Below are 43,390 nucleotides of genomic sequence, written 5' to 3'. Positions count from 1 at the left end.
TTGCCTGGCGGCGATAGCGCGGTGGTCCCACCTGACCCCATGCCGAACTCAGAAGTGAAACGCCGTAGCGCCGATGGTAGTGTGGGGTCTCCCCATGTGAGAGTAGGGAACTGCCAGGCATCAAATTAAGTAGTAAGCCGGTGCATAAATCCGGTGGTTACAGAAGTATTCGGTGGAGCGGTAGTTCAGTCGGTTAGAATACCTGCCTGTCACGCAGGGGGTCGCGGGTTCGAGTCCCGTCCGTTCCGCCACTTATTAAAAAAATTAAGCCTGCTGATTAAGCAGGCTTAATGATAAGAAACTTTAGGGGCGTAGCTCAGTTGGTAGAGCACCGGTCTCCAAAACCGGGTGTCGCGAGTTCGAGTCTCTCCGCCCCTGCCATATAATAATCCTTTGCTCAGGCAAAGGATTTTTTTTGCTTTAAATTTCCCTTCGTTCATCCTCCGTCCCTGGAGGAGTCATCCTATCCTAATATGCTGTGCTTCAGGATCTCACGGATTTGCGCTTGCTTATCGCTGTTCTGTAGCCAAATCGCATAAAGAGGCCTTGAAAGCGTCACGCTGTCAGTGACAGTATGCAGGTTATTTTTTTCCTGCGCCCAGAGTACAGGCAACCACGTGCAGCCGTTAAGCGCGCTGAGCTGCTGATACGCTAATTCGGCAGAACTGGTGGTCAGGAGAGGAATATCATCATTTCCGATCAATCCCGCTTCATTTTGTTGAAAGTCAGGGCCCCATTCCAGGCGCAAATAATTCAATTCATTTGTATTTTTAGCCGGCGAGGCGCAATAAAGCGCTAAGGTAAAATTACCCAGCAACTGGCTGCTTAGTTCATCCATCTTCGGCGATTCGGTCGTGATCAGTAAATCAAGCTGACGTTCGTGCAGCTGTTTGACCAACGATTGCCTCTGCGCGATTCGCGCCTCAAATTGTAGGTTATAGGGCTCTGTATAGAGCTTTCCTAACCACTCGTTAAGCAGGCATTCCCATAGCGAAGCGCTGGCTCCGATTGAAAATTCGTTATGCCGGGAGGCATTTGCGACCTCCTTACGCGCAGCTTGCCAGGTGTTCATCAGGGTTTCGGCATAGGGCAGCAGTTTCTCTCCGGCTGAAGTCAGGCGGATATTATTGCGATGGCGGGTAAAAAGATTCACCCCCAGCTGGTTCTCCAGCTGACGAATACGAAAGCTAACTGCTGACTGCGTCAGATAAAGCGCCTCTGCGGCTCGGCCAAAGTGGCGAGTTCTGCTCACCTCGAGGAAAGTCTTGAGCAATTCCGTATCCACACTCTTCTCCGCAAAATTATTTGTCGTGATGATTTAAATGTTTTGTTTGACGCTCTGTCAAGCGTAACTAATACTCCGCGCCATAAATAGCTCGGCCAAAGAATCAGGAGCGTGTAGGATGGCGGAAAGCTTTACGACAACTAATCGTTTTTTCGACAATAAAAATTATCCGCGCGGGTTTTCCCGTCATGGAGATTTCACCATCAAAGAGGCGCAACTGCTGGAACGTCATGGTTATGCCTTTAATGAACTCGAACTAGGTAAACGCGAGCCTGTCACCGACGATGAAAAACAGTTTGTTTCGGTCTGCCGTGGTGAACGTGAGCCCGCAACGGAAGCAGAACGCGTCTGGATCAAGTACATGGCGCGCATTAAGCGTCCGAAGCGTTTCCATACTCTTTCCGGCGGCAAGCCGCAGGTGGAAGGCACGGAAGATTACACGGAAAGCGATGATTAAGAAAAAGGGCGTAAGCCCTTTTTTTACGTCATCATTTTTTGCAGATGGCTCAACATTCTGTCTATTGCCCGATAGCCAAGAGCCTCCTGCAAATGACGGCGTTCAATACGATCGACCTTCTCAATATCGGCAATCGTGCGTGAAACTTTAAGCAGGCGCTGCCAGGCCCGGATTGAGAGCCCCAGTTGCGTAAGCGTCTGCTCCAGCCAGATTGCGTCATCTTGATGAAGCTGGCACCAGATTTTCATCTCATTATTCCCCAGATTTGCATTGAGTTTTTTCTGTCGTGACAGTTGCCTTTCGTGCGCAGCCAAAACGCGTTGGCGTACGCAGGCGCTGCTCTCTTCTTCGTTTGTTCCCCGGCTAAGCACCCCCGGCGGCGGCAGAGGAATTTCCAGTGAGAGATCGAAACGGTCAAGAAATGGGCCAGATAAACGGGCCAGGTAGCGTAGCGTCTGTTCTGGAGATGCGCGATTATGCTGACCCTGATAGTGGCCCGTGGGGCTGGGATTCATTGCTGCAATAAGCTGAAAACGGGCGGGATAATCGATTTTCGCGCGCGTGCGGGAGATATGGATTACCCCGGATTCAATCGGTTCTCTTAATGCATCCAGAACCCTGCGTTCAAATTCGGGCAGCTCATCCAGGAACAGCACGCCATTATGAGCGAGAGAGATCTCTCCCGGTGTTGGAATAGAGCCGCCACCCACCATCGCAGCCAGGGACGCGCTATGATGCGGAGCTCGAAATGGCCTGCGGCGCCAGTTTTTCATCGCATAACTGGAATTGACCAGGCTAAGTATTGCCGCGCTTTCCAGCGCTTCCTGGTTACTCAGCGGCGGTAGTAGCCCAGGCAGCCGACTCGCAAGCATCGTTTTCCCTGTGCCGGGTGGGCCTATCATCAGCAGGTTATGTCCGCCTGCAGCGATAATTTCCAGCGCTCGCTTTCCTTGCTGCTGACCAATAACCTCGCGCAAGTCTAATGAAGACTCATCTGAGGTCTCCGCTTCCGGAATAGGATGATTTAGCGGGTTTTTTCCCTCCAGAAAGGCGCAGACCTCCTGAAGATGGGCGGCGATAAGACAGTCACTGCCGCCAATTAAACCCACCTCAGGAGAATTCTCATGAGAGACAATAATCTTTCTGCCCGCTCTTATCGCCTCCATCGCGCTGGATATAGCCCCAGGAACGCCACGTAGAGCGCCTGTAAGCGCCAGCTCGCCGACAAACTCGTATTGATTTAGCCTAGGAGCATTTAGCTGCTCAGAGGCCACCAGAAGCGCGAGAGCGATAGGTAAATCATATCTTCCCCCTTCTTTTGGTAAATCGGCTGGCGCCAGATTGATGGTGATTTTTTTCGCCGGCCAGGCGTAGCCGCTGTTGATAATCGCACTACGTACCCGGTCACGCGCTTCTCTGACCGTTGTTTCAGGCAACCCTACCATCGTCAGGCCAGGGAGTCCGTTGCTGATATGAACTTCAACTGTGATAAGGGGGGCGCCGATCCCAAGAGCGGCGCGGGTGTAAACAATGGCGAGTGACATAAAACCTCCTGAGAGCCGGCATTATGTCGGGGATTTTTTGTCGGGTAATTCAGCAATTTTAAATTTCAGGCGTTCGCTTCCAGCCAATTTTCCGTGAATTGCCGCTTTGCACTCGTTGCGGATACAGACTCGCAAAACATTGTTATCAGCCAGCGATGCGAGAAAAAGCTGTGGCGCTCGCCACAAATTGAAATATTTTCATTTCCTGTTTTTCCTATTAAAAACAATTGTTTTTTCGTAAATGGTTAGCAAGGTAAGAAATAGGGTCATAAAAAAATCTTGTATTTAATGCGATGTCTGTGGTACCTCTTTAGGTATTCCTTCGAACATGAAGCCAGAAAGAACATAAAATGACAGCCCTTCTACGAGTGATTAGCCTGGTCGTGATTAGCGTGGTGGTGATTATTATCCCACCGTGCGGGGCTGCACTTGGACGAGGAAAGGCTTAAAAAACAAGCCTTAACGAACTAAGACCCCCGCACCGAAAGGTCCGGGGGTTTTTTTATAACTTAAAAACAGAAAAGAGGAGCAGATGATGGTTGGCAGCATAAAATTCTGTTTCTCTCGATCTACGACGGGGAAGTAACTATGAATGGGGCGCGGTGGGTGGTACATGCTTTGCGAGCACAGGGTGTCGATACTGTTTTTGGCTATCCGGGTGGCGCAATTATGCCGGTTTACGATGCATTGTATGACGGCGGCGTGGAACACTTACTGTGCCGGCATGAACAAGGCGCAGCCATGGCGGCTATCGGCTATGCCCGGGCTACTGGCAAAACCGGCGTATGTATTGCGACGTCAGGACCGGGCGCAACCAACCTGATCACCGGCCTCGCCGACGCGCTGTTGGACTCCGTTCCCGTCGTTGCCATCACCGGCCAGGTTGCCGCTCCGTTCATTGGTACTGATGCATTCCAGGAAGTGGATGTTCTCGGTTTATCGCTGGCATGCACTAAGCATAGTTTTCTGGTGCAGTCGCTGGAAGAGCTGCCGCGCGTCATTGCCGAAGCATTCCATGTGGCAAACTCAGGGCGCCCCGGCCCGGTACTGGTCGATATCCCCAAAGACATCCAGCTGGCTCAGGGCGATCTCGATCCGCATTTCTCCATGGTAGCCGATGACGTTGACTTCCCATATGCGGATATCGAATACGCTTTGCAGATGTTGACTCAGGCGCAGAAGCCGATGCTCTACGTTGGCGGCGGCGTGGGTATGGCGCAGGCGGTACCGGCGCTGCGTGAATTTCTTGCCGTCACGCAGATGCCGGCAACGTCTACCCTGAAAGGGCTGGGCGTGGTGGCAGCTGATTATCCATACTATCTGGGCATGCTGGGGATGCATGGAACTAAAGCGGCCAATCTGGCGGTGCAGGAGTGCGATCTGTTGATTGCCGTAGGCGCTCGCTTTGACGATCGCGTGACCGGCAAGCTGAATACATTCGCCCCGCACGCCAAAGTTATCCATATGGATATCGATCCGGCAGAACTGAACAAGCTCCGTCAGGCGCATATTGGCCTGACTGGCGACTTGAACGTGATGCTGCCGGCGTTGCAGCAGCCGCTGTCCATCGATGCCTGGCGTCAGCGTAATGCACAGCTGCGCGCCGAGCACGCATGGCGCTACGATCATCCGGGCGAGGCCATCTATGCTCCATTGCTGCTGAAGCAGCTTTCCGAGCGCAAACCAGCAGATTGCGTCGTGACCACCGATGTGGGCCAGCATCAGATGTGGTCAGCGCAGCATATGACCTATACGCGTCCGGAGAATTTCATCACTTCCAGTGGATTAGGGACCATGGGCTTTGGCCTGCCGGCAGCAGTGGGCGCACAGGTGGCCCGTCCTGATGATACGGTAATCTGTATCTCCGGTGACGGCTCCTTCATGATGAACGTGCAGGAGCTGGGCACCGTAAAACGCAAGCAGTTGCCGCTGAAGATAGTGTTACTGGATAACCAGCGTTTAGGAATGGTTCGACAATGGCAGCAGCTGTTTTTCCAGGAACGTTATAGCGAAACCACCCTTACCGATAATCCCGATTTTCTTACTCTGGCCAGCGCCTTCGGCATTCCTGGTCAACACATCACCCGTAAAGACCAGGTTGAAGCGGCACTCGACACCATGCTTTCGAGCCAGGGGCCTTACCTGCTTCATGTCTCAATCGACGAACTTGAGAACGTCTGGCCGTTGGTGCCGCCCGGTGCCAGTAATGCAGAAATGCTGGAGAAATTATCATGATGCAACATCAGGTCGCCTTGCAGGCTCGCTTTAATCCAGAAACCTTAGAACGCGTGCTGCGCGTCGTGCGTCATCGCGGGTTCCAGATTTGCGCGATGAATATGGAAACCGCCGCCGATGCCCGGAATATTAATATCGAACTGACCGTTGCCAGCCAGCGGCCCGTCGAATTACTGTTTAGTCAATTAAGCAAACTGGTGGACGTCGCCTGCGTCGAGATCCAGCAACCTACATCACAACAAATTCGCGCCTGAGCGCAAAGGAAGAATAATGACGACGAAAAAAGCTGATTACATTTGGTTCAATGGCGAGATGGTTCCGTGGGGAGAGGCGAAAGTTCACGTGATGTCCCATGCGCTGCACTACGGGACTTCCGTATTTGAAGGCATCCGTTGCTACGACTCTCACAAGGGGCCGGTTGTGTTCCGTCACCGTGAACATATGCAGCGTCTGCATGACTCAGCCAAAATTTATCGTTTCCCGGTTTCGCAAAGCGTTGATGAGCTGATGGAAGCCTGCCGTGAAGTCATTCGTAAAAACAATCTGACCAGCGCCTATATTCGCCCGTTAGTTTTTGTCGGCGACGTGGGCATGGGCGTCAACCCGCCTCCGGGCTATAACACTGACGTGATCATCGCGGCGTTCCCGTGGGGCGCCTACCTGGGTGCCGAAGCTCTGGATCAGGGGATCGATGCGATGGTTTCTTCCTGGAATCGCGCAGCGCCGAACACCATTCCGACCGCGGCCAAAGCCGGCGGTAACTATCTCTCTTCGCTGCTGGTCGGCAGCGAAGCGCGTCGTCATGGCTATCAGGAAGGTATCGCGCTGGACGTGAACGGCTATATCTCTGAAGGCGCCGGTGAAAACCTGTTTGAAGTGAAGGATGGCGTACTGTTTACCCCGCCGTTCACCTCCTCCGCGCTGCCGGGCATCACCCGCGACGCGATCATCAAACTGGCGAAAGAGCTGGGTCTGGAAGTGCGCGAACAGGTATTGTCTCGCGAGTCGCTGTATCTGGCCGATGAAGTATTTATGTCCGGCACGGCTGCAGAGATTACGCCGGTGCGCAGCGTTGATGGTATTCAGGTGGGCGAAGGTCGCTGCGGTCCGGTCACCAAACGCATTCAGCAAGCATTCTTTGGCCTCTTCACCGGTGAAACCGAGGATAAATGGGGCTGGTTGGATCAGGTTAATAACTAAGTATAAAAAGATGGGGCGGCACGCAACGCCCCATTTAACAGACACTGGGAGTAACTAAAGCATGCCTAAGTACCGTTCCGCCACAACCACTCACGGCCGTAATATGGCGGGTGCCCGCGCGCTGTGGCGCGCCACTGGAATGACCGACGATGATTTCGGTAAGCCGATTATCGCCGTGGTGAACTCTTTCACCCAGTTCGTGCCGGGGCACGTTCACCTGCGCGATCTCGGCAAGCTGGTTGCTGAGCAAATTGAAGCCGCTGGCGGCGTCGCTAAAGAATTCAACACCATTGCGGTGGATGACGGGATCGCGATGGGGCACGGGGGTATGCTTTATTCACTGCCATCCCGCGAACTGATCGCTGACTCGGTGGAGTACATGGTTAACGCCCACTGTGCTGATGCGATGGTCTGTATCTCCAACTGCGATAAAATCACTCCCGGGATGTTAATGGCGTCTCTGCGCCTGAATATTCCGGTAATTTTTGTTTCCGGCGGCCCTATGGAAGCCGGGAAAACCAAACTGTCCGATCAAATCATTAAACTCGACCTGGTCGATGCGATGATTCAGGGCGCTGACCCGAAAGTCTCTGACGATCAGAGTAATCAGGTTGAACGTTCCGCTTGCCCGACCTGCGGTTCCTGTTCCGGGATGTTCACCGCCAACTCCATGAACTGCCTGACCGAAGCGCTGGGCCTGTCGCAGCCGGGTAACGGCTCGCTGCTGGCGACTCACGCCGATCGTAAACAGCTGTTCCTCAATGCGGGTTCGCGTATCGTCGAGCTGACTAAGCGTTACTACGAGCAGGACGACGCTTCTGCGCTGCCGCGTAATATCGCCAGCAAAGCGGCGTTTGAAAACGCCATGACGCTGGATATCGCCATGGGCGGTTCCACCAATACCGTCCTGCATCTGCTGGCGGCAGCGCAGGAGGCGGAAATCGACTTCACCATGAGCGATATCGATAAGCTTTCACGCAAAGTACCGCAGCTGTGTAAGGTGGCGCCAAGTACGCAGAAATATCATATGGAAGACGTGCACCGCGCGGGCGGCGTATTGGGTATTTTAGGCGAGCTGGATCGTGCCGGACTGCTGAACCGCGATGTGAAGAACGTGCTCGGTTTGACCCTGCCGCAGACGCTGGAGCAGTACGATATCACCGTCACGCAGGATGAAGCGGTTAAAAAGATGTTCCGCGCCGGGCCTGCGGGTATCCGCACGACGCAGGCTTTCTCTCAGGATTGCCGCTGGGACAGCCTGGATGACGATCGCGCAGAAGGCTGTATCCGCTCGCTGGAACACGCTTATAGCAAGGACGGCGGTCTGGCCGTTCTGTACGGCAACTTTGCCGAAAATGGCTGCATCGTGAAAACTGCCGGCGTAGACGATAGCATCCTGAAATTCACCGGCCCGGCTAAGGTATACGAAAGCCAGGACGCGGCCGTGGATGCCATCCTCGGTGGTAAAGTGGTTGCGGGTGATGTGGTAGTTATTCGCTATGAAGGTCCGAAAGGCGGACCGGGAATGCAGGAAATGCTCTATCCGACCACCTTCCTGAAATCCATGGGGCTGGGTAAAGCCTGCGCGCTGATAACCGACGGTCGCTTCTCCGGCGGTACTTCAGGCCTCTCCATCGGTCACGTTTCTCCGGAAGCCGCCAGCGGCGGCAATATCGCGATCATTGAAGATGGCGATATGATCGCCATTGATATCCCAAATCGCAGTATTCAGCTGCAGCTGAGCGATGCTGAGATCGCGGCGCGCCGTGAAGCTCAGGAAGCACGCGGTGATAAAGCCTGGACGCCGAAAGATCGCGAGCGTCAGGTTTCCTTTGCCCTTCGCGCCTACGCCAGCCTGGCAACCAGCGCCGACAAAGGCGCGGTGCGCGATAAATCGAAACTTGGGGGTTAATGATGGCCGAGTCGCAACCCCTGTCCGCCGCCCCTGAGGGGGCGGAATACCTCAGAGCCGTACTGCGCGCGCCGGTATACGAAGCCGCGCAGATTACGCCGCTGCAAAAAATGGAAAAGCTCTCGTCGCGCCTCGATAACGTTGTGCTGGTGAAGCGTGAAGATCGTCAGCCGGTGCACAGCTTTAAGCTGCGTGGGGCGTACGCGATGATGGCCGGGCTGACGGAAGAGCAAAAATCGCACGGCGTGATCACCGCTTCGGCGGGTAATCATGCGCAGGGCGTGGCTTTCTCCGCCTCTCGCCTGGGCGTGAAGGCGCTAATCGTCATGCCAACCGCCACCGCGGATATCAAGGTCGATGCGGTGCGCGGCTTCGGTGGTGAAGTGCTGCTGCACGGCGCGAACTTCGATGAAGCCAAAGCCAAAGCTATTGAGCTGGCGCAGCAGCAGGGATTCACCTGGGTACCGCCTTTCGACCATCCGATGGTGATTGCCGGGCAGGGGACGCTGGCGCTGGAGCTGCTGCAGCAGGATGCCCATATCGACCGCGTATTCGTACCGGTTGGCGGCGGAGGTCTCGCGGCGGGCGTGGCGGTGCTGATCAAACAGCTCATGCCGCAGATTAAGGTCATTGCGGTTGAAGCTGAGGATTCTGCCTGTCTGAAAGCCGCCCTCGATGCGGGCCATCCGGTTGATTTACCCCGCGTGGGGCTATTTGCCGAAGGCGTGGCGGTTAAACGTATCGGTGATGAGACTTTCCGTCTCTGTCAGGAGTATCTCGACGACATCGTCACCGTTGATAGCGATGCCATCTGCGCGGCGATGAAAGACCTGTTTGAAGACGTGCGTGCGGTAGCAGAACCTTCCGGCGCGCTGGCACTGGCGGGAATGAAAAAATATATCGCTCAGCATAATATTCGCGGCGAACGCCTGGCGCACGTGCTTTCCGGTGCGAACGTCAACTTCCACGGTCTGCGCTACGTTTCCGAACGCTGCGAACTGGGAGAACAACGTGAAGCGCTGCTGGCGGTCACCATTCCTGAAGAGAAGGGCAGCTTCCTCAAGTTCTGCCAGCTGCTGGGTGGCCGGTCGGTGACCGAGTTTAACTACCGCTTCGCCGATGCAAAGAATGCCTGCATTTTTGTCGGTGTGCGCCTGAGTCGCGGTCTGGAAGAGCGGAAAGAGATCCTCAATCTGCTGCATGAAGGGGGCTACAGCGTGGTGGATCTCTCCGACGACGAAATGGCCAAGCTACACGTACGCTACATGGTCGGCGGGCGACCTTCGCAGCCGTTGCAGGAACGTTTGTTCAGCTTCGAGTTCCCGGAATCGCCCGGCGCCCTGCTGAAGTTCCTGCATACGCTGGGTACCCACTGGAATATTTCACTGTTCCACTACCGCAGTCACGGTACCGATTATGGCCGCGTGCTGGCGGCATTCGAACTGGGCGATCACGAGCCTGATTTTGAAACCCGCCTGCATGAGCTGGGCTACGACTGCCACGATGAAACCCATAACCCGGCGTTCCGGTTCTTCCTGGCGGGGTAGTTATTATGATGACCGGAAGAAACCGCCTCTTCCGGTCATCTGTCAGAATGACATAAATGGCAGCATGGGTTACTTCATCACCGTCCCACGTACATACTTATCCAGCTTGTCCGATTCATAAAAGTTCATGCATTGCGCCAGCACGTTATTGGCAGTCTGAGCATGGTCAGGGTGTAATGACATCGTTAGCCGATCAAAATCTTTCGTCTCTTTGGCGACGAACGTCTGAAATGCCTTCCACACGCCGGCATTATCCAGGGCGTATCTCTCAATCATAAATGACGCATCCTGCGACGGGGCCGATCGCGCGCCTTCAGGCGTTCGGGCTTTGTAATTCGCCACCAGGCATTGCTGAAGCGCCAGATGTTTGATATCCAGCACGGTAATGCCCTTCGGTTTTGCCTGGACGGTACAACATAACACCATGGCTATGGTTAATAGCAACGTCCCTGAACGCATGTTATCTCCTTATTTTGTTTGAACGATTTCCCAGAACGCATTAATCAGCGGTTCATGCAGTCGCTTTTTGGGCGCGCAGACGCCCAGTTCAAAAGGGGTTTTTTCGTCGCTACGCTCCAGAATCATTACGCGATTGCGCACCGGCTCCGGGCTATTTTCCAGCACCACTTCCGGCAGCAGCGCGACGCCGCAGCCGAGCGCCACCATGGATACCATGGCTTCATGTCCGCCCACCGTCGCGTAAATTGATGGATTACTGATTTTATGGCGACGAAACCACAGCTCAATGCGGCGGCGCACGGGGCCCTGGTCGGCCATGATAAAGGGTACCGTTGCCCAGTCAGGCTTCTCCACCGAGACCTGGTTGCGAACCGGACAAGGCAGCGCCGGGGCGATTAGCACCACCGCCAGATTTTCCAGCATTGCGAAGGCCACCGCGCCGGGAAGCGTTTCTGGCTTACCGGCTATTGCCAGATCGGCTTCACCCGTCACCACTTTCTCCATCGCATCGGCGGCATCGCCGGTGGTGAGCTTAATTTCCACCGAAGGGTGCTCGGCGCGAAAGCGATCGAGTATGGGAGGCAGGTGGCTGTAGGCGGCGGTTACCGAGCAGAAGATATGTAGCTCGCCCGACAGCGACGGCCCTTGCTGATCGATAGTGTGGCGCAGCTGCTGATACTGCAGCAGCGTCTGCTGGGCAAACGTTCGTAGCTCTTCTCCCGCTTCGGTAAGCGTCACCGTGCGGTTATCGCGGACAAACAGCGGCTGCCCGAGGTCTTCTTCCAGGCGCTGAATTTGCCGGGACAGTGTGGAAGGGCTGACGTGCATTGCCCGCGCGCTGCGGCCAAAATGGCGGCTTTCCGCCAGATGCAGGAAGGTTTTTAGATCGCGTAAATCCACCGGCGGCACTCCACGATTTTACATTGCAGAAATTGCAACGTGACGTTGTGAATATATCAATTTCCGCAATAAATTTCCTGTTGTAATGTGGGTACATTCTCGCTGAACCGCGAACCGAACAAAATAAGACACACAACATCACGAGGTATCATCATGGCTAACTACTTTAATACACTGAACCTGCGCCAGCAGCTGGCGCAGTTGGGCAAATGTCGCTTTATGGGTCGCGACGAATTCGCCGATGGCGCAAGCTACCTTCAGGGTAAAAAAGTGGTCATCGTCGGCTGTGGCGCTCAGGGTCTGAACCAGGGCCTGAACATGCGTGACTCCGGTCTCGATATCTCCTATGCGCTGCGTAAAGAAGCGATCGCCGAGAAGCGCGCATCGTGGCGTAAAGCGACCGAAAACGGCTTCAAAGTGGGTACCTACGAAGAGCTGATCCCGCAGGCTGACCTGGTGGTTAACCTGACGCCGGACAAGCAGCACTCTGACGTTGTGCGTTCCGTTCAGCCGCTGATGAAAGACGGCGCGGCGCTGGGCTACTCTCACGGTTTCAACATCGTGGAAGTGGGTGAGCAGATCCGTAAGGATATCACCGTTGTGATGGTAGCGCCGAAGTGTCCGGGTACCGAAGTGCGCGAAGAGTACAAACGTGGTTTTGGCGTACCGACTCTGATCGCGGTTCACCCGGAAAACGATCCGAAAGGCGAAGGCATGGCCATCGCTAAAGCCTGGGCTGCGGCCACCGGCGGTCACCGTGCGGGCGTTCTGGAGTCTTCCTTCGTGGCGGAAGTGAAATCCGACCTGATGGGCGAGCAGACCATTCTGTGCGGTATGCTGCAGGCTGGCTCTCTGCTGTGCTTCGACAAGCTGGTGGAAGAAGGTACCGACCCGGCATACGCTGAGAAACTGATTCAGTTCGGCTGGGAAACCATCACCGAAGCGCTGAAGCAGGGCGGTATCACCCTGATGATGGATCGCCTGTCTAACCCGGCTAAGCTGCGTGCTTACGCGCTGTCCGAACAGCTGAAAGAGATTATGGCGCCGCTGTTCCAGAAACATATGGATGACATCATCTCCGGTGAATTCTCCTCCGGTATGATGGCTGACTGGGCCAACGACGATAAAAAACTGCTGACCTGGCGTGAAGAGACCGGTAAAACCGCGTTCGAAACCGCGCCGCAGTTTGAAGGTAAAATCGGCGAGCAGGAGTACTTCGATAAAGGCGTTCTGATGATCGCGATGGTGAAAGCAGGCGTTGAGCTGGCGTTCGAAACCATGGTCGATTCCGGCATCATCGAAGAGTCCGCTTACTATGAATCGCTGCACGAGCTGCCGCTGATCGCCAACACCATCGCCCGTAAGCGCCTGTACGAAATGAACGTGGTTATCTCCGATACCGCAGAATACGGTAACTACCTGTTCTCTTACGCTTGCGTACCGCTGCTGAAAGAGTTCATGACTACCCTGCAGACCGGCGACCTGGGCAAAGCGATTGCCGAAGGCGCGGTAGATAACGCTCAGCTGCGCGACGTGAACGAAGCTATTCGCAGCCACGCTATCGAGCAGGTTGGTAAGAAACTGCGCGGCTATATGACCGATATGAAACGTATTGCGGTAGCGGGCTAATTCCCCGTCGCCTTTCAACTTGCAGATGCGTTGGCTGCGTTCGTACACCCCATCACATAGTTATCTATGCTCCTGGGGCTGTACTCACTTGCCGCCTTCCTGCAAGCTGAAATCCTTAGGGGAAAGCTGTGAGATAAAAAACCGGTGCAAATAAGACACCGGTTTTTTTATTTGCGGTACAGCACCTTGATGATGTGATAACCAAACTGAGTGTGCAGCGGGCCGGTTGGCTCCAGCTCCGGGCAGGAGAAGACGACTTTATCAAACGCCGGCACCATCTGACCCTGGCGGAATTCACCTAAATCGCCGCCGCGTTTGCCTGACGGGCAGATCGAGTGCTTCTTCGCCAGTTTGCCGAAATCGGCGCCGTTTTTAATTTGCTCCAGAAGATCCAGTGCCAGCTTCTCTTCTTTAACCAGGATATGCAGTGCTGCTGCCGTTTTTGCCATGATCGTACCTTGAGTGAATGGGGGATAAATCAGGGCGCAATAGTAGCATGGGCTAGCGGCGATAGAGCACCTTAATGATGTGGTAGCCGAACTTGGTTTTGACCGGTCCATATGGCTTGAGCAGCGGGCAGCTGAAGACCGCTTTATCAAACGGCCCGACCATAACGCCTTGATTAAACTCCCCAAGATCGCCGCCGTTGCGTCCTGATGGACATTTCGAATAGCGCTTTGCCAGGTGATCGAAGCTGACGCCACGTTCTAGTTTGGCGAGGATCTCGTGCGCCAGTTTCTCTTCTTTAACCAGGATGTGCAGGGCTGCTGCGCTTTTTGCCATTATGGTGTTCTCAGTCGCAAAGATATCCCGTTACTTTACCACCCGCTTTGGCCGTGGACCTATACTCTTCGCCATCGCGGGACAGATGTCTCGCCTGATAAACGGAAGCGGGAGATGAGCAACACTTTTATCCGGCGTATTCCCTCTGGTCGGGGACAGCCGTCCTGTCCTTATAATCCTGGAGCGAGATAACATGGATACAATGAAAAAACCTGAATTTTCAGTTGGCTGGCTTTCGGGGCTGAGTGAGATCGTGAGCGATCCACAGCTCTATGAATTACTAAAATATTGTCCCCTCGAGATCATGCAGCGCTGGCGCTTCGAAGAGATCCCGCGCGGCGATTTTATCTGTCGACAGGGGGAGGTGTGTCAGCGCTTTTCGCTGATTATCGCCGGTGAGGTGGATGTTTTCTACGAGGCTGAAGATGGGCGCCGCTATCGCCAGGCCCGCTACCGAAAAGGCGATATGGTGGGCGAGCTCGAGATATTTGAGTCGCGTCAGTACATCTGCTCGGTGGCGGCGGTGGGACATGTGCAGCTTCTCAGCCTGTCACAGGAATATTTCTGCCGCTGGCTGGCGTTAGATAACCATTTTAACCAGCGGATGCTGCGCTTCTTTAGCCAGCAATATTACCAGCTGTCGAAAAAGGCCAGCAGCGACAATCTTTATTCGTTGCATCAGCGGGTGTGCCAGGCCCTATGGCTGCGTTATCAGCAGGATGGCGCCAATGAAATCTTGCTGGATAAGCAGAATCTCAGCCAGGAATTTGCGGCGACGACCCGCAGTATTAACCGTATTTTGCATGATCTGAAAGCGCTACAAATTATTGATACCGATGGTGAACGCATTGTGTTGTTAGCTCCTGAAAAACTTAAACAGGAGGCTGATATCGGATAACCGCAAGAGTGAAGGAGGCGCGAGTATGTCGCTGCAACCCCATATCCAGTTAAACAAAGAGATGACCGGCGCGCGGTACGCGCTGCTGCCGGGCGACCCCCAGAGGGTCGACCGTATCGTCAGTTTTCTTGATAATCCCGAGCCGCTCGGTCAGAACCGGGAGTTTCGCGCCGCACGCGGCTGGTATCAGGGCGTGGAAATTTTGGTGCTCTCCACCGGAATCGGCGGCCCCTCCACTGCGATCGCCATTGAAGAGCTGCGCCAGATCGGCGTTACGACCCTGATTCGTATCGGCAGCTGCGGCGCCCTGCAGGATAATCTTGCGCTCGGCGACGTAATTATCGCCCACGGCGCGGTTATGGATGACGGCACCAGCCGAACCTATGCGCCGGCAGGCTATCCGGCCTGCGCCGACCCGCAGCTGACCTGGGAGCTGATGGCGCAGGCGCGGCAAATGAATATCCCCGCCGCGTGCGGACTGGTGCGCAGCCATGACAGTTTTTATACCGATCGCGAGGCGGAGCTGGATGCACAGTGGTCGGCGCTTGGCATTCTGGGGGCGGATATGGAAAGCGCCGCCCTGATGACCATCGGCGCGCTGCGCGGGTTACGTACAGCCTCATTGCTCAACGTAGTGGTTGCCCACAACGGTTGCCTGGATAGCAGTATCAATGATTATGTTCAGCAGGAGGCTCTGTGCCAGCAGGGCGAAGAACGGCAAATTACTCTGGCGCTGCGCGCCATTTATTCCGCTAGCCAGCAAGGAGGTTTATGATGGACTTTTTTAGCATTAACAATGTGATGGTCAATATTCCTCTCGGCGAAGGCGGCTATGCGCTATCGTGGATTGAAGCCATCGGTACCGTATTCGGCCTGCTGTGCATCTGGTGCGCAAGCCGGGAAAAAATCATCAATTATCTGTTTGGCCTGATTAACGTCACGCTGTTTGCGGCCATTTTCTTCCAGATTCAGCTCTATGCCAGCCTGCTGCTGCAGGTATTTTTCTTCGCCGCCAACATTTACGGCTGGTACGCATGGAGCCGGCAAAACGAGGCGCAGGAAGCTACGCTCAAGGTTCGCTGGCTTTCCCGTCAGCAAACGCTGGCGCTGGGCGCCGTTTGCGCGGTGGCGATCGTGCTGATGACGCTGTTTATCGATCCGGTGTTTGCGATGCTGACCCGCATCATGATTGCCCTGCTGCAAACGTTCGGCATGCAGGTGGCGATGCCCGACCTCCAGCCCGACGCCTTCCCGTTCTGGGATTCCACCATGCTGGTGTTGTCAATTGCCGCCATGGTACTGATGACGCGTAAGTTTGTCGAAAACTGGCTGCTGTGGGTCGTTATCGACGTGATTAGCGTGGTTATCTACGCGGTACAGGGCGTTTACGCAATGTCGCTTGAGTATGTTCTGCTGACGGCTATCGCGGTCATGGGCTCATACAGCTGGATCAAGAGCGCGCAGCGTAATGGCTATGCGCCGCTTGCCGCCGCCGGATCCTGATTTAGCGATTTACAGGCTGCCTGAAAGGGCAGCCTGTTGCTCTCTGTGCCCCTCTTTCTGCTACAATCCCCACCCCGTTCGAAGATTGAGCAAAAGACTCCCATGCGTTTAAACCCTGGCCAACAACAAGCCGTCGAATTCGTTACCGGACCGTGCCTGGTGCTGGCGGGTGCCGGTTCCGGTAAGACCCGCGTTATTACCAATAAAATCGCCCACCTGATCCGCGGCTGCGGCTATCAGGCGCGCCATATTGCGGCAGTCACCTTTACCAATAAGGCGGCGCGCGAAATGAAAGAGCGCGTCGGGCAAACGCTGGGGCGCAAAGAGGCGCGCGGGCTGATGATTTCCACCTTCCACACGCTGGGGCTGGACATTATCAAGCGCGAATACGCCGCGTTAGGGATGAAATCAAACTTCTCGCTGTTCGACGATACCGACCAGGTCGCGCTGTTAAAAGAGCTCACCGAGGGGCTGATCGAAGACGATAAAGTGGTGCTTCAGCAGCTGATCTCCACGATCTCCAACTGGAAAAACGATCTGAAAACACCTTCTCAGGCCGCCGCCGGCGCGAAAGGGGAGCGGGATCGGATCTTCGCTCACTGCTACGGCCTGTACGATGCACACATGAAAGCCTGCAACGTACTCGATTTCGACGATCTGATCCTCCTGCCAACGCTGCTGCTGCAGCGTAACGAAGAGGTGCGGGAACGCTGGCAGAATAAGATCCGTTATCTGCTGGTGGATGAATACCAGGACACCAATACCAGCCAGTACGAGCTGGTAAAACTGCTGGTGGGACAGCGGGCGCGCTTTACCGTGGTCGGCGATGACGATCAGTCGATCTACTCCTGGCGCGGCGCGCGGCCGCAGAACCTGGTACTGCTAAGCCAGGATTTCCCGGCGCTGCAGGTGATCAAGCTGGAGCAAAACTACCGCTCATCAGGGCGCATCCTGAAGGCGGCGAACATCCTGATCGCCAATAATCCGCACGTTTTCGAGAAGCGCCTGTTTTCCGAACTGGGCTATGGCGTAGAGCTGAAGGTGCTCTCCGCCAATAACGAAGACCATGAGGCGGAGCGCGTTGCCGGTGAACTCATCGCTCATCACTTTATTAATAAAACCGCCTATAAGGATTACGCGATCTTGTATCGCGGCAACCATCAGTCGCGGGTTTTTGAAAAGATGCTGATGCAGAACCGCATCCCGTACAAAATTTCCGGCGGCACGTCGTTCTTTTCCCGCCCGGAAATTAAAGACCTACTGGCCTATCTGCGCGTGCTGACTAACCCTGATGATGACAGCGCCTTCATGCGTATCGTCAATACGCCAAAGCGCGAGATCGGTTCGGCGACCCTGAAAAAGCTGGGCGAATGGGCGATGGGACGCAATAAAAGCATGTTTACCGCCAGCTTCGATATGGGTTTGACCCAGACGCTGAGCGGACGCGGCTACGAGTCTTTGACCCGCTTCACCCACTGGCTGCGTGAGATTCAACAGCTTTCCGAGCGCGAGCCGATTGCGGCTGTCCGCGATCTGATCCGCGGCGTGGATTATGAATCCTGGCTTTATGAGACCTCGCCCAGCCCGAAAGCCGCCGAGATGCGGATGAAAAACGTCAATACGCTGTTCACGTGGATGACCGAAATGCTCGAAGGCAGCGAGATCGATGAACCGATGACGCTTACCCAGGTCGTTACCCGCTTTACCCTCCGCGACATGATGGAGCGCGGCGAGTCGGATGAGGAGACGGATCAGGTGCAGCTAATGACGCTTCACGCGTCAAAGGGGCTGGAGTTTCCCTACGTCTATCTGGTTGGTATGGAAGAGGGGCTGCTGCCGCACCAGAGCAGCATTGATGAAGACAACGTCGATGAAGAGCGTCGCCTTGCCTACGTTGGTATCACCCGCGCGCAGAAAGAGCTGACTTTTACCCTGTGCAAAGAGCGCCGTCAGTACGGCGAACTGGTGCGGCCAGAGCCGAGCCGTTTTCTGCTGGAACTGCCGCAGGATGATCTGATTTGGGAGCAGGAGCGCAAAGTTATTTCGCCGGAAGAGCGCATGCATAAAGGGCAAGCGAACGTCGCCAACATCCGGGCGATGCTGGCGAAAGCGCGTAAATAGCGGCTAGCGGCCGTTGCCCTCTCGACGCTGGAACTGGCGTAGCTCTTCGCGATTCGGAGCGCCGTCTGAACCAGGTTTGCTGACAACAATGGCCGCCACTTGATTGCCCAGCCGCGTTGCCTGCTGCAGATCCATCCCGCAGGCCAGCCCGGCGATAGTACCGGCACAGTGGCTGTCTCCTGCGGCAATCGTGTCGTGAACCTGTACACGGTAGGCCGGAATATGCTGCGGTTGCGCGTCAGGTTCAACCACCCACGCGCCATCCTTATCAAACCGACAAATTGCTCGTAGCTGCCAGTCGCTGGCGAGCCGAGTGGCGTCGTCAAGCGTGGCGCCATCCCGATCGTATAAACGCGCGCATAGCACCCTAAGTTCATCGCGATTAAGGGTGAGAACGGGGCGTTTGCGCAGCAGCGTCTGAATAAAGCGAATATCCAGATCGCCCAGGCGTGGGCCAAAATCGACAAACAGCGTTTTATCTTCTGCCTGGGCAAGGAGCCACTGGCGCAGCGCTTCGCTGGCCAGTTCGTAGCCCGAGACGTAAATAATCGCGTCATTCGGCAGCGGTATTTGCGCTAATAGTTCATCAGTCCAGTGCTGTTCGCAGCCCTCAATGGTGATAAACGTCCGCTCTTTGTCGGCTTCAACAAGAGCCAGACACCAGCCGTTATCGTGGGTGGGGTGACGCAAGAGGACGGGCAAGTTTTCCAGCGCCATTTTTTGCGCAACGGCCTGCCCCCAGTCGCCATTGCCTACCGGTATGGCGTTAACGGGAAACAACTCGAGGCGCGAGAGCGCACGGGCGACGTTAAACGCGCAGCCGCCAATCTGCCGTCCGCCGTCGCGCGCGGGGACATCGCTACCGCTTTGCGGCAGCGCATCGAGATGGAGAATTATGTCGCCAAAAGCGGCGCCGATCACCACGATCGGCCGCCGCGGCGATAGCTGGTCAGCGCTGATTGTCACGGCTGTCCCCCTTTTTTGGTCCGAAGACAAGATAGAGCACCAGGCTCAGAATAAAAGAGACGAATAACCCGAGGCTGGAGTCCGCGAAAATGCCGACCGCGAAAGGTCCGTCGATAAACCCGGTTTTAGAGACCATCAACCCCGCCAGCGCGCCGACAATCCAGCAGCCCAGCGCGGTACGGTTGGCACCGCTTTCTCTGAACAAATCAGCTTCAGAATAGCCGACACGGCGGCGCATCCGATAAAAATCGACCATAAAGATGGCGGCCCAGGCGGCAAGAAATACGCCGCAGAAAATCAGAAACGCGATGAACGGCCCGAGAAAATCTTTCGAGACAAACAGCACGTAGAGGGCGATCCCCAGAACCAGCACGGCATCAATGGCTACGGCGGAACGCTGCTGCAGTTTAATTCCCATGCTTAGCAGGTTAAGGCTGGCGGAATAGAGACTCAGCACGGCGATAGTCACAACCCCGGCGGTAGCTGCAGCTAGATAGGGGATTGCCATCCATGAAGGCAGCAGTTTACCGATCGCTGAAATGGGGTTTTCGCTGGAGGCCAGATCGGGGATTTGGGCGGTGAGCAGTATTCCGGTCAGCATTAGCAGCAGCAGGGGAAGGGCTGCGCCGCTGACAACGGCGAGGAAAATCCCCTTTTCGCCGGAGTCAGGGCGCTGATCGCGGCTATAGTCGGCGCCGGCGATCGCGCAGCTGATGCCGGTGCCCGCGGCAATAATAGAGACCGCCGGTAGAAAGCCCGTCAGCCAGCTACCTGACGGCAGCGCGAGTATGGCCTGCCAGTCCGCGGTGAAGAGCAGATAAATGACGACCAGCAGCGTCATGGCGCCAAAGATGCGGGTGATCCACTTTTGCATCATCAGCACGGCATTTTGGCCGAGCACGCTAACCAGCACGGTCAGGCCGCCAAACAGAAAAAGCGACAGCGCGGTGGTGGTCAGGCTCTCTTCAAAACCCATGGCGGCAAACAGCGCAACGAGGGTGAGCGTACCGGTAATGATATTGACCGACTCCCAGCCCATCAGGTTTACCCAGCAGAAGCTGGTAGGTGCAATGTTGCCGCGCTTGCCAAAAATGACGCGTGAAAGCGTCAGCGTCGTGGTGCGGCCGATTTTTCCGGCGATACTGGTGACGCCGACCAGTGCAAAGGAGGCGACGCCCGCCACGGCGGCAAGAATCGACTGCCAGAAGGAGAGGCCGAACGATACAATGACGGCGCCGTAAACGACGCCAAGAATGCCGATGTTTGCGGCGCACCAGACGAAAAATAGCTGGATCGGTTTTTGGGTCTGGTGGACCGGGGGGACCAGATCAATCCCCAACTCCGCCATTCCGGGATCTGCTGTCTGGATATTTCCATCGTATGAAGCTTTGCTGTCCATATTGATGCCCTCTGTCAATTAAGCGAAGCGGTATCCTGCAAGCCGCTGTGCGTAAGGCGCGAAGTCTATGCTATTGGCCCGATTAATCTGTTGGATATGTTCCTCAGGAAACGCCTCTATGCCATGAAGCGCGCCGCAGATGGCGGTTGCCATCGCGCCTATCGTGTCGGTGTCGCCGCCTAAATTGGCCGCCAGCATAGCGCATTTCATAGGCTGCGTTTTTGCCAGCTCGACCAGCGCAATCGCCGCGGGGACAGACTCGATAATATCCATTCCGGCGCCGATATCCTCATAAATACGTTCAATTCCTGTCAGATGGTCGGTTTCGTTGGCGATCGTGGTCAGCGCGAGATTAATTCGGTTACCGAGAAGTGGACTAAAAGTGGACTCATACTGGCGCTGGGTTTCATTGGCGAGCGATGCCAGCTCCGTTTTAATTAACAGCCATCCGGCTCCTTCAATGGCGCGACTGACCGCCCAGGCGATAACTACCGCGCCGGCGATGGCGATATCTGATTTGTGCGTCGGCAGGCAGGAGAGGCGAACTTGCTCAACGAAAAATGCCTTATTCCGGGTCGGTAGCAGACAGCCCATGGGCGCCACGCGCATTGCCGCACCGTTGGTCACGCCGTTGGCCGCGATCTCATCGAGCGCTTGCCCCTGTTCAAGCGCCAGCAGGGAGGCCTTCGAGGTTGGGCCGAGAATATTTTTTTCAAAAGCCTGGCAGCGTCTGGCCCATAGCAGAATATGCCTGGCAATAGCCAGTGGATCGGTCACGCCGTTAGTTTCATTCAGGGCATCCATTAGTGCGATGCACTGATGGGTGTCATCGGTAAACTCTGCGGCGCGAAATTCGCAGGCCGCAATATTCTCTTTCGGTCCAGGAAGGAAGCGTTCAATCCAACCAAAGTGGTTGATAATGCGGCGTTTAGGCCACAGTTCGGAAGGCATGCCCATCGCATCACCGATGGCTTGCCCGTAAAGACAGCCAAGGATGCGGCTTTCGGCGGTATTAGTAGGGCGAATATCAGACATCGTCGACTCCCGGAAACAAGTGAATAAAAGTTATCCTAAAAATAGATCCAGATTAAGTCCAGTTAAAGTCCTTTATGGTCATGCTGTGATCGCAGGCGCATTCTGCAAGAAAAATGCGGCGCTCAAAAGGGCGGGGAGACGTTATGATGGGGCTACTAATTCCAGTATGGATCCACTAGGATAAATCCACTGCTACTAAATTCCGGAAGGCCACGAAACGATGTCGCAACCGTTGCTTGAGTATATAAAAGGGCGTCTGAATGCAGAGGCCCCCGCGCCGCTTTATATTCAACTTAAACAAGCCATTGAAGCGGCAATGACGGAGCGGCTGCTGACGCACGGCAGTATTTTGCCCTCCGAACGTAAAATGTCGCAGACGCTTGAGCTCTCGCGCGTGACGGTGGTGAAGGCGCTGGATGCCCTGCTGGAAGCCGGGCTGGTGATTAAGCGTCACGGAAAGGGTACCGAGGTCAATTTGCCGGTAAGCTATAACCTTGCCAGCGGGGGATTTTCTGCCCAGCTGCAAAATTCGGGGACGGTATCTAACCGATGGCTGGTGAGGGAAAAACTGGCGGCGGATGATTTTTTGGCTCGTGAACTGGAGATCGCCGTCGGCGATCGGGTGGCGAAAATAAAACGCGTGCGTTTAGTCGATGCGCTTCCGGTCTCCATCGAAACCATGTTTATTCCCGAGCGTTTTTTACCCCGTCCGGATCTGCTTGAAGGGTCGCTGTACGCGCACTGGGCTGAAAATAATATTTTTCCCGATCTCCAGGACTACTCACTCACGGTACATATCCCTTCCGGCGAAGAACTGAATTTGCTCGACCTGCCGCAAGGCGTGCCATTGATGAAAATTACGCTGAAAAGTCGTAATGCTCAGGGAGAGGTGCTTGAGTACGGTACTGCATTTTGCCTGAGCAATTACTTTAACTTTGATTTCCGGGTGAAACTCCAGTCTGCGTCTGGCGGCAAACCGGGCAGCGCTCACAAAAAAGACGCGTAACACCAGCATCCGGGCGATGCTGGTAGCATAGCGTTCAGGCGATCAACTGTTGCCAGGCGGCGGAGAAGGGCATCACCAGCAGTAGCGATGGCAGCATGTTCGCCGTCGGAAAAGCGCGAATCCCGCAGAGTCGAAAGCCCGTTGCCAGCATGATGATGCCGCCGCAGGCAGTAAAATCCGCGATCATTGTAGGGGTGATTAACGCCATAATAACGCTGGCGGCGAAGAAGAGGATCGCGAATACAATAAGCTGGGGCACAAAGATAACGGCGATGATGTACCCCAGCGCGGAGGCAAAAATAGCTGCGGTGAAAAAGTCGAGAATGGATTTGGTGAGCAGTATGGTCGCATCTCCTGTCATACCTTCGGTTAATGCGCCAAAAATACCGGTTCCGCTGGCGCAAAACAGGATCAGTACGGCGATAAACTGATTAGTGAAATCCTGGGGATCAATATCGGCACTGCCTTTGCCGGGAAATACTTTCTCAACGGGGCCCCGAAGCTTTATACCAGCATTTTCGATAACTTTTTCGATATGCAGCAGGCTACCGATAATGGTGCCGATGATGACAGCCAGGGCAATGGGCGGGAGATTCATCAGCTTATTGAGAAAAAACACGCCCATGCTAATAGAAATTAACCCGGCGATTAAAGGTAAGGTCTTTTTTAAATGTTCGGGAATAAATCGATTGAGTGATGCGCCAAAAATTGCGCCGACAAGTAGCGAGCCACTGCAAACAAAGATTCCTACCGGCATGATATATTCTCCATAATTGAAAGGGCCTGTTGTCAGGCCCTTTCATTAATACAGGATGGAATTATTTAATGTTAAATACGCGGCTGGCATTACCCCAGGCGATTTTATTCTTCAGTTCACTATCCATTTCCAGAGGATCGAACCAATCACAGGCCTGATGAATATCTTCATACGGATAATCGACGGAGAACATCACGCGATCCGGACCCATAATAGCTAGCGCATTTTGCAGAGAGTAGGTATTAAAATGGCCGCTGGTGGTGACGATAAAGTTATTCTGCAAATAGTGCATTAACGGTTTTTCTGCTTTGCCCAGGCCGCAGCCGAAACGCTGACGATAGAGACGGTGTTGGGTGCGTGGCAGCATATGAACCAGGCCTTCGCCTAAGTGACCCAACACCAGATTCAGATTGGGATAGCGATCGAACAACCCGCTCATCATCAGGCGAATCGCATGAACCGCGGTTTCCTGGGCAAAGCCCCAGGCGGATCCGATCAGGCTTTCATAACCGGTGTAGATGCCGCGCGCCGGGCCTTCTAAGGGCTCACGCGGATGCAGATAAACGGGAACGTTCAGTTCGTTGACTTTATCCCAGAATACCAACATTGATTCATCATCCAGGTACAGACCGTGCTCGTTATCCTTGACGTTGGTGTAACCGTTAATCAGCGCGCCTTTCATGCCCAATTTTTTTACCGCACGTTCCAGTTCTTCGGCCGCAGCTTCGGGGTTTTGTAATGCCAGAGTAGCGAATGCGCTAAATTTATCCGGATTAGGTTTAACATAATTCTCGATGATGTAGTCGTTGGTTTCGCGCGCAAAAGATACGGCTGTGGCTTTATCCAAAATAGATTGGGCGCCAGGGGAAGTTAGAGAAAGAATAACATGGTCGATATTTCTCTGGGCCATTTCATCCAGTTGATAGCTACGATCTAATAAGCGGCGCTCAACGTCCATCATATATTCAGAACCGTTTCTTGAGGCTTCACCCGCAGAGTCCCAAAGGCTGTTGTTTTTAGGTGTTGAAACGTGTTCTTCTAACGCGATTTTACCACGCATACTTTATTCCTCTATTTGGTTTTAATATGACCTGATGCGAGGAGAATAGGATTTTTTACGTACTGGCAGCAATACACAGAATGCAATACAGGGTATCAGAAAAGCTAATACAGCATGACCTCCGGGAGCCGGAAAATTAATAGGGAATTTTGCTACTGCCGGTAGTGGGTAAGTTTACGATCAGCGACCGCAACCAGATGTGCCCGGGATCGCGGTGCAGACGCTGATGCCAGACCTGGCGAATAGCAATTTCCGGCAGCGAAAATGGCAGCGGCCAGCTGCAGCAGGGATAGCGAGTAATAATATGATTTGCCAGCTGCTCGGGGACGACGGCAATTAATTCACTGCCCGCAACCAGCTCGCCTGCGCCTAAAAAGCTGGGAAGAGTGAGGGCGATGCGTCGCGGCATACCGTACTCGTTAAGTAATCTATCGATATCTCCATGCCCGGTCCCGTTGACGTGAACGGCCAGATGCTTTTCCTGGCGCCAGTTCTCGGCGGTAAACGCGGCTCGGATCCGCGGATGGTTTTCTGCTGTCAGGCATACGTAGGATTGATCAAACAGGCGCTGCTGGTAAATGTTATCCGGTAGCTGCCTAAGATAGCCTATAGCTAAATCGCACTTACCAGACTCAAGCGCGCCCAATGTTTGATCGTCGATATTCAGCACCGAAATAGTAATGCCTTCGGCGTTAAGCTGCTGTAGCTGTGCCTGCAACGGCGGCAACAACGTCATCTGGCTGATATCAGTCATGCCGATAGTGAAATTACGTGTGCTGGTTTGGGGGGTAAATTCAGGGTTGCCAGGGAGCTGGTTATCGACCAGTTGAAGAATAGTAAAAACGGTCTGAGCAATATCATCTGCGCGCGGCGTGGGCACCATACGCTGTCCGATTCGCACAAACAGGGGATCGTCGAAATGCTCGCGAAGTTTTTTCAACAATAAGCTGCCGGTCGGCTGGCTGATATTAAGCGCTTCGGCGGCGGGAGAGACATTGCCCAGACGGAAGAGGGCGGAAAAAAAACGCAGCGATTTGAAGTCCAGTTCTTCTCGCATGATACTCCCCTGATTGGGCTATATTGCTGCGCTATCCTCGATAATCTGCAGCGGCCAGTGAACGTAGCTCTGCCACTGGCACTCCTGCTCGACCATTTCCCGACCCAGAGGATGGTTTTCCAGCCATCCCTGCGGCAGGGTCAGCGTCAGGCGCTCATCTTCAGCGGCCAGCGTCATCATCGGCAGCAGATCGTCGCGTCGGCGGTTGGCAAATAAAATAGCCAGGCGCAGCAGACGGCACATATGCTCAGCGACTCTCGGCGGCACCGCGTTCTGTTGATGAATGGAAGAAAGATCGACGGCGTTGGTTTGGTTTAACAGCAACGTCGCCAGCAGCTTCTTTTGCGCGGGGGTAAAGCCGGGCAGGTCCAGGTTGCGCACCAGCCAGGCGGCGTGCAGCGGCGCCTGTTTGTACTCCACGCTCAAACCGATTTCATGCAACTGGCAGGCGCTTTGCAGCAAATCAAAGCATAACGGCTCAATTTCCCAGCTCTTTTCTACCTGATGAGCGAAATGGGCGGCTAACTGAGCAACGCGCTGTGCCTGCTCGGTATCTACCAAAAACCGGCGCTGAATATTGCGTAAGGTACGGCTGCGAATATCCTGATCGACCGACAGATGCAGCATGCCGTAAACGAGGCCTTCGCGCAGTGCCCCGCCCGCGAGAGTCATGCACTGAATATTGAGCTCGCTGAAAATGGCAATCAGAATCGCCAGGCCGCTAGGAAAGACGAGCGCGCGTTCAAGCGTCAGGCCTTCAATTTCGAGCTCTTCCAGACGTCCGCACTGAATCGCGCGCTGTTTGAGCTGCTGTAGCTTGGCTAAGGTGATGCGTTCATCCATCCCCTGCGCCATCATGATTTCCTGTAACGCCTGCACGGTGCCGGATGCGCCGACGCACACTTTCCAACCGTGGTAGCGCAGAACATCGGCGACGGGGCGCAGCACTTCACGCGCAGCGGTTTCGGCCTGGCTAAAGTTCTCTTTGGTCAGGCTGCGATCGGCAAAGTAGCGTTCCAGCCAGGTCACACAGCCCATCGACAGGCTGAAAAGCGAGGTCGTTTGCGCACCGGTGCCGGTAACCAGTTCGGTACTGGCGCCGCCAATATCCACAACCAGACGCTGATCTGCACCGCCGGTTGTATGGGCCACGCCCTGATAAATCAGGCGTGCTTCCTCTTCACCGCTGATAACCTGCACCGGGCAGCCGAGAATGTCCCGCGCTTTCTCCAGAAACTCGCCGGCGTTCACCGCCAGCCGCAGCGTCGCGGTAGCCACCACGCGGGTTTGCGCCGGAGGAATATCCTGCAAACGCTCGGCAAACAGGCGTAAACATTGCCAGCCGCGTTCCATAGCTTCCGCAGAGAGCGTGTTGTCGCTGTTCAGGCCTGCGGCCAGACGTACTTTGCGTTTGATGCGACTCAGGGTCTGGATGCTTCCGGCCACCTCGCGTACAACCAGCATATGAAAGCTATTAGATCCCAGATCGATAGCGGCATAGAGCGAGGTGGAACTCATACACTTCATCTTTCAAACTGCCTCTGTGTTGGCTGCGTTCTCTGTACCCGAATCGCTGACCAGCGTCAGCTTGTTGCGATTCGCTTTCTTGCGGCCTTGATGCTGCTTGAACGATTTTGTGTATGGCATATTTCTTTAACCTGAACGACGACGATTACGTGGCGGACCGTTGCGGCGCGGGCCGTTGCCCGGACGCGGGCGCGTGAGGCGCAGCGGCTTAGGCAGGTCAGTCATGAGCGCGTCCGAATTGTATTTGCTCACCGGAATCGAATGACCAATATAGGTTTCAATCGCCGGAAGGTTCAGCGCGTACTCTTCACAGGCCAGGCTGATGGAGTGACCGCTGGCGCCAGCGCGGCCGGTACGGCCAATACGGTGAACGTAGTCTTCGCAATCGTCCGGCAGATCGTAGTTAAAGACGTGCGTCACGGCTGGAATATGCAGACCGCGAGCAGCTACGTCGGTTGCGACCAGAATATCGATATCGCCGCGGGTAAATTCGTCGAGAATACGCAGACGTTTTTTCTGCGCGACGTCGCCGGTTAACAGGCCAACGCGATGGCCGTCCGCCGCCAGGTGACCCCAGATATCTTCACAGCGATGCTTGGTATTGGCGAAAATAATCGCGCGATCGGGCCACTCTTCTTCCAGCAGCGTCTGCAGCAGGCGCATTTTTTCTTCATTGGAAGGGTAGAACAGTTCTTCTTTAATACGGTGGCCGGTTTTCTGCTCTGGCTCAACTTCAACGTACTCGGCGTTGTTCATTTGTTCGAACGCCAGTTCACGTACGCGATAAGAAAGGGTGGCGGAGAAAAGCATGTTCAGGCGCTGATTCGCGGGCGGCATACGGCGGAACAGCCAACGAATATCTTTAATAAAGCCGAGATCGTACATGCGATCGGCTTCGTCGAGCACGACAACCTGAATAGCGCCGAGGTTAATATGGTTCTGTTTAGCGTAATCGATAAGGCGACCGGTGGTACCGATCAGAATATCCACGCCGCTTTCCAGCACTTTCAGCTGCTTATCGTAGCCGTCGCCGCCGTACGCGAGTCCCAGCTTCAGACCGGTCGCCTGCGCCAGTGGTTCAGCGTCGGCATGGATCTGTACCGCCAGTTCACGCGTCGGCGCCATGATTAGCGCCCGCGGCTGATTGACCTGACGGTCCGCGATAGCCGGGTGTGTGAGAAGATAATGAAACGTTGACGTCAGAAACGCCATCGTTTTACCGGTACCGGTTTGCGCCTGCCCGGCGACATCGCGACCTTCCAGCGTTAGCGGGAGGGCGAGGGCCTGAATGGGTGTGCAATTATGAAACCCTTTCTTTTCAAGGGCTTCAATCACTGCCGGGTGCAGGGCGAAGTCGGAAAACTTCTGTTCTGTTAAATGTGTTTTGCTCATAGTGTGGTAGAATATCAGCTAACTATTGCATTAAGAAAGCGTATCCGGTGAAATAACGTCAACCTTTCGTTGGCTATGTATGAAATTATTCAAGGTGCGTCTGCGGCAACTGAACGAATCTTCGAAAGCTTAGACTACTAAGCAAGGCGAGGGTGACAAATCTGCGATAAGCCGGTTTGAACGCTGGTTGCTTTAACTTCTGTGGGACAAAGTTCATGATGGACATTGTGACGCAGAGCGTTATAAAAGAGGCATTCTGAAGAACAGCGTGCATAACGTAGCATTGACACGTCGTTGATGACTGCGACACCAACACACCAGGCTTATTCCTGTGGAGTTAAATATGAGCGATAAAATTATTCACCTGACTGACGACAGTTTTGACACGGACGTACTCAAGGCTGACGGGCTAACCCTCGTCGATTTCTGGGCAGAGTGGTGTGGTCCGTGCAAAATGATCGCCCCGATTCTGGATGAGATCGCTGAAGAGTATCAGGGCAAACTGACCATTGCGAAGCTGAACATCGATCAGAACCCGGGTACTGCGCCGAAATACGGCATTCGCGGCATCCCGACCCTGCTGCTGTTCAAAAATGGTGAAGTTGCAGCGACTAAAGTCGGCGCGCTGTCTAAAGGCCAGCTGAAAGAGTTCCTTGACGCCAACCTGGCGTAAGCGGCTTGCTGTTCCGGCGTCCAGGCTCCTATTTTTTGCGGATCTCTGGACGCCCGGCGAGAGTCGTGCTAAGTTAATCTCAGACTTCGTTTTAAACATACCTTTGTTTGAATCTTGTTTTACCCAAAGCGTCCCGCAAAAATGCGCGTGAGGCTTATAATCCGGGCTTATCACTCATTCCGTTTAGTCGTTTCAGTTCTGCGTTCTTTCCTGTGACCAGGCAACGTACAGACACGAGATGAAGGCCGTTAACAGGCATGGATGTTCCTGCCATACCATTCACAACATTAAGTTCGAGAATTACCCCGAGTTTAAGAACCCACACCATTATGAATCTTACCGAATTAAAGAATACGCCGGTTTCTGAGCTGATTACTCTCGGCGAAAATATGGGGCTGGAAAACCTGGCCCGTATGCGTAAGCAGGATATTATTTTTGCCATCCTCAAGCAGCATTCAAAGAGTGGCGAAGATATCTTTGGCGATGGCGTACTGGAGATACTGCAGGATGGATTTGGTTTCCTCCGTTCAGCAGACAGCTCCTACCTCGCCGGTCCCGACGACATCTACGTATCTCCCAGCCAAATCCGCCGCTTCAACCTCCGCACTGGTGACACCATTTCCGGTAAGATTCGTCCTCCTAAAGAGGGTGAGCGTTACTTTGCGTTGTTGAAAGTTAACGAAGTTAACTACGATAAGCCGGAAAACGCCCGTAACAAGATTCTGTTTGAGAACTTAACCCCGCTGCACGCAAATTCACGTCTGCGTATGGAACGCGGTAATGGCTCAACGGAAGACTTAACCGCTCGCGTGCTGGATCTGGCATCGCCGATCGGCCGCGGTCAGCGTGGTCTGATTGTTGCGCCGCCGAAGGCGGGTAAAACCATGCTGCTGCAGAATATTGCGCAGAGCATTGCGTACAACCATCCTGATTGCGTGCTGATGGTACTGCTGATCGACGAACGTCCGGAAGAAGTGACCGAGATGCAGCGTCTGGTTAAAGGCGAAGTGGTTGCTTCTACCTTTGACGAACCGGCCTCTCGCCACGTTCAGGTTGCCGAAATGGTTATCGAGAAGGCGAAGCGTCTGGTTGAACACAAGAAAGACGTTATCATCCTCCTCGACTCGATTACCCGTCTGGCGCGCGCCTACAACACCGTAGTTCCGGCTTCCGGTAAAGTGTTGACCGGTGGTGTGGACGCCAACGCCCTGCATCGTCCGAAGCGTTTCTTCGGCGCCGCGCGTAACGTGGAAGAGGGCGGTAGCCTGACCATCATCGCAACAGCGCTGATCGATACCGGTTCTAAAATGGACGAAGTTATCTACGAAGAGTTTAAAGGCACCGGTAACATGGAGCTTCACCTCTCACGTAAGATCGCTGAGAAACGCGTCTTCCCGGCTATCGACTACAACCGTTCCGGTACCCGTAAAGAAGAGCTGCTCACCACTCAGGAAGAGCTGCAGAAGATGTGGATCCTGCGTAAAATCATTCACCCGATGGGTGAAATCGACGCGATGGAATTCCTCATCAATAAACTGGCGATGACCAAAACTAACGACGACTTCTTCGATATGATGAAGCGCTCGTAAGTTAAAAAAGCCAGAGAACGCCACGCTATTGCGTGGCGTTTTGTTTTCCGGGTTTGTATGATCCAGGAAGGGAAAACAAAATGGGCGTTAACGTATGATGTGCGCAGCAGGATGGCAGGCAGAGACAGCTTTAACAGTCTAAAATTTCTACAATAAATTTGTAATGTTCTGCTTTGCCCCTTCTGGAGTTGAGGCATCGTCGTTATACTTCCCGGATTAACTATGCTGAGAGCACATGCGTTGTGAATTTACTCACTGCTATTACTGAATTAATCAGTATTTTCTTATTCACCACCCTGTTTATATTTGTCGCCCGCAAGGCGGCAAAAAGAGTTGGGCTCGTGGATAAACCTAACTATCGTAAACGGCATCAGGGTTTGATTCCGTTAGTCGGTGGTATTTCAGTTTTCGCAGGTATTTGTTTTACGTTTGCCATCGCCGATTATTACATTCCCCACGCAAAGTTATACCTGGGGTGTGCCGGGGTGCTTGTGCTGGTCGGCGCGTTAGACGACCGCTTTGATATCAGCGTAAAAATTCGCGCGGTAATTCAGGCCGCCATCGCCGTCATTATGATGATGGTGGGAAATCTTCATCTAAGTAGCCTCGGCTTTATATTTGGCTCATGGGAGCTGGTGCTCGGCCCCTTTGGCTTCTTCCTCACGCTTTTCGCCGTTTGGGCCGCGATCAACGCCTTCAATATGGTTGATGGCATCGATGGCCTGCTGGGCGGCCTCTCCTCCGTCTCTTTTGCGGCAACCGGTATCATTCTGTGGTTTGATGGCCAGTACAGCCTGGCAATGTGGTGTTTTGCGATGATTGCCGCCATTTTGCCCTATATTTTACTTAACCTCGGGGCGCTTGGCCGTCGCTATAAAGTCTTTATGGGTGACGCCGGCAGCACCATGATTGGCTTCACTATCATCTGGATCCTGCTGGAGACCACGCAGGGAAAGACGCATCCCATTAGCCCTGTCACTGCGCTATGGATTATTGCGATCCCGTTGATGGATATGGTGGCGATTATGTACCGCCGCCTGCGTAAAGGAATGAGTCCGTTCTCCCCGGACCGTCAGCATATTCATCACTTGATCATGCGCGCCGGGTTTACTTCCCGCCAGGCATTCGTGCTGATCACCCTGGCCGCCGCGCTGCTGGCGCTGGTTGGGGTGGCAGCGGAATACACCCGTATTGTTCCTGAATGGGTGATGTTAATACTCTTTTTGGTGGCCTTCTTTCTTTATGGCTACTGTATTAAACGCGCCTGGAAAGTGGCGCGCATGGTTAAGCGCATTAGACGCAGAATACGGCGACACAGCGGCAATAATCCAAATTAACCAAGTCAATCTGGGGACGTGATGACTCAACCATTACCGGGAGCACAAACAGTGAACGTTGAGAATGAGCTGGATATTCGCGGGCTGTTTCGCGCCCTGTGGGCAGGAAAAAGCTGGATAGCAGGTTTCGCGGTGCTCTTTGCACTGATTGTTCTGGTCTATACCTTCTTTGCTCGCCAGGAGTGGAGCGCGACGGCAATTACCGACCGGCCGACGGTGAACATGCTGGGCGGGTACTATTCGCAACAGCAGTTTTTACGCAATCTCGATATCAAGGCCAATCTCGTCTCGGTCGATCAACCTTCGGTAATGGATGAAGCGTATAAAGAGTTCATTATGCAGCAGGCGTCATGGGATACCCGCCGCGATTTCTGGCTGCAAACGGACTACTACAAGCAGCGCCAGTCGGGTAACGCCCGCGCCGATGCCGCTTTGCTGGACGATCTGATTAACGACATTCAGTTTATGCCCGGCGATGCGCTCAAAAGCGTTAACGACAGCGTGAAGCTGACGGCGGAAACCGCCCCGGATGCCAATAATCTGCTGCGTCAGTATGTCGCCTTCGCCAGCCAGCGCGCGGCTGGTCACCTGAATGACGAGCTTAAGGGCGCCTGGGCCGCGCGAACCGTGCAGATGAAAGCGCAGGTTAAGCGCCAGGAAGAGGTGGCGCGCGAAATTTTCAATCGCCGCATGCATAGCGTGGAGCAGGCGCTGAAAGTCGCCCAGCAACACAATATTTCCCGCAGCGAAACCGACATTCCACCAGACCAGCTGCCGGATTCCGAACTGTTTTTACTGGGCCGGCCGATGCTGCAGGCCCGTCTGGAAAATCTGCAGGCGGTCGGGCCGCAGTACGATCTTGATTATGACCAAAGCCGCGCCATGTTAACGACGTTAAACGTGGGACCGACCCTGGACCCGCGTTTTCAGACTTACAGGTATTTGCGAACGCCTGAAGAACCGGTAAAACGCGATAGCCCGCGCCGCGCGTTTCTGATGGTGATGTGGGGGATTGTGGGCGCGCTCATCGGCGCAGGCGTTGCGTTAACGCGTCGCCGTGTCCAGTGAATGCGACCTGTGGTGAAGGACATCCAGCCTTCATCGCCTAATCGAAGAGAATCGATGTGAAAGTACTAACGGTATTTGGCACGAGACCAGAAGCCATCAAAATGGCGCCTCTGGTTCATGCGCTGGCAAGGGATCCTCATTTTGAGGCGAAAGTTTGCGTGACCGCGCAGCATCGGGAGATGCTCGATCAGGTGTTGAAACTTTTTTCTATTGTTCCGGACTACGACCTTAACATTATGCAGCCGGGTCAGGGGTTGACGGAGATTACCTGTCGCATCCTTGAGGGCTTAAAGCCGGTGCTGGAGTCGTTTAAGCCAGATGTGGTGCTGGTGCATGGCGATACCACCACGACGATGGCGGCAAGCCTTGCCGCTTTCTATCAGCGCATTCCGGTGGGGCACGTGGAAGCCGGACTGCGCACGGGCGATCTGAGCTCGCCGTGGCCGGAAGAGGGGAACCGCACGTTGACCGGGCATCTGGCAACGTACCATTTTGCGCCGACGGAAACCTCGCGGCAGAACCTGCTGCGGGAAAATATTGCCGATAATCGGATCACGATAACCGGCAATACGGTTATTGATGCGCTGTTTTGGGTGCGCGATCGGGTACTGAGCGATGAAGCGCTGCGTAACGAGCTGACTCAGCGTTATCCTTTTCTCGCCAACGGTAAGAAGATGATTCTGGTCACCGGGCATCGTCGGGAAAGCTTTGGCCGCGGTTTTGAGCAAATCTGCCACGCGCTGGCAGAGATCGCTGCCAATAACCCAGACGTACAGATTGTCTATCCGGTGCATCTGAACCCGAACGTCAGCGAACCGGTTAACCGTATTCTCGGCCACGTTGAGAACGTCATGCTTATTGAGCCGCAGGATTATCTGCCGTTCGTCTGGCTGATGAATCGCGCGTGGTTGATTCTGACCGATTCCGGCGGTATCCAGGAAGAGGCGCCATCGCTCGGCAAACCGGTGCTGGTAATGCGCGAAATGACCGAGCGTCCGGAAGCGGTCAGCGCGGGAACCGTATGCCTGGTGGGTACCGACAGCCAGCGCATCGTCAATGAAGTCACGCGCTTGCTGCATGATGAGTCCGCCTGGCAGGCCATGAGCCGGGCGCATAACCCGTACGGCGATGGACAAGCGTGTCATCGTATTTTGTCTGCACTTAAAAATAATCAGGTAACGCTATGAATTTTTCTACCATTTCAGTGATTGGCCTTGGATATATTGGCCTGCCAACCGCTGCCGCGTTCGCCTCCCGGCAAAAGCGGGTGGTCGGCGTTGATGTCAATCAACACGCCGTGGAGACCATTAACCGTGGTGAAATTCATATCGTGGAGCCGGATCTGGCGAGCGTCGTTAAAACAGCGGTCGAGCAGGGCTATCTGAGCGCCACCACCGCGCCAGTAGAAGCTGACGCCTATCTGATTGCGGTGCCGACGCCGTTTAAAGACCTGCACGAACCGGATATGGTTTTCGTCGAGTCGGCGGCTAAATCTATCGCGCCGACGCTGAAGAAAGGTTCGCTGGTTATCCTCGAGTCCACTTCGCCGGTAGGTTCAACCGAACAGATGGCGGACTGGCTGGCGGAAATGCGCCCCGATTTGAGCTTCCCGCAGCAGGCTGGCGAAGCGGCGGACGTGAATATCGCCTACTGCCCGGAGCGCGTTTTGCCGGGTCAGGTCATGGTTGAGCTGATCAAAAACGATCGCGTGATCGGGGGTATGTCGCCGGTTTGCTCAGCCCGCGCCAGCGAGCTGTATAAAATTTTCCTCGAAGGCGAATGTGTGGTGACTAACTCTCGCACCGCCGAAATGTGCAAGCTGACAGAAAACAGCTTCCGCGACGTTAATATCGCTTTTGCCAATGAACTTTCGCTGATTTGCGCCGATCAGGGGATTAACGTCTGGGAACTGATTCGCCTGGCGAATCGCCATCCGCGCGTGAACATTCTCCAGCCCGGTCCGGGCGTTGGCGGTCACTGCATCGCGGTCGACCCGTGGTTTATCGTGGCGCAAAACCCGCAGCAGGCGCGGCTTATCCGTACCGCGCGTGAAGTTAACGACCATAAACCAGAGTGGGTGATCGATGAAGTTAAAGCGCGGGTCGCCGACTGCCTTGCCGCCAGCAACAAACGCGCCAGCGAGATAAAAATCGCCTGCTTTGGCCTGGCGTTTAAGCCGAATATTGATGATCTGCGCGAAAGCCCGGCCATGGCCATTGCCGCACAAATCGCCCGCTGGCACGGCGGCGAAACCCTGGTTGTTGAGCCGAATATCCACCAGTTGCCGAAGAAGCTTGATGGCCTGTGCGCTCTGGCGTTGCTCGACGAAGCGCTGGCGAGCGCCGATGTGCTGGTGATGCTGGTCGATCATAAAGAATTTAAAGCGATTAGCGGGGATAGCGTCAGCCAGCAGTTTATCGTCGATACCAAAGGGGTATGGCGGTGAGAACGATTCTGGTCACCGGCGGCGCCGGTTTTATCGGTTCTGCGGTGGTGCGTGAAATCATCACTGCAACCAGCGATAACGTGGTGGTGGTTGATAAGCTGACCTACGCGGGGAATCTGATGTCGCTGGCGCCTGTCGCCGGGGATCCGCGTTTTGCTTTTGAACAGGTGGATATCTGCGATCGCGCTGAACTGGACCGGGTATTTCGCCACTATCAGCCCGATACGGTGATGCATCTGGCCGCTGAAAGCCACGTTGACCGCTCTATTGACGGCCCGGCGGCGTTTATCGAAACCAACATTGTCGGTACCTGGACGCTGCTGGAAGCGGCCAGGGCCTGGTGGAATACGCTGGCGAACGATAAAAAATCCGCCTTTCGTTTCCACCACATCTCAACGGATGAGGTCTATGGCGATCTGCACGACAGCGGCGCGTTTTTTACCGAAACCACGCCCTATGCGCCCAGCAGCCCCTATTCGGCGTCGAAAGCCAGCAGCGATCATCTGGTGCGCGCCTGGAAGAGAACCTATGGCCTGCCAACGCTGGTCACCAACTGCTCGAATAACTACGGACCGTATCATTTCCCGGAAAAACTGATCCCGCTGACTATCCTGAACGCGCTGGCGGGTAAACCGCTGCCGGTTTATGGCAACGGGCAGCAGATCCGCGACTGGTTGTACGTTGAAGATCACGCCAGGGCGCTCTATCGGGTGGCAACGAGCGGTGAGCCGGGCGAAACTTACAATATCGGCGGCCATAACGAGCGGAAAAATATCGAGGTAGTGGAAACCATTTGCGATCTGCTGGAAGAGCTGGCGCCGCGCAAACCGGAAGGCCTTGCGCGCTATCGCGATCTCATCACCTTTGTTGCCGATCGTCCCGGCCACGACCTGCGCTACGCTATTGATGCGGCGAAAATAGCGCGTGAACTGGGCTGGACGCCGGCCGAAACGTTCACCAGCGGGATGCGCAAAACCGTTGCGTGGTACCTGGCTAATGAAGCCTGGTGGCAGCAGGTGCTGGACGGCAGCTATCAGGGTGAACGCCTGGGGCTGCAAGCCTGAGCGCTTGAGGGGGTAAAATGAAAGGTATTATTCTGGCAGGCGGATCGGGTACCCGCCTGCATCCGATCACGCGCGGCGTCTCAAAACAGCTGCTACCCATCTACGATAAGCCGATGATCTACTATCCGCTCTCGGTGCTGATGCTGGCCGGGATTCGCGAAGTGCTGATCATTACCACCCCGGACGACCAGCGCGATTTCCAGCGCCTGCTTGGCGATGGTTCGGAGTTCGGCGTTCAGCTCAGCTACGCCGCGCAGCCAAGCCCGGACGGGCTGGCGCAGGCCTTTATCATCGGCGAGGCGTTCCTCAACGGTGAGCCCTCATGCCTGGTGCTCGGCGATAATATCTTTTTCGGCCAGGGTTTTAGCCCGAAGCTCCGTAGCGTCGCGTCCCGCACTTCCGGGGCGACGGTGTTTGGTTATCAGGTGATGGACCCGGAACGCTTTGGCGTGGTGGAGTTTGATGACGATTTCCGCGCGATTTCGCTGGAGGAGAAGCCAAAGCAGCCCAAATCCAACTGGGCGGTAACCGGCCTCTATTTCTACGACGGTAAAGTCGCGGAATACGCAAAACGGGTTAAACCCTCGGCGCGCGGCGAGCTGGAGATCACCTCCATCAATCAAATGTATCTCGACGATGGCGCGCTAACGGTTGAGCTGCTGGGCCGCGGTTTTGCCTGGCTCGATACCGGCACGCACGATAGCCTGATCGAAGCCAGCATGTTTGTGCAAACGGTGGAAAAGCGTCAGGGTTTCAAGATTGCCTGCCTGGAAGAGATCGCCTGGCGCAACGGCTGGCTGGACGACGACGGCGTGAAGCGCGCGGCGAAACGGCTGGAAAAAACCGGCTACGGTCAATACTTACTGGATTTACTCCGTGCCCGCCCGCGCCAGTATTGAGTCCCTGGAGTGGGAGAACCGCTTCTTCGGCGTCAATAGCGCTATCCTGCGCTTTGGCGATGATGCGCCGCCGCTGACGGTGGACGCGCTGGCGAACTGGTCGCGGGTACAGGCGAAAGTTGCGGCGGATGATACCGCACGCCTGGATGCGCTGCAGGCATTGGGCTTCCGACTGGTGGAGGGCGAGGTCGATCTCGCGCTTTCGCCAGCCGCTTATGGTGATAGTGGCGCCGAGCCGGCGACCGAGGCGGATATTCCCCGGCTGCGTGAACTGGCAGCGCTGGCCTTTGCGCAGAGCCGTTTTCGCGCGCCCTGGTACGCAGCCGATGCCAGCGGCCGTTTCTATGCCCAGTGGATTGAAAATGCGGTGCGCGGCACCTTCGATCATCAGTGTCTGGTGTTTCGCGCCCCTGGCGGCGATATCCGCGCTTTTGTCTCCCTGCGCCAGCTTAGCGCGCACGAGGCAAGGATTGGCCTGCTGGCCGGACGCGGAGCCGGAGCGGAATTAATGCAGGCAGCTCAGGGCTGGACCGCGCTGCGCGGGCTGAAGACACTGCGGGTGGCGACCCAGATGGGCAACACCGCCGCGCTTAAACGTTACATTCTTAGCGGTGCGAATGTCGAAAGCACCGCGTACTGGTTATACAGGTGACATGATGATTCCATTTAACGCACCGCCGGTGGTGGGAACCGAGCTTGATTATATGCAGTCCGCGATGGGAAGCGGCAAGCTGTGCGGCGATGGCGGTTTTACCCGCCGCTGCCAGCAGTGGATGGAGCAGCGCTTCGGTACTGCCAAAGCCCTGCTGACGCCGTCCTGCACCGCTTCGCTGGAAATGGCGGCGCTGCTGCTGGATATCCAGCCGGGCGATGAAGTGATTATGCCGAGCTATACCTTCGTCTCCACCGCCAACGCCTTTGTGCTGCGTGGCGCAAAAATCGTCTTCGTTGATATTCGTCGCGACACCATGAATATTGATGAAACGCTGATTGAAGCGGCGATCACCGACAAAACCCGCGCGATTGTGCCGGTCCACTACGCCGGCGTGGCCTGCGAAATGGACACCATTATGGCTATCGCCAGCAAACATAATCTGTTTGTCGTGGAAGATGCCGCTCAGGGCGTGATGTCGACCTATAAAGGCCGGGCGCTCGGTACTATCGGCCATATTGGCTGCTTCAGCTTCCATGAAACAAAAAACTACACTGCGGGCGGTGAAGGCGGCGCGACGCTGATTAACGATCGCAAGCTGGTAGAGCGCGCGGAGATCATTCGAGAAAAAGGCACCAACCGCAGCCAGTTTTTCCGTGGTCTGGTGGATAAATACACCTGGCGTGATATCGGCTCCAGCTACCTGATGTCCGATTTACAGGCGGCCTATCTGTGGGCGCAGCTGGAAGCGGCGGAGCGAATTAACCAGCAGCGCCTGGCGCTGTGGCAGAACTACTACGAGGCCCTGCTGCCGCTGGCGCGCGCCGGGCGTATCGAGCTGCCGATTGTGCCTGCCGACTGCGGGCACAATGCGCATATGTTCTACATCAAGCTGCGCGATATTGACGATCGCAGTAAGCTGATTGCCTGGCTGAAAGAGGCGGAGATTCTGGCCGTGTTCCACTATATTCCGCTGCATAGCTGCCCGGCCGGGGAGAACTTCGGCGTGTTCCACGGGACGGATCGCTTCACGACTCAGGAGAGCGAACGCCTGCTGCGTTTGCCGTTATTCTACAACCTGTCGAGCGTAAACCAGCGCACGGTGATTAACTCGCTGCTGAGCTATTTCTCCTGATATGTCGCTGGCTAAAGCTTCTCTGTGGACCGCAGCGTCCACGCTGGTCAAAATCGGCGCCGGTCTGCTGGTAGTTAAACTGCTGGCGGTGTCGTTCGGCCCGGCAGGCGTGGGGCAAGCGGGCAACTTCCGCCAGCTGGTGACCGTGCTTGGCGTGCTGGCGGGGGCCGGAATCTTTAACGGCGTCACGAAGCTGGTAGCCCAGCATCATGACGATCGCCGGCAGTTGCACAACGTCGTCGGCACCGCTTCAGCGATGGTGCTGGGGTTCTCCACCCTGCTGGCGCTGATATTCCTGCTGGCGGCGGCGCCGATAAGCCAGGGTCTGTTCGGTCATCAGCATTATCAGAATCTGGTACGGCTGGTAGCGCTGGTGCAGATGGGCATTGCCTGGGCGAACTTCCTGTTAGCGCTGATGAAGGGGTTTCGCGATGCGGCGGGCAATGCGCTGTCGCTTATCGCCGGGAGCCTGATTGGCGTGGCGGCGTACTATGCCTGCTACCGTTTCGGCGGCTATCAGGGCGCATTGCTGGGACTGGCGCTGGTACCTGCGCTGGTGGTCGTGCCGGCGGCTATCGTACTGTGGCGACGCGGCAATATTCCGCTGAGCGCGCTGCGTCCGCGCTGGGACAACGGCCTCGCAGGGCAGCTGTCGAAATTTACCCTGATGGCGCTGATTACTTCGGTGACGCTGCCGGTAGCCTACGTGATGATGCGTAACCTGCTGGCGGCCCACTATGGCTGGGACGCGGTGGGGATCTGGCAGGGGGTAAGCAGCATCTCCGATGCCTATTTACAGTTTATTACCGCATCATTTAGCGTTTATCTGTTACCGACATTGTCCCGCTTGACGGCGAAAGCGGATATCACCCGTGAGATTGGCAAATCGTTAAAATTTGTTCTCCCGGCGGTAGCTGCAGCCAGCCTGACCGTATGGCTGCTGCGCGATTTCGCTATCTGGCTGCTGTTTTCCGACCGCTTTACGGCAATGCGCGATCTGTTTGCCTGGCAGTTGGTGGGCGATGTGTTGAAGGTCGGGGCATATGTTTATGGCTATCTGGTGATCGCCAAAGCCTCGCTGCGTTTTTATATTCTGACGGAAATCAGCCAGTTCACGCTGTTGACCGCATTCTCGCACTGGCTTATACCGGCGCACGGCGCTATCGGCGCGGCGCAGGCGTATATGGCTACTTATATTGTTTATTTCGCCCTCTGTAGCGGCGTGTTTTTACTTTGGCGTAAACGGGCATGACAGCACTGATACATGTACTGGGATCGGATATCCCGCACCACAACCAGACCGTTCTGCGGTTCTTTAATGATGAGCTGGCCGTCAATGACGAGCAGGCTCGCCTGTTTATGGTCGTCGGTGATGCGACAGGAATTCGCGAAGCGTACCCCGCGCTCTCCATCAGCTGCTATCCGGGGAAGAAGTCGCTGGCAAAGGCGGTTATCGCGCTGGCAAAGGCGAACCGGCAGCAGCGCTTTTTCTTTCACGGCCAGTTTAATACCGGCCTGTGGCTGGCGCTGCTCAGCGGGGGGATCCGCCCGGCGCAGTTTAACTGGCACATCTGGGGCGCGGATCTGTATGAGAATTCCGCCAGCCTGAAGTTTCGCTTGTTTTATCCGCTGCGGCGCCTGGCGCAGGGGCGGGTAGGGCGCGTCTTTGCGACCCGCGGCGATCTCAGTTGGTTCGCCGCCCGGCATTCGGGCGTGCCGGGCGAACTGCTCTATTTCCCGACCCGCATGGATCCGGCGCTGAACTCGCTTGCTGAAAGCGCGCCGCGCGGCGAGACGCTGACTATCCTGGTGGGGAATTCCGGCGACCGCAGCAACGAGCATATCGCCGCGCTGCGCGCGATTCATCAGCAGTTTGGCGATACGGTCAACGTTGTCGTGCCGATGGGTTATCCGGCCAATAATAGCGACTACATCAATGAAGTTCGCGCGGCCGGCGCGGCGCTGTTCAGCCCGCCGCATCTTCAGGTACTGGGCGATAAGCTGGCGTTTGATGACTATCTGGCCCTGCTGCGCCGCTGCGATCTTGGCTACTTCCTGTTTGCCCGCCAGCAGGGGATCGGCACGCTGTGTCTGCTGATTCAGGCGGGGATCCCCTGCGTGCTGAACCGGGAGAATCCCTTCTGGCAGGATATGTCGGAGCAGCATATTCCGGTACTCTTTACCAGCGATACGCTGGACGCGGCCGTGGTGCGTGAAGCGCAGCGCCAGCTGGCCGGCGTGGATAAGAATCAGATTGCCTTCTTCCGTCCTAATTATCTGACGGGCTGGCGACGGGCGTTGCGGATTGCCGCGGGGGTGGATGCATGACATTAATGCAATTTAGCGGACTGCTGCTGGTTTGGCTGCTGTCGACGCTTTTTATCGCCACCGCCACCTGGTTTGAATTTCGTCGGGTGCGCTTCAACTTCAACGTCTTTTTCTCGCTGCTGTTTCTGCTGACCTTTTTCTTTGGCTTTCCGCTGACCAGTATTCTGGTGTTTCGCTTCGACGTGGCGGTCGCCCCGCCGGAAATTCTGTTGCAAACTCTGCTGGTTTCCGTCTGTTTTTATGCGGTTTACTACGTGACTTATAAAACGCGGCTACGCTCGGCGGCGCAGAGCCATCAGCATCGTCCGCTGTTTACGATGAACCGCGTGGAGACCCATCTGGCCTGGGGGATTTTGCTGGGACTGGCGCTGCTCTGCGTCGGGATCTTCTTTGCGCATAACGGCTTTCTGTTATTCAAGCTCAATTCCTATAGCCAGATCTTCTCCAGCGAAGTTTCCGGCGTGGCGCTAAAGCGTTTCTTCTACTTTTTCATTCCGGCAATGCTGGTGGTCTATTTTCTGCGTCAGGATTATAAAGCGTGGATATTCTTCCTCGTCAGCACCGTCGCATTTGGTCTGCTGACTTATGCCATCGTTGGCGGGACCCGGGCGAATATCATCATTGCGTTTGCTATCTTCCTGTTTATTGGCATCATTCGCGGCTGGATAAGTCTGTGGATACTGGCGGCGGCGGGCGTACTGGGCATCGTCGGCATGTTCTGGCTGGCGCTCAAACGCTACGGAATGAACGTCAGCGGCGATGAAGCGTTTTATACTTTCCTCTATCTGACCCGCGATACCTTCTCGCCGTGGGAGAACCTGGCTCTGCTGCTGCAAAATTACGACAAGATTGAGTTTCAGGGCCTGGCGCCAATCGTCCGCGATTTCTATGTTTTTATCCCCAGCTGGTTGTGGCACGGTCGACCGACAATGGTGCTCAATACTGCGAACTATTTCACCTGGGAAGTGCTGAATAACCATTCTGGCCTGGCGATTTCGCCAACCCTGATTGGCTCGCTGGTGGTGATGGGGGGCGTCTGGTTCGTGCCGCTGGGCGCGGTAGCGGTTGGGCTGATTATTAAATGGTTTGACTGGCTGTACGAGCTTGGCAACCGGGAAACGAACCGCTATAAAGCGGCGATCCTGCACAGTTTTTGTTTTGGCGCTATCTTCAACATGATCGTGCTGGCGCGTGAAGGGCTGGATTCCTTTGGCTCTCGCGTGGTTTTTTTCCTCGTTATCTTTGGGATCTGCCTACTGGCGGCGAAACTGCTGTACTGGTTCCTCGATAGCGTCGGGCTGATTCATAAGCGGGCTAAACCGCTGACGCAACCTCAAGTCTGATAAGGGTGTACATGACTGAGACTACATCCGCGCCGTTGTACCTGCTGAGAGGGTTGCAACTCATTGGTTGGCGCGATATGCAACATGCTCTGGACTATCTGTATGCCGATGGCGAGATCCGTACGGGTACGCTGGTGGCGATTAATGCAGAGAAGATGCTGGCGGTAGAGGATAACCCCGAAGT

General features: G+C 55.2%; 41 protein-coding genes, 2 tRNA genes and 1 rRNA gene (1 of these 44 only partly in view). 30 read left to right on the top strand and 14 right to left on the bottom strand.

Annotation, left to right across the window (positions count from 1 at the left end):
- Nucleotides 1–3: 3 nt before the first annotated feature.
- From rrf to ACSIPU_RS26385, 3 genes are all read left to right on the top strand, one after another.
- Nucleotides 4–119, top strand: a 5S ribosomal RNA gene (gene rrf / locus ACSIPU_RS26395).
- Nucleotides 120–174: 55 nt separating this feature from the next.
- Nucleotides 175–251, top strand: a tRNA-Asp gene (locus ACSIPU_RS26390).
- 54 nt (nucleotides 252–305) lie between these two features.
- Nucleotides 306–381, top strand: a tRNA-Trp gene (locus tag ACSIPU_RS26385).
- 82 nt (nucleotides 382–463) lie between these two features.
- Here the strand turns inward: ACSIPU_RS26385 and hdfR are convergent.
- The gene (gene hdfR / locus ACSIPU_RS26380; RefSeq protein ID WP_004107593.1) at nucleotides 464–1,285 is read right to left on the bottom strand and encodes an HTH-type transcriptional regulator HdfR; all 822 of its coding nucleotides are present in this window, start codon (nucleotides 1,283–1,285) and stop codon (nucleotides 464–466) included.
- A gap of 118 nt (nucleotides 1,286–1,403) precedes the next feature.
- Here hdfR and ACSIPU_RS26375 point away from each other — a divergent pair, with 118 nt between their 5' ends.
- Nucleotides 1,404–1,742: a DUF413 domain-containing protein gene (locus tag ACSIPU_RS26375; protein WP_004097464.1), complete on the top strand. Its 339-nt coding sequence runs from the start codon at nucleotides 1,404–1,406 to the stop codon at nucleotides 1,740–1,742.
- Nucleotides 1,743–1,765: 23 nt separating this feature from the next.
- Here ACSIPU_RS26375 and ACSIPU_RS26370 read toward each other — a convergent pair whose 3' ends face one another.
- Nucleotides 1,766–3,286: a YifB family Mg chelatase-like AAA ATPase gene (locus tag ACSIPU_RS26370; protein ID WP_004116935.1), complete on the bottom strand. Its 1,521-nt coding sequence runs from the start codon at nucleotides 3,284–3,286 to the stop codon at nucleotides 1,766–1,768.
- A gap of 350 nt (nucleotides 3,287–3,636) precedes the next feature.
- Here ACSIPU_RS26370 and ilvL point away from each other — a divergent pair, with 350 nt between their 5' ends.
- The 6 genes from ilvL (at nucleotide 3,637) to ilvA (ending at nucleotide 10,180) form a co-directional block, all read left to right on the top strand.
- Nucleotides 3,637–3,735, top strand: a complete 99-nt coding sequence (gene ilvL, locus ACSIPU_RS26365; RefSeq protein ID WP_001311244.1) for an ilv operon leader peptide — start codon at nucleotides 3,637–3,639, stop codon at nucleotides 3,733–3,735.
- 139 nt (nucleotides 3,736–3,874) lie between these two features.
- Complete coding sequence (gene ilvG / locus ACSIPU_RS26360) at nucleotides 3,875–5,521, top strand: acetolactate synthase 2 catalytic subunit (protein WP_004107597.1); 1,647 nt, start codon at nucleotides 3,875–3,877, stop codon at nucleotides 5,519–5,521.
- The gene (gene ilvM, locus ACSIPU_RS26355) at nucleotides 5,518–5,775 is read left to right on the top strand and encodes an acetolactate synthase 2 small subunit (protein WP_004107599.1); all 258 of its coding nucleotides are present in this window, start codon (nucleotides 5,518–5,520) and stop codon (nucleotides 5,773–5,775) included. The genes ilvG and ilvM overlap by 4 nt, the downstream gene beginning before the upstream one ends.
- A 16-nt stretch (nucleotides 5,776–5,791) precedes the next feature.
- Nucleotides 5,792–6,721, top strand: a complete 930-nt coding sequence (gene ilvE / locus ACSIPU_RS26350; protein ID WP_004107600.1) for a branched-chain-amino-acid transaminase — start codon at nucleotides 5,792–5,794, stop codon at nucleotides 6,719–6,721.
- 61 nt (nucleotides 6,722–6,782) lie between these two features.
- Complete coding sequence (gene ilvD / locus ACSIPU_RS26345) at nucleotides 6,783–8,633, top strand: dihydroxy-acid dehydratase (RefSeq protein WP_023329094.1); 1,851 nt, start codon at nucleotides 6,783–6,785, stop codon at nucleotides 8,631–8,633.
- A 2-nt stretch (nucleotides 8,634–8,635) separates the two neighbouring features.
- Entirely contained in the window at nucleotides 8,636–10,180 is a 1,545-nt protein-coding gene (gene ilvA / locus ACSIPU_RS26340) for a threonine ammonia-lyase, biosynthetic (RefSeq protein ID WP_024274874.1), read from the top strand.
- Nucleotides 10,181–10,249: 69 nt separating this feature from the next.
- Here the strand turns inward: ilvA and ACSIPU_RS26335 are convergent, their stop codons facing one another.
- Together ACSIPU_RS26335 and ilvY are read right to left on the bottom strand one after the other, a co-directional pair.
- Nucleotides 10,250–10,639, bottom strand: a complete 390-nt coding sequence (locus ACSIPU_RS26335) for a hypothetical protein (protein WP_004107609.1) — start codon at nucleotides 10,637–10,639, stop codon at nucleotides 10,250–10,252.
- 9 nt (nucleotides 10,640–10,648) lie between these two features.
- Entirely contained in the window at nucleotides 10,649–11,539 is an 891-nt protein-coding gene (ilvY, locus tag ACSIPU_RS26330; RefSeq protein ID WP_004107613.1) for an HTH-type transcriptional activator IlvY, read from the bottom strand.
- Between the two features lie 153 nt (nucleotides 11,540–11,692).
- Here ilvY and ilvC point away from each other — a divergent pair, with 153 nt between their 5' ends.
- Complete coding sequence (gene ilvC / locus ACSIPU_RS26325; protein ID WP_003018001.1) at nucleotides 11,693–13,168, top strand: ketol-acid reductoisomerase; 1,476 nt, start codon at nucleotides 11,693–11,695, stop codon at nucleotides 13,166–13,168.
- Between the two features lie 167 nt (nucleotides 13,169–13,335).
- On the opposite strand, the gene ppiC (ACSIPU_RS26320) is transcribed toward ilvC, so the two are convergent.
- Together ppiC (ACSIPU_RS26320) and ppiC (ACSIPU_RS26315) are read right to left on the bottom strand one after the other, a co-directional pair.
- A complete protein-coding gene (ppiC, locus tag ACSIPU_RS26320) occupies nucleotides 13,336–13,617 on the bottom strand; it encodes a peptidylprolyl isomerase PpiC (RefSeq protein ID WP_004107616.1) in 282 nt (93 codons plus the stop codon).
- Nucleotides 13,618–13,669: 52 nt separating this feature from the next.
- Nucleotides 13,670–13,951, bottom strand: coding sequence for a peptidylprolyl isomerase PpiC (ppiC, locus tag ACSIPU_RS26315; protein ID WP_016808199.1), 282 nt, complete (start codon nucleotides 13,949–13,951; stop codon nucleotides 13,670–13,672).
- Nucleotides 13,952–14,144: 193 nt separating this feature from the next.
- Between ppiC (ACSIPU_RS26315) and ACSIPU_RS26310 the strand changes: the two genes are divergently transcribed.
- The 4 genes from ACSIPU_RS26310 to rep all read left to right on the top strand — a co-directional run bounded on the left by ACSIPU_RS26310 (nucleotide 14,145) and on the right by rep (nucleotide 18,473).
- Complete coding sequence (locus ACSIPU_RS26310; RefSeq protein WP_004107618.1) at nucleotides 14,145–14,849, top strand: Crp/Fnr family transcriptional regulator; 705 nt, start codon at nucleotides 14,145–14,147, stop codon at nucleotides 14,847–14,849.
- Nucleotides 14,850–14,874: 25 nt separating this feature from the next.
- Entirely contained in the window at nucleotides 14,875–15,624 is a 750-nt protein-coding gene (locus ACSIPU_RS26305; protein ID WP_004107619.1) for a nucleoside phosphorylase, read from the top strand.
- Nucleotides 15,624–16,352 (top strand): nicotinamide riboside transporter PnuC, encoded by a 729-nt coding sequence (gene pnuC, locus ACSIPU_RS26300; protein ID WP_017145186.1) that lies wholly within the window; start codon nucleotides 15,624–15,626, stop codon nucleotides 16,350–16,352. Before ACSIPU_RS26305 ends, pnuC begins: the two co-directional genes overlap by 1 nt.
- A gap of 102 nt (nucleotides 16,353–16,454) precedes the next feature.
- Nucleotides 16,455–18,473, top strand: a complete 2,019-nt coding sequence (gene rep, locus ACSIPU_RS26295) for a DNA helicase Rep (RefSeq protein ID WP_016808201.1) — start codon at nucleotides 16,455–16,457, stop codon at nucleotides 18,471–18,473.
- Nucleotides 18,474–18,476: 3 nt separating this feature from the next.
- On the opposite strand, the gene ACSIPU_RS26290 is transcribed toward rep, so the two are convergent.
- From ACSIPU_RS26290 to ACSIPU_RS26280, 3 genes are read right to left on the bottom strand one after another with little or no spacing between them, the layout of a single operon-like run.
- Nucleotides 18,477–19,439: a PfkB family carbohydrate kinase gene (locus ACSIPU_RS26290; protein ID WP_196558226.1), complete on the bottom strand. Its 963-nt coding sequence runs from the start codon at nucleotides 19,437–19,439 to the stop codon at nucleotides 18,477–18,479.
- Complete coding sequence (locus ACSIPU_RS26285; protein ID WP_435322442.1) at nucleotides 19,423–20,838, bottom strand: purine-cytosine permease family protein; 1,416 nt, start codon at nucleotides 20,836–20,838, stop codon at nucleotides 19,423–19,425. The genes ACSIPU_RS26290 and ACSIPU_RS26285 overlap by 17 nt, the downstream gene beginning before the upstream one ends.
- An 18-nt stretch (nucleotides 20,839–20,856) precedes the next feature.
- On the bottom strand, nucleotides 20,857–21,873 hold the full coding sequence (locus tag ACSIPU_RS26280; RefSeq protein WP_049591422.1) for an ADP-ribosylglycohydrolase family protein: 1,017 nt from the start codon (nucleotides 21,871–21,873) through the stop codon (nucleotides 20,857–20,859).
- Between the two features lie 220 nt (nucleotides 21,874–22,093).
- Between ACSIPU_RS26280 and ACSIPU_RS26275 the strand changes: the two genes are divergently transcribed.
- Complete coding sequence (locus ACSIPU_RS26275; protein WP_004107628.1) at nucleotides 22,094–22,879, top strand: GntR family transcriptional regulator; 786 nt, start codon at nucleotides 22,094–22,096, stop codon at nucleotides 22,877–22,879.
- A gap of 34 nt (nucleotides 22,880–22,913) precedes the next feature.
- Here ACSIPU_RS26275 and ACSIPU_RS26270 read toward each other — a convergent pair whose 3' ends face one another.
- The 5 genes from ACSIPU_RS26270 to rhlB all read right to left on the bottom strand — a co-directional run bounded on the left by ACSIPU_RS26270 (nucleotide 22,914) and on the right by rhlB (nucleotide 28,672).
- On the bottom strand, nucleotides 22,914–23,636 hold the full coding sequence (locus ACSIPU_RS26270; protein ID WP_024274878.1) for a DUF554 domain-containing protein: 723 nt from the start codon (nucleotides 23,634–23,636) through the stop codon (nucleotides 22,914–22,916).
- A 61-nt stretch (nucleotides 23,637–23,697) separates the two neighbouring features.
- Entirely contained in the window at nucleotides 23,698–24,696 is a 999-nt protein-coding gene (locus ACSIPU_RS26265; protein ID WP_004107630.1) for an amidohydrolase family protein, read from the bottom strand.
- Between the two features lie 136 nt (nucleotides 24,697–24,832).
- The gene (locus ACSIPU_RS26260; RefSeq protein ID WP_196558224.1) at nucleotides 24,833–25,753 is read right to left on the bottom strand and encodes a LysR family transcriptional regulator; all 921 of its coding nucleotides are present in this window, start codon (nucleotides 25,751–25,753) and stop codon (nucleotides 24,833–24,835) included.
- Between the two features lie 18 nt (nucleotides 25,754–25,771).
- The gene (gene gppA, locus ACSIPU_RS26255) at nucleotides 25,772–27,280 is read right to left on the bottom strand and encodes a guanosine-5'-triphosphate,3'-diphosphate diphosphatase (protein ID WP_160887375.1); all 1,509 of its coding nucleotides are present in this window, start codon (nucleotides 27,278–27,280) and stop codon (nucleotides 25,772–25,774) included.
- A gap of 126 nt (nucleotides 27,281–27,406) precedes the next feature.
- Nucleotides 27,407–28,672, bottom strand: coding sequence for an ATP-dependent RNA helicase RhlB (gene rhlB, locus ACSIPU_RS26250; RefSeq protein WP_004107637.1), 1,266 nt, complete (start codon nucleotides 28,670–28,672; stop codon nucleotides 27,407–27,409).
- Nucleotides 28,673–29,015: 343 nt separating this feature from the next.
- Here rhlB and trxA point away from each other — a divergent pair, with 343 nt between their 5' ends.
- From trxA to wecG, 14 genes are all read left to right on the top strand, one after another.
- A complete protein-coding gene (trxA, locus tag ACSIPU_RS26245; protein ID WP_004097507.1) occupies nucleotides 29,016–29,345 on the top strand; it encodes a thioredoxin TrxA in 330 nt (109 codons plus the stop codon).
- 329 nt (nucleotides 29,346–29,674) lie between these two features.
- Nucleotides 29,675–30,934, top strand: coding sequence for a transcription termination factor Rho (gene rho, locus ACSIPU_RS26240; RefSeq protein WP_002883293.1), 1,260 nt, complete (start codon nucleotides 29,675–29,677; stop codon nucleotides 30,932–30,934).
- 242 nt (nucleotides 30,935–31,176) lie between these two features.
- Nucleotides 31,177–32,271, top strand: coding sequence for a UDP-N-acetylglucosamine--undecaprenyl-phosphate N-acetylglucosaminephosphotransferase (gene wecA, locus ACSIPU_RS26235; RefSeq protein WP_004107647.1), 1,095 nt, complete (start codon nucleotides 31,177–31,179; stop codon nucleotides 32,269–32,271).
- 21 nt (nucleotides 32,272–32,292) lie between these two features.
- Nucleotides 32,293–33,339: an ECA polysaccharide chain length modulation protein gene (gene wzzE / locus ACSIPU_RS26230; RefSeq protein WP_024274881.1), complete on the top strand. Its 1,047-nt coding sequence runs from the start codon at nucleotides 32,293–32,295 to the stop codon at nucleotides 33,337–33,339.
- A 56-nt stretch (nucleotides 33,340–33,395) separates the two neighbouring features.
- A complete protein-coding gene (wecB, locus tag ACSIPU_RS26225) occupies nucleotides 33,396–34,526 on the top strand; it encodes a non-hydrolyzing UDP-N-acetylglucosamine 2-epimerase (protein WP_004107651.1) in 1,131 nt (376 codons plus the stop codon).
- Complete coding sequence (gene wecC, locus ACSIPU_RS26220) at nucleotides 34,523–35,785, top strand: UDP-N-acetyl-D-mannosamine dehydrogenase (RefSeq protein WP_004116973.1); 1,263 nt, start codon at nucleotides 34,523–34,525, stop codon at nucleotides 35,783–35,785. Before wecB ends, wecC begins: the two co-directional genes overlap by 4 nt.
- Nucleotides 35,782–36,849 carry a dTDP-glucose 4,6-dehydratase gene (rffG, locus tag ACSIPU_RS26215; protein WP_004116976.1) on the top strand — a complete coding sequence of 356 codons (1,068 nt, stop codon included), beginning with the start codon at nucleotides 35,782–35,784 and terminating at the stop codon, nucleotides 36,847–36,849. The genes wecC and rffG overlap by 4 nt, the downstream gene beginning before the upstream one ends.
- A 17-nt stretch (nucleotides 36,850–36,866) precedes the next feature.
- Entirely contained in the window at nucleotides 36,867–37,748 is an 882-nt protein-coding gene (gene rfbA, locus ACSIPU_RS26210) for a glucose-1-phosphate thymidylyltransferase RfbA (protein WP_004107659.1), read from the top strand.
- Complete coding sequence (gene rffC, locus ACSIPU_RS26205; RefSeq protein ID WP_016808209.1) at nucleotides 37,726–38,400, top strand: dTDP-4-amino-4,6-dideoxy-D-galactose acyltransferase; 675 nt, start codon at nucleotides 37,726–37,728, stop codon at nucleotides 38,398–38,400. The genes rfbA and rffC overlap by 23 nt, the downstream gene beginning before the upstream one ends.
- Nucleotides 38,401–38,404: 4 nt before the next feature.
- The gene (gene rffA / locus ACSIPU_RS26200; RefSeq protein WP_004107661.1) at nucleotides 38,405–39,535 is read left to right on the top strand and encodes a dTDP-4-amino-4,6-dideoxygalactose transaminase; all 1,131 of its coding nucleotides are present in this window, start codon (nucleotides 38,405–38,407) and stop codon (nucleotides 39,533–39,535) included.
- 1 nt (nucleotide 39,536) lies between these two features.
- Entirely contained in the window at nucleotides 39,537–40,787 is a 1,251-nt protein-coding gene (wzxE, locus tag ACSIPU_RS26195) for a lipid III flippase WzxE (RefSeq protein ID WP_004107662.1), read from the top strand.
- Nucleotides 40,784–41,863 (top strand): TDP-N-acetylfucosamine:lipid II N-acetylfucosaminyltransferase, encoded by a 1,080-nt coding sequence (locus tag ACSIPU_RS26190; RefSeq protein WP_004107664.1) that lies wholly within the window; start codon nucleotides 40,784–40,786, stop codon nucleotides 41,861–41,863. The genes wzxE and ACSIPU_RS26190 overlap by 4 nt, the downstream gene beginning before the upstream one ends.
- Entirely contained in the window at nucleotides 41,860–43,206 is a 1,347-nt protein-coding gene (gene wzyE / locus ACSIPU_RS26185) for an ECA oligosaccharide polymerase (RefSeq protein WP_004107667.1), read from the top strand. The genes ACSIPU_RS26190 and wzyE overlap by 4 nt, the downstream gene beginning before the upstream one ends.
- A gap of 11 nt (nucleotides 43,207–43,217) precedes the next feature.
- Nucleotides 43,218–43,390, top strand: partial view of a lipopolysaccharide N-acetylmannosaminouronosyltransferase gene (gene wecG, locus ACSIPU_RS26180; RefSeq protein ID WP_004107669.1) — the beginning only. 568 nt of this gene lie beyond the right edge of the window; only the first 173 of its 741 coding nucleotides appear in the window; its start codon is at nucleotides 43,218–43,220; the stop codon falls past the right edge of the window.

The sequence above is a fragment of the Klebsiella sp. HN106 genome (genome assembly GCF_051209435.1).
GTDB lineage: Bacteria > Pseudomonadota > Gammaproteobacteria > Enterobacterales > Enterobacteriaceae > Klebsiella > Klebsiella oxytoca.
Note: the sequence above shows the minus strand (reverse complement) of the source record. Positions and strands in the feature narration are given on the sequence as shown.

Coding starts and splice junctions, on each gene's coding strand:
- ACSIPU_RS26375 (WP_004097464.1), top strand. CDS start 1,404: ATGGCGGAAAGCTTTACGACAACTAATCGTTTTTTCGACAATAAAAAT.
- ACSIPU_RS26370 (WP_004116935.1), bottom strand. CDS start 3,286: ATGTCACTCGCCATTGTTTACACCCGCGCCGCTCTTGGGATCGGCGCC.
- ilvL (WP_001311244.1), top strand. CDS start 3,637: ATGACAGCCCTTCTACGAGTGATTAGCCTGGTCGTGATTAGCGTGGTG.
- ilvG (WP_004107597.1), top strand. CDS start 3,875: ATGAATGGGGCGCGGTGGGTGGTACATGCTTTGCGAGCACAGGGTGTC.
- ilvM (WP_004107599.1), top strand. CDS start 5,518: ATGATGCAACATCAGGTCGCCTTGCAGGCTCGCTTTAATCCAGAAACC.
- ilvE (WP_004107600.1), top strand. CDS start 5,792: ATGACGACGAAAAAAGCTGATTACATTTGGTTCAATGGCGAGATGGTT.
- ilvD (WP_023329094.1), top strand. CDS start 6,783: ATGCCTAAGTACCGTTCCGCCACAACCACTCACGGCCGTAATATGGCG.
- ilvA (WP_024274874.1), top strand. CDS start 8,636: ATGGCCGAGTCGCAACCCCTGTCCGCCGCCCCTGAGGGGGCGGAATAC.
- ACSIPU_RS26335 (WP_004107609.1), bottom strand. CDS start 10,639: ATGCGTTCAGGGACGTTGCTATTAACCATAGCCATGGTGTTATGTTGT.
- ilvC (WP_003018001.1), top strand. CDS start 11,693: ATGGCTAACTACTTTAATACACTGAACCTGCGCCAGCAGCTGGCGCAG.
- ppiC (WP_004107616.1), bottom strand. CDS start 13,617: ATGGCAAAAACGGCAGCAGCACTGCATATCCTGGTTAAAGAAGAGAAG.
- ppiC (WP_016808199.1), bottom strand. CDS start 13,951: ATGGCAAAAAGCGCAGCAGCCCTGCACATCCTGGTTAAAGAAGAGAAA.
- ACSIPU_RS26310 (WP_004107618.1), top strand. CDS start 14,145: ATGGATACAATGAAAAAACCTGAATTTTCAGTTGGCTGGCTTTCGGGG.
- ACSIPU_RS26305 (WP_004107619.1), top strand. CDS start 14,875: ATGTCGCTGCAACCCCATATCCAGTTAAACAAAGAGATGACCGGCGCG.
- pnuC (WP_017145186.1), top strand. CDS start 15,624: ATGGACTTTTTTAGCATTAACAATGTGATGGTCAATATTCCTCTCGGC.
- rep (WP_016808201.1), top strand. CDS start 16,455: ATGCGTTTAAACCCTGGCCAACAACAAGCCGTCGAATTCGTTACCGGA.
- ACSIPU_RS26285 (WP_435322442.1), bottom strand. CDS start 20,838: ATGGACAGCAAAGCTTCATACGATGGAAATATCCAGACAGCAGATCCC.
- ACSIPU_RS26280 (WP_049591422.1), bottom strand. CDS start 21,873: ATGTCTGATATTCGCCCTACTAATACCGCCGAAAGCCGCATCCTTGGC.
- ACSIPU_RS26275 (WP_004107628.1), top strand. CDS start 22,094: ATGTCGCAACCGTTGCTTGAGTATATAAAAGGGCGTCTGAATGCAGAG.
- ACSIPU_RS26270 (WP_024274878.1), bottom strand. CDS start 23,636: ATGCCGGTAGGAATCTTTGTTTGCAGTGGCTCGCTACTTGTCGGCGCA.
- ACSIPU_RS26265 (WP_004107630.1), bottom strand. CDS start 24,696: ATGCGTGGTAAAATCGCGTTAGAAGAACACGTTTCAACACCTAAAAAC.
- ACSIPU_RS26260 (WP_196558224.1), bottom strand. CDS start 25,753: ATGCGAGAAGAACTGGACTTCAAATCGCTGCGTTTTTTTTCCGCCCTC.
- gppA (WP_160887375.1), bottom strand. CDS start 27,280: ATGAAGTGTATGAGTTCCACCTCGCTCTATGCCGCTATCGATCTGGGA.
- rhlB (WP_004107637.1), bottom strand. CDS start 28,672: ATGAGCAAAACACATTTAACAGAACAGAAGTTTTCCGACTTCGCCCTG.
- trxA (WP_004097507.1), top strand. CDS start 29,016: ATGAGCGATAAAATTATTCACCTGACTGACGACAGTTTTGACACGGAC.
- rho (WP_002883293.1), top strand. CDS start 29,675: ATGAATCTTACCGAATTAAAGAATACGCCGGTTTCTGAGCTGATTACT.
- wzzE (WP_024274881.1), top strand. CDS start 32,293: ATGACTCAACCATTACCGGGAGCACAAACAGTGAACGTTGAGAATGAG.
- wecC (WP_004116973.1), top strand. CDS start 34,523: ATGAATTTTTCTACCATTTCAGTGATTGGCCTTGGATATATTGGCCTG.
- rfbA (WP_004107659.1), top strand. CDS start 36,867: ATGAAAGGTATTATTCTGGCAGGCGGATCGGGTACCCGCCTGCATCCG.
- rffA (WP_004107661.1), top strand. CDS start 38,405: ATGATTCCATTTAACGCACCGCCGGTGGTGGGAACCGAGCTTGATTAT.
- wzxE (WP_004107662.1), top strand. CDS start 39,537: ATGTCGCTGGCTAAAGCTTCTCTGTGGACCGCAGCGTCCACGCTGGTC.
- ACSIPU_RS26190 (WP_004107664.1), top strand. CDS start 40,784: ATGACAGCACTGATACATGTACTGGGATCGGATATCCCGCACCACAAC.
- wzyE (WP_004107667.1), top strand. CDS start 41,860: ATGACATTAATGCAATTTAGCGGACTGCTGCTGGTTTGGCTGCTGTCG.